General features: G+C 58.8%; 51 protein-coding genes, 1 other RNA gene, 1 pseudogene and 1 riboswitch (1 of these 54 running past the window's edge). Of the genes and pseudogenes, 35 read left to right on the top strand and 18 right to left on the bottom strand.

The window, feature by feature from the left end; translation table 11 throughout:
* Positions 1-117, bottom strand: the 5' end (the start) of a protein-coding gene (locus GOV80_RS04595) for a DUF1013 domain-containing protein (RefSeq protein WP_170774713.1). It extends 645 nt beyond the left edge of the window; the window shows 117 of its 762 coding nt (coding positions 1-117); the start codon lies at positions 115-117; the stop codon falls past the left edge of the window.
* A gap of 131 nt (positions 118-248) precedes the next feature.
* Between GOV80_RS04595 and GOV80_RS04590 the strand changes: the two genes are divergently transcribed.
* Positions 249-890, top strand: a complete 642-nt coding sequence (locus tag GOV80_RS04590) for a ribonuclease T2 family protein (protein ID WP_170783038.1) — start codon at positions 249-251, stop codon at positions 888-890.
* Here GOV80_RS04590 and GOV80_RS04585 read toward each other — a convergent pair.
* Complete coding sequence (locus tag GOV80_RS04585; RefSeq protein ID WP_170783037.1) at positions 887-1,375, bottom strand: hypothetical protein; 489 nt, start codon at positions 1,373-1,375, stop codon at positions 887-889. The two genes, GOV80_RS04590 and GOV80_RS04585, sit on opposite strands and share 4 nt — an antisense overlap.
* A gap of 197 nt (positions 1,376-1,572) precedes the next feature.
* On the opposite strand from GOV80_RS04585, the gene GOV80_RS04580 reads away from it, so the two are divergent.
* Positions 1,573-2,070, top strand: a complete 498-nt coding sequence (locus GOV80_RS04580; RefSeq protein WP_170783036.1) for a lactoylglutathione lyase family protein — start codon at positions 1,573-1,575, stop codon at positions 2,068-2,070.
* 70 nt (positions 2,071-2,140) lie between these two features.
* Here the strand turns inward: GOV80_RS04580 and recR are convergent, their stop codons facing one another.
* From recR to GOV80_RS04565, 3 genes are all read right to left on the bottom strand, one after another.
* On the bottom strand, positions 2,141-2,734 hold the full coding sequence (recR, locus tag GOV80_RS04575) for a recombination mediator RecR (protein ID WP_170783035.1): 594 nt from the start codon (positions 2,732-2,734) through the stop codon (positions 2,141-2,143).
* Between the two features lie 63 nt (positions 2,735-2,797).
* Complete coding sequence (locus tag GOV80_RS04570; protein ID WP_170355334.1) at positions 2,798-3,142, bottom strand: YbaB/EbfC family nucleoid-associated protein; 345 nt, start codon at positions 3,140-3,142, stop codon at positions 2,798-2,800.
* A 215-nt stretch (positions 3,143-3,357) separates the two neighbouring features.
* Entirely contained in the window at positions 3,358-5,109 is a 1,752-nt protein-coding gene (locus GOV80_RS04565) for a DNA polymerase III subunit gamma/tau (protein ID WP_170783034.1), read from the bottom strand.
* A gap of 138 nt (positions 5,110-5,247) precedes the next feature.
* Here GOV80_RS04565 and GOV80_RS04560 point away from each other — a divergent pair, with 138 nt between their 5' ends.
* Positions 5,248-5,745, top strand: coding sequence for a protein-tyrosine phosphatase family protein (locus GOV80_RS04560; RefSeq protein WP_170783033.1), 498 nt, complete (start codon positions 5,248-5,250; stop codon positions 5,743-5,745).
* Positions 5,746-5,747: 2 nt separating this feature from the next.
* Here GOV80_RS04560 and GOV80_RS04555 read toward each other — a convergent pair whose 3' ends face one another.
* The gene (locus tag GOV80_RS04555) at positions 5,748-6,155 is read right to left on the bottom strand and encodes a hypothetical protein (RefSeq protein WP_170783032.1); all 408 of its coding nucleotides are present in this window, start codon (positions 6,153-6,155) and stop codon (positions 5,748-5,750) included.
* Between the two features lie 84 nt (positions 6,156-6,239).
* A riboswitch (cobalamin riboswitch) is annotated at positions 6,240-6,460 on the bottom strand.
* A 136-nt stretch (positions 6,461-6,596) separates the two neighbouring features.
* Between GOV80_RS04555 and GOV80_RS04550 the strand changes: the two genes are divergently transcribed.
* Entirely contained in the window at positions 6,597-7,475 is an 879-nt protein-coding gene (locus tag GOV80_RS04550) for an alpha/beta hydrolase family protein (RefSeq protein ID WP_170783031.1), read from the top strand.
* Here GOV80_RS04550 and ffs read toward each other — a convergent pair.
* Positions 7,470-7,568, bottom strand: an RNA gene (ffs, locus tag GOV80_RS04545) — signal recognition particle sRNA small type. The genes GOV80_RS04550 and ffs overlap by 6 nt on opposite strands.
* Positions 7,569-7,607: 39 nt before the next feature.
* The gene (locus GOV80_RS04540) at positions 7,608-9,449 is read right to left on the bottom strand and encodes a bifunctional 2',3'-cyclic-nucleotide 2'-phosphodiesterase/3'-nucleotidase (protein ID WP_336510120.1); all 1,842 of its coding nucleotides are present in this window, start codon (positions 9,447-9,449) and stop codon (positions 7,608-7,610) included.
* A gap of 180 nt (positions 9,450-9,629) precedes the next feature.
* Between GOV80_RS04540 and nudC the strand changes: the two genes are divergently transcribed.
* The 3 genes from nudC to GOV80_RS04525 are packed head-to-tail and all read left to right on the top strand — an operon-like array spanning position 9,630 to position 11,590.
* Positions 9,630-10,610, top strand: a complete 981-nt coding sequence (gene nudC / locus GOV80_RS04535; protein ID WP_170783029.1) for an NAD(+) diphosphatase — start codon at positions 9,630-9,632, stop codon at positions 10,608-10,610.
* A gap of 40 nt (positions 10,611-10,650) precedes the next feature.
* Positions 10,651-11,118 carry an SRPBCC family protein gene (locus tag GOV80_RS04530; RefSeq protein WP_170783028.1) on the top strand — a complete coding sequence of 156 codons (468 nt, stop codon included), beginning with the start codon at positions 10,651-10,653 and terminating at the stop codon, positions 11,116-11,118.
* Positions 11,119-11,125: 7 nt separating this feature from the next.
* Entirely contained in the window at positions 11,126-11,590 is a 465-nt protein-coding gene (locus GOV80_RS04525) for a GNAT family N-acetyltransferase (protein ID WP_170783027.1), read from the top strand.
* Here GOV80_RS04525 and GOV80_RS04520 read toward each other — a convergent pair.
* A complete protein-coding gene (locus GOV80_RS04520) occupies positions 11,580-12,410 on the bottom strand; it encodes a prephenate dehydratase (protein WP_170774687.1) in 831 nt (276 codons plus the stop codon). The genes GOV80_RS04525 and GOV80_RS04520 overlap by 11 nt on opposite strands.
* A gap of 119 nt (positions 12,411-12,529) precedes the next feature.
* On the opposite strand from GOV80_RS04520, the gene GOV80_RS04515 reads away from it, so the two are divergent.
* The 5 genes from GOV80_RS04515 (at position 12,530) to GOV80_RS04495 (ending at position 18,890) form a co-directional block, all read left to right on the top strand.
* Positions 12,530-13,039, top strand: coding sequence for a c-type cytochrome (locus GOV80_RS04515; protein ID WP_170775003.1), 510 nt, complete (start codon positions 12,530-12,532; stop codon positions 13,037-13,039).
* Positions 13,040-13,209: 170 nt separating this feature from the next.
* Positions 13,210-15,114 carry an extracellular solute-binding protein gene (locus GOV80_RS04510; RefSeq protein ID WP_237215651.1) on the top strand — a complete coding sequence of 635 codons (1,905 nt, stop codon included), beginning with the start codon at positions 13,210-13,212 and terminating at the stop codon, positions 15,112-15,114.
* Positions 15,115-15,123: 9 nt separating this feature from the next.
* A complete protein-coding gene (locus GOV80_RS04505) occupies positions 15,124-16,209 on the top strand; it encodes a microcin C ABC transporter permease YejB (protein ID WP_170774684.1) in 1,086 nt (361 codons plus the stop codon).
* Entirely contained in the window at positions 16,210-17,316 is a 1,107-nt protein-coding gene (locus GOV80_RS04500) for an ABC transporter permease (RefSeq protein WP_170783025.1), read from the top strand.
* Complete coding sequence (locus GOV80_RS04495; protein ID WP_170783024.1) at positions 17,313-18,890, top strand: ABC transporter ATP-binding protein; 1,578 nt, start codon at positions 17,313-17,315, stop codon at positions 18,888-18,890. The genes GOV80_RS04500 and GOV80_RS04495 overlap by 4 nt, the downstream gene beginning before the upstream one ends.
* A 19-nt stretch (positions 18,891-18,909) precedes the next feature.
* Here the strand turns inward: GOV80_RS04495 and GOV80_RS04490 are convergent, their stop codons facing one another.
* Positions 18,910-20,838 (bottom strand): elongation factor G, encoded by a 1,929-nt coding sequence (locus GOV80_RS04490; protein WP_170783023.1) that lies wholly within the window; start codon positions 20,836-20,838, stop codon positions 18,910-18,912.
* A gap of 205 nt (positions 20,839-21,043) precedes the next feature.
* A complete protein-coding gene (gene hemN, locus GOV80_RS04485; RefSeq protein WP_170783022.1) occupies positions 21,044-22,399 on the bottom strand; it encodes an oxygen-independent coproporphyrinogen III oxidase in 1,356 nt (451 codons plus the stop codon).
* A 61-nt stretch (positions 22,400-22,460) separates the two neighbouring features.
* Here hemN and fnrL point away from each other — a divergent pair, with 61 nt between their 5' ends.
* Positions 22,461-23,204 (top strand): transcriptional regulator FnrL, encoded by a 744-nt coding sequence (gene fnrL, locus GOV80_RS04480; protein ID WP_170774674.1) that lies wholly within the window; start codon positions 22,461-22,463, stop codon positions 23,202-23,204.
* Between the two features lie 6 nt (positions 23,205-23,210).
* Here the strand turns inward: fnrL and GOV80_RS04475 are convergent, their stop codons facing one another.
* Positions 23,211-24,050, bottom strand: coding sequence for a universal stress protein (locus GOV80_RS04475; RefSeq protein WP_170783021.1), 840 nt, complete (start codon positions 24,048-24,050; stop codon positions 23,211-23,213).
* A gap of 195 nt (positions 24,051-24,245) precedes the next feature.
* Between GOV80_RS04475 and ccoN the strand changes: the two genes are divergently transcribed.
* The 11 genes from ccoN (at position 24,246) to nusG (ending at position 34,255) form a co-directional block, all read left to right on the top strand.
* Positions 24,246-25,853, top strand: coding sequence for a cytochrome-c oxidase, cbb3-type subunit I (gene ccoN / locus GOV80_RS04470; protein ID WP_170774670.1), 1,608 nt, complete (start codon positions 24,246-24,248; stop codon positions 25,851-25,853).
* 14 nt (positions 25,854-25,867) lie between these two features.
* Positions 25,868-26,596, top strand: a complete 729-nt coding sequence (gene ccoO, locus GOV80_RS04465; protein WP_170774668.1) for a cytochrome-c oxidase, cbb3-type subunit II — start codon at positions 25,868-25,870, stop codon at positions 26,594-26,596.
* Positions 26,597-26,606: 10 nt separating this feature from the next.
* Positions 26,607-26,792: a cbb3-type cytochrome c oxidase subunit 3 gene (locus GOV80_RS04460; protein WP_170774667.1), complete on the top strand. Its 186-nt coding sequence runs from the start codon at positions 26,607-26,609 to the stop codon at positions 26,790-26,792.
* Positions 26,789-27,652 carry a cytochrome-c oxidase, cbb3-type subunit III gene (gene ccoP, locus GOV80_RS04455; RefSeq protein WP_170774665.1) on the top strand — a complete coding sequence of 288 codons (864 nt, stop codon included), beginning with the start codon at positions 26,789-26,791 and terminating at the stop codon, positions 27,650-27,652. Before GOV80_RS04460 ends, ccoP begins: the two co-directional genes overlap by 4 nt.
* A 403-nt stretch (positions 27,653-28,055) precedes the next feature.
* Positions 28,056-28,931, top strand: coding sequence for a LysR family transcriptional regulator (locus tag GOV80_RS04450; RefSeq protein WP_170783020.1), 876 nt, complete (start codon positions 28,056-28,058; stop codon positions 28,929-28,931).
* Positions 28,932-29,030: 99 nt separating this feature from the next.
* The gene (gene ccoG / locus GOV80_RS04445; protein WP_170774660.1) at positions 29,031-30,458 is read left to right on the top strand and encodes a cytochrome c oxidase accessory protein CcoG; all 1,428 of its coding nucleotides are present in this window, start codon (positions 29,031-29,033) and stop codon (positions 30,456-30,458) included.
* A gap of 2 nt (positions 30,459-30,460) precedes the next feature.
* Complete coding sequence (locus GOV80_RS04440; protein ID WP_170774659.1) at positions 30,461-30,919, top strand: FixH family protein; 459 nt, start codon at positions 30,461-30,463, stop codon at positions 30,917-30,919.
* Between the two features lie 3 nt (positions 30,920-30,922).
* On the top strand, positions 30,923-33,100 hold the full coding sequence (locus GOV80_RS04435) for a heavy metal translocating P-type ATPase (RefSeq protein WP_170783657.1): 2,178 nt from the start codon (positions 30,923-30,925) through the stop codon (positions 33,098-33,100).
* A 4-nt stretch (positions 33,101-33,104) separates the two neighbouring features.
* Positions 33,105-33,263, top strand: coding sequence for a cbb3-type cytochrome oxidase assembly protein CcoS (gene ccoS / locus GOV80_RS04430; RefSeq protein ID WP_170355309.1), 159 nt, complete (start codon positions 33,105-33,107; stop codon positions 33,261-33,263).
* A 68-nt stretch (positions 33,264-33,331) separates the two neighbouring features.
* Positions 33,332-33,529: a preprotein translocase subunit SecE gene (secE, locus tag GOV80_RS04425; RefSeq protein ID WP_058272489.1), complete on the top strand. Its 198-nt coding sequence runs from the start codon at positions 33,332-33,334 to the stop codon at positions 33,527-33,529.
* 192 nt (positions 33,530-33,721) lie between these two features.
* A complete protein-coding gene (gene nusG / locus GOV80_RS04420) occupies positions 33,722-34,255 on the top strand; it encodes a transcription termination/antitermination protein NusG (protein ID WP_170774657.1) in 534 nt (177 codons plus the stop codon).
* A gap of 96 nt (positions 34,256-34,351) precedes the next feature.
* On the opposite strand, the gene GOV80_RS04415 is transcribed toward nusG, so the two are convergent.
* Positions 34,352-35,587, bottom strand: coding sequence for a peptidoglycan-binding domain-containing protein (locus tag GOV80_RS04415; RefSeq protein ID WP_170783019.1), 1,236 nt, complete (start codon positions 35,585-35,587; stop codon positions 34,352-34,354).
* Positions 35,588-35,719: 132 nt separating this feature from the next.
* Between GOV80_RS04415 and GOV80_RS04410 the strand changes: the two are divergent.
* Positions 35,720-35,968, top strand: a pseudogene (locus GOV80_RS04410) (transcription termination/antitermination protein NusG); the annotation flags it as partial.
* 86 nt (positions 35,969-36,054) lie between these two features.
* Here the strand turns inward: GOV80_RS04410 and GOV80_RS04405 are convergent.
* On the bottom strand, positions 36,055-36,819 hold the full coding sequence (locus tag GOV80_RS04405; protein WP_170783018.1) for a hypothetical protein: 765 nt from the start codon (positions 36,817-36,819) through the stop codon (positions 36,055-36,057).
* Entirely contained in the window at positions 36,816-37,625 is an 810-nt protein-coding gene (locus GOV80_RS04400; protein WP_214647957.1) for a hypothetical protein, read from the bottom strand. Before GOV80_RS04400 ends, GOV80_RS04405 begins: the two co-directional genes overlap by 4 nt.
* A gap of 361 nt (positions 37,626-37,986) precedes the next feature.
* Here GOV80_RS04400 and rplK point away from each other — a divergent pair, with 361 nt between their 5' ends.
* Entirely contained in the window at positions 37,987-38,436 is a 450-nt protein-coding gene (gene rplK, locus GOV80_RS04395) for a 50S ribosomal protein L11 (protein ID WP_170774649.1), read from the top strand.
* 1 nt (position 38,437) lies between these two features.
* Positions 38,438-39,136 carry a 50S ribosomal protein L1 gene (gene rplA, locus GOV80_RS04390; protein WP_170774647.1) on the top strand — a complete coding sequence of 233 codons (699 nt, stop codon included), beginning with the start codon at positions 38,438-38,440 and terminating at the stop codon, positions 39,134-39,136.
* A gap of 61 nt (positions 39,137-39,197) precedes the next feature.
* Here rplA and GOV80_RS04385 read toward each other — a convergent pair whose 3' ends face one another.
* Entirely contained in the window at positions 39,198-40,223 is a 1,026-nt protein-coding gene (locus GOV80_RS04385) for a Hint domain-containing protein (protein WP_170783016.1), read from the bottom strand.
* Positions 40,224-40,362: 139 nt separating this feature from the next.
* Positions 40,363-41,328 (bottom strand): phosphotransferase family protein, encoded by a 966-nt coding sequence (locus GOV80_RS04380; RefSeq protein ID WP_170783015.1) that lies wholly within the window; start codon positions 41,326-41,328, stop codon positions 40,363-40,365.
* A 376-nt stretch (positions 41,329-41,704) separates the two neighbouring features.
* Between GOV80_RS04380 and rplJ the strand changes: the two genes are divergently transcribed.
* The 5 genes from rplJ to GOV80_RS04355 all read left to right on the top strand — a co-directional run bounded on the left by rplJ (position 41,705) and on the right by GOV80_RS04355 (position 52,806).
* Positions 41,705-42,223 (top strand): 50S ribosomal protein L10, encoded by a 519-nt coding sequence (gene rplJ / locus GOV80_RS04375; protein WP_170774641.1) that lies wholly within the window; start codon positions 41,705-41,707, stop codon positions 42,221-42,223.
* Positions 42,224-42,302: 79 nt separating this feature from the next.
* Entirely contained in the window at positions 42,303-42,677 is a 375-nt protein-coding gene (rplL, locus tag GOV80_RS04370; protein ID WP_010441182.1) for a 50S ribosomal protein L7/L12, read from the top strand.
* A 250-nt stretch (positions 42,678-42,927) separates the two neighbouring features.
* Positions 42,928-47,064, top strand: coding sequence for a DNA-directed RNA polymerase subunit beta (rpoB, locus tag GOV80_RS04365; protein WP_170783014.1), 4,137 nt, complete (start codon positions 42,928-42,930; stop codon positions 47,062-47,064).
* A 50-nt stretch (positions 47,065-47,114) separates the two neighbouring features.
* On the top strand, positions 47,115-51,356 hold the full coding sequence (gene rpoC / locus GOV80_RS04360; protein ID WP_170783013.1) for a DNA-directed RNA polymerase subunit beta': 4,242 nt from the start codon (positions 47,115-47,117) through the stop codon (positions 51,354-51,356).
* 580 nt (positions 51,357-51,936) lie between these two features.
* Positions 51,937-52,806 (top strand): DMT family transporter, encoded by an 870-nt coding sequence (locus GOV80_RS04355; protein ID WP_170783012.1) that lies wholly within the window; start codon positions 51,937-51,939, stop codon positions 52,804-52,806.
* Here GOV80_RS04355 and GOV80_RS04350 read toward each other — a convergent pair.
* Positions 52,791-53,597: a putative rhamnosyl transferase gene (locus GOV80_RS04350; protein ID WP_170783011.1), complete on the bottom strand. Its 807-nt coding sequence runs from the start codon at positions 53,595-53,597 to the stop codon at positions 52,791-52,793. The genes GOV80_RS04355 and GOV80_RS04350 overlap by 16 nt on opposite strands.
* A gap of 398 nt (positions 53,598-53,995) precedes the next feature.
* Between GOV80_RS04350 and rpsL the strand changes: the two genes are divergently transcribed.
* The 3 genes from rpsL to fusA are packed head-to-tail and all read left to right on the top strand — an operon-like array spanning position 53,996 to position 56,989.
* Positions 53,996-54,367, top strand: coding sequence for a 30S ribosomal protein S12 (gene rpsL, locus GOV80_RS04345; protein WP_005621086.1), 372 nt, complete (start codon positions 53,996-53,998; stop codon positions 54,365-54,367).
* Positions 54,368-54,382: 15 nt separating this feature from the next.
* The gene (gene rpsG / locus GOV80_RS04340) at positions 54,383-54,853 is read left to right on the top strand and encodes a 30S ribosomal protein S7 (RefSeq protein ID WP_039529242.1); all 471 of its coding nucleotides are present in this window, start codon (positions 54,383-54,385) and stop codon (positions 54,851-54,853) included.
* An 18-nt stretch (positions 54,854-54,871) separates the two neighbouring features.
* Positions 54,872-56,989, top strand: coding sequence for an elongation factor G (gene fusA, locus GOV80_RS04335; protein ID WP_170774631.1), 2,118 nt, complete (start codon positions 54,872-54,874; stop codon positions 56,987-56,989).
* The last annotated feature ends 115 nt before the right edge of the window (positions 56,990-57,104 follow it).

The raw sequence follows: 57,104 nt of genomic DNA, 5'->3' as shown, positions 1-57,104 counted from the left end.
GATGCCCTGCACTTCAAGCTCGTGCATTCCTACGAAATCCGCGATCTGCTTGAAACTGATCGTGGTGTTGTCCACCAGCCAAACGGCGGTTGCTTTGGCCATAAGCGGTTTTGCCATCAGCCTGCCTCCTAATGCATACATCTGTCCCGTCGCCGGAATTCGGCGGCCCCGTGGTCTTGGGGCAGGTTTCCGTTGTCGGGGAACTTCGGGCCTATATAGTCGCGCAAAGGCAAGAAGGGAAGAGGCGAATGCGCCACGGGATTTTAGCGCTGGCATTGTGGGCGTTCAGCGGGCTGGCCGCACAGGCCGACGGCGAGAAGGCGGGTGTGTTCGACTACTACGTTCTGTCGCTCAGTTGGTCGCCCAACTGGTGCGCCCGCGTCGGCGATGCGCGCGGGTCCGACCAATGCGATGCGCGGCATGATCATGGCTGGATCCTACACGGGCTTTGGCCGCAATACCACAATGGCTGGCCGTCTTATTGCCCGACGGCCAAGGCGCCACCGTCGCGTGCGATGACGCGAGAGATGGCGGATATTCAAGGCACCTCTGGGCTGGCGTGGCACCAGTGGAAAAAGCACGGAACCTGTTCGGGCCTGTCTGCATTGGACTACTACGCCTTGTCGCGGCGGGCTTATGAGGGCGTCGCCCGTCCACAGGTGTTCCGTCAATTGGACGCTTCGGTCAAGCTGCCCGCCTCGGTGGTGGAAGAGGCGTTTCTCAAGGCCAACCCCGCGCTAGAGCGCGACATGATCACCGTCACCTGCAAACAGGGCTATATCGAAGAGGTCCGCCTGTGCCTGTCCCGCGATCTGTCGCCTGTGCCCTGTGGCCTGGACGTGATCCGCGACTGCGCGGCCAAGGATGCGTTGTTCGACCCGATTCGCTAGAGCTTGCGGTTCTGGCAATCGCGCGCATAGTCCAGCGCTTTGGCCGTGCCTTTAAGGTCAATCGCCATCACAACTTCGCCTGCTGGGTTGTAGACGGTCATCGTCTTGTTTCTGGCGATAGCGTCCACAAAGCTGCGGTCGGTGAAAAAGACGGTGGCGCCGGGCACATCGCGCTGGTTGAACCCGATGGCAGTGGCATCAAAGCTTTGGCCGTCGAGTTCAAAACGGATGGGATAGCTTTCGCCCTGTTTGATATCGCCCCAGGCTTTGTTGAAGACGGCAAAATACCCGCGATTGTCCAACGCATCATAGCCGATACGCACGACCGAGAGGTCTTGATAGATCGTCTGTATCAAGCACCCATTGCCAAGCGCTGGATCCATCATGATGTTCCAGCCGTCGACAAAGCCTTTGTCGACTAGCTGCTGCGAAAATGCAGTAGTGGCTGTAAAGGCGGCAAGTGCGACAGCAAAAAGGCGTTTCATTACAGTTCCCAAAATCAAATGGACAAGGTCAAAGCCATAGTACACGCCGCGTGCGGCAGGCAAAGGCCATTCTTGACTGATGTCGCCGCGAAGGAACACCTATGTGCATGGCGGAACCCGGCTTTGCCTTGCCAAGGGAACGCTTGAAACTTGGCTGTCGCACAATAGTTTTCGTCTCATAAAACAAGGAGCGAGCTATGCCGCAACATCCAAGAACATTCTCTCACATCGGATTGTCTGTCCCAAACGTTGACGAGGCTGTACAGTTCTACTCCGAAGTCCTTGGTTTCTACGTGATCATGCCGCCGACCGATGTAGTAGAGGACGATACGGATATCGGTGTCATGTGTACCGATGTGTTTGGCCCGGAATGGAAAAAACTACGTATTGCACATCTCGCGACTGCTGATCGCATTGGGTTCGAGCTTTTCGAGTTTGACGGGAATTATGTACCGGAAAACAATATCGACTTTCGCCAGAATGGTACGTTCCATTTTTGCGTCCAAGACCCGGATGTCGAAGGCTTGGTGGAAAAAATCGTTGCAGCGGGTGGCAAGCAGCGGATGCCAATTCGATACTATTATCCCGGTGAGAAGCCCTACCGTATGGTCTATGTCGAAGACCCCTTTGGCATTGTCTTCGAGATTTATAGCCATTCCTACGAATTGACCTACTCGTCGGGGGCTTACACCTGACATATGAGACCGAAGCTTGTGTGTGGCCGGAAGGGGCCATAGCGTTCCGGATGCTGCCGTTTTGCTTAGTTCAGAGCTCTTTTCGTGCCCTCAGTGCTGCCGTAATCGTCCCGTCATCCAAATAATCCAACTCGCCACCAATCGGCACACCCTGAGCGAGTGAGGTCAGGCGCACCTGACCCTCTAGCTGGTCGGCGATGTAATGGGCTGTGGTCTGGCCATCGACGGTGGCGTTCAGGGCGAGGATGACTTCGGTGATCCCTTCTGCAGTGACGCGATCTTTGAGGCGCGGGATGCGCAGTTCGTCCGGGCCGACGCCGTCCAGTGCCGAGAGTGTCCCGCCCAGCACGTGATACCGGCCTTTGAACACGCCTGCGCGTTCCATCGCCCAGAGGTCGGCGACGTCTTCGACTACGCACAGCTCTCCGGTGGCGCGGGCCTCGGCGTCGCAGATGTCACAGATGTCCGTGGTGCCCACGTTGCCGCAGTTCAGGCATTCGCGGGCGGTGATGGCGACCTGCTGCATGGCGTCCGACAGGGGTGTCAGCAGCAGCGCACGTTTGCGGATCAGGTGCAGCACCGCGCGACGGGCCGAGCGGGGGCCGAGCCCCGGCAGTTTGGCCATCAGGTCGATCAGATTGTCGATGTCGCTGTTCGAACTCAACGCGCGTACCCCTGCACAGGGGCCGGGCAGGGTGCCCGGCCTTTGGACCGTCAGGAGTGTCTATCAGAACGGCAGCTTGATGTCTGCGGGCAAACCCATGCTTTCGGTCAGCTTGGCCATCTCGGCCTGCGCGCGTTCGGCGGCTTTAGTCTGCGCGTCCTTGATAGCGGCAAGGATCAGGTCTTCGACGACCTCTTTGTCGTCGCCGTTGAAGATCGAGGGGTCGATGTCCAGACCTTTGAGTTCGCCCTTGGCGGTGGCAGTGGCTTTGACCAGACCAGCACCGGATTCGCCGACAACCATCAGATTGTTCAGTTCTTCCTGCATGTCGGTCATCTTGGTCTGCAGATCTTGCGCGGATTTCATCATCTTGGCCATATCGCCCAGACCGCCGAGTCCTTTAAGCATTACGTTTTCTCCTGCTAATCGGTTTGTCGCCTAGATACGGACAGCGCCCGTGCGGCACAAGGGGGCAGTGCCCTCCCGCCCGTCGTCGCGGTCTTTTGCAAGACCTCTCCTCCCGTTGGGTCCAGCAGAGCGCGGGCAACGCCCGCGCTCTGCTGGACCCAAGGTCGCTCAGGGGTATCGGCGTCAGCCGATGGCCCATGGCAGGCGTGGGAGGGTTAGTCCTCCTCGAACGGGTCCCATTCGTCTTCGACCTCGGGCAGGGCTTCGGTTTCGACCTTGGCGGCGCGTTCTTCGGGGGTTTCGATGCGTTTGATCTTGGCTTTGGGGAATTGAGCCAGCACCGCCCGCACCAGCGGGTGCTGTTCCGCCTCGGCTTTCAACGCCAGATCGGCGGCGTCGCGGATTTCGGCGATGGTTGCTGCCTTACCGTTGGCGACAATCGTCACCGCCCACCGATTGCCGGTCCAGCGTTGCAGTGCGGTACCCATGCGAGCGGCCAGGTCGGTTGGGGCCGAGTCCGTCGGTGTGAATTCGATCCGTCCGGGTTGGTACGAAACCAGCCGGACACCGTTTTCGACCTCGACCAGCAGTTTCACATCCCGGTTGGTGCGGATCAGTTCGACCACATGTTCGAAGGTCGGGTAGCGGGCCAGAGCCGTCTGCACATCCTGCGCCAGTGCCGCCGTCGGTGCACCTGCTCCGCCGCGGACGTGTGGCGCATAGGCAGAGGCCACGGGGGCCTGCACGGCGTGCGGTGGGGCGCTCATTCCGCCGCCGGGTCCGCCATTGGGTGACGGAGGCGGGGTGTCTTGCAAACGTTTGATCAACTCTTCCGGGCTGGGCAGGTCGGCAACATGGGTCAGGCGGATCACGGCCATCTCGGCGGCCATCATGGCGTTGGGGGCGGCTGAGACCTCTTCCAGAGCCTTCAATAACATCTGCCACATACGGGTCAGGACGCGCATCGGCAGGGCCTCTGCCATTTGCTGACCGCGCGCGCGTTCGTCGGGGGACACGGTCGGGTCTTCGGCGGCATCCGGCGTGATTTTCACGACCGAGACCCAATGGGTGATCTCGGCCAGATCGCGTAGCACGGCCAGCGGGTCGGCGCCTTCGGCATATTGCGCGCCAAGCTCAGTAAGCGCCCCGGCGGCGTCGCCGCGCAGGATCATGTCCATCAGGTCCAGCACTCGGCCACGGTCGGCTAGACCCAGCATCGCACGCACCTGATCGGCGCTGGTTTCCCCCGCACCGTGTGAAATCGCCTGATCCAGCAGAGAGGTCGCATCCCGCGCCGAGCCTTCGGCCGCGCGGGTGATCAACGCCATCGCGTCCTCGGCGATTTGCGCACCTTCGGCATCGGCAATGCGGCGCAGCAAGCCGATCATGTCTTCGGGTTCGATCCGGCGCAGGTCGAACCGCTGGCAACGCGACAGAACCGTCACGGGTACTTTACGAATTTCGGTGGTGGCAAAGATGAATTTCACATGCTCGGGTGGTTCCTCAAGCGTCTTGAGCAGCGCGTTGAAGGCGCTGGTCGACAGCATGTGGACCTCGTCGATGATGTAGATCTTGTAGCGGGCCGAGGCCGCGCGGTAGCGGACGCTGTCGATGATCTCGCGAATATCATTGACGCCGGTGCGGCTGGCGGCGTCCATCTCCATCACGTCCACATGGCGGCCCTCCATAATGGCCACACAATGTTCGCACTGGCCGCAGGGTTCGGTGGTCGGCTTGCCCTCGCCATCGGGGCCGATGCAGTTCATACCCTTGGCGATGATACGGGCCGTGGTGGTTTTGCCGGTGCCGCGAATGCCGGTCATGATAAAGGCTTGCGCAATTCGATCCGCCTCGAACGCGTTTTTCAGCGTGCGTACCATGGCGTCCTGACCGACTAGATCGGCGAAGGTTTCCGGGCGGTATTTGCGGGCAAGAACCTGATAGGCGGGGCTGGGCGTGTCGGTCATATCTGCTCTGTCGGATTCGGAGTCCGATGCAGCGTAGTGACCCCTGCCGCCCACGTCCACAGCAGCAGCGCAGGAAATTCGATTTGCAAGCAAGGACGCAGGCGATACATCATCGGTACAGATCGATCGGAACGTGCCATGGATAATTTCGCCATCTATTCCCTGCGACTGGGGCAGGGTCGTCTGGGGATATCTCCGCTGCCCGGCGCAGTCGGTGCCTATGCGACCGATCTGAAGGCGGTTCAGGACTGGCGACCGGATCTGGTGATTTCAATGACCACAAGCTCTGAGATGAAAAACCTGGGAGCGGCGGCGTTCGGTGGCGATCTGGAGCGGCGCGGGGTCGAATGGGCTCACCTGCCGGTCCAGGATTTTGGTGCGCCGGATGCGCGGATACAGGCCATTTGGTCCAATGTCAGCCAGCGGGCCCGTGCGCTGCTGTCCGGCGGCGGAGGCGTTTTGGTCCATTGTCGGGGCGGCTGCGGGCGATCGGGTATGGTTGCTTTGCGGTTGATGACAGATAGCGGACTGCCCGCAGATACCGCTTTGCAGATGCTACGGACAGTACGTCCCTGCGCCGTCGAGACCGAGGCACAGATGGTTTGGGCCACTTCGGCGGCCCGGACGGGCAGCTGAATTCAGGCTGAAAGCTGGTGTTCGGTCGGCGCGGCTGGCTGGGGCGCCGTGGTAACCACTTCCATCATCGCGCAGGGTGGTGTCGCCAAGAGGCTGGCTGCGTGGGCGGTGAAATCTGCTCCGAACAACATATCCGCATAGCGATCCAGCCGCTCGGCCGGAGTGTCGGCGGCCACACCGCAGAACACCCGGATCTGATCGGGTTGGGCGCGAAACCGGGCCGAGCACCCTTCGGCGCAATGGGTCAAGTCGCTGCTGCCTTCGATCTCGAACGCATCGGTTGTTGCCGGACGGGCCGTGGCCATTGCATCCGTCAGGGCACGTGCCATTCGGGCCAGTGCCGGGCAGGGGGCGCCTGTCTTTTGGCATACCGTCGCGGTGAATTCGTGGGTCTTGGTCTTCCAGATCATGATGCGCCCTCCGCGCGCTGGACGAGGGGCATGGATCAGGTGTGACAGCGTGCTGACGACCTGTCCCGGACACCCCGCCCGAGTTTCGGTTTTCGTTCGATGGCAGGTCTCCTGACTTGCGGGTCGTGGCTTTGCCGACCTTCCCAGCCTATCGGCCAGTGGTATCTCGGCATTGCTCACCGCTTACAGTTGCGGGGGCAGTCTCGGCCTTGATCCGTTCCGGCAATGCCGGGCAGGATCGCACCGTGTTCCCTTTTCATCCCGCCCCGTGACCGGGGACGAGAACCATCACGCCACCGCTAACGGTTGAGCGGGCTTCGAGTCAAGCGCCATTGAAACCCGGCGCGACGCGGGGTCAATCTCCCTACGGCTTGACTCTGATGCCGGAACAGGGCCGACTGCACAGGTGAACTAAACAGTTTAGAGTGTGAGGCGCGGGCGATGTTGGACAATACGCATCCTGTTTTGACCGAAGATGTCCAGTTTCCGTCTGGTTCAGCGATGCTGTCGGGGCGGCTCTATCTACCTGCCTTGCCTCCCAAAACAGTTGTGGTGATCCATGCAGCGACCGGCGTGCCCCGCGACTATTATCAGCATTTTGCCCATTGGCTGGCGGCCGAGCAGGGCATGGCTTGTCTGACCTATGATTATCGGGATTTCGGCCATTCCCTGACCGGCCGATTGCAGGACTCGCAGGTAACTATGGCGGACTGGGCGCTGATCGACATGCCCGCTGCCCGCGCAGAAATGCGCAAACGTTTCCCGGACGCGGAACAATGGAGCATCGGCCATTCCGTTGGCGGAATGTTGGGCCCGGTTCAACCGGATATCGCGCAGATTGACCGCATGATCTGTGTTTGCTCTGGGCTGGTCACTCTGTCTGATCACCCGTGGCCGTACAAGGCGCTGGCGGGGTTGTTCTGGTACGGCCATGCGCCGTTGGTTGTCAAAGCGGCGGGGTATTTGCCGGGCAGGGCTTTGGGCTTTGGGGCTGACCTGCCCGCGCGGGTCTACTGGCAGTGGCGTAAATGGTGCACGGCACCGACGAACTACCTGCCCGATTTGGGCAAGACCCTGCCCGAGGCGCACTGGGCCGGGCAGGATGTGCCGGTCGATCTGATCGCATTCGACGACGATCAGGTGGTGCCGCCCAAAGCGGTGTGGCGTCTGGCCGAGCTTTATGGCCCGAATGCGCGGCGTCGGCTGTTGTCACCGTCCGATTTCGGGGTGAAAGAGATCGGGCATATCGGCGTGTTCGCGCGCCGCAACGCAGCGGTCTGGCCGCAGCTTATTGCCCAGGATCATGTGGCAGATAAGTGAGAGGTTGGACATCGACCCAAGCGGGGCTCGTTGTGGCTGCTTCCTTCCGGACCTGACCAGGTTGGCGAGGCGCTCGCCCGCGCCAACCTCTCAGCACGCGATATAGGCAAGTGCGGGACAAATGACAACCCGTCAGAGCGTCAAATGGATCAGCAGAAAACCGGCCTCGTCCTCTCCAGCGATGTTGGGTGCAAATTCGGTGATGTCGTCCAGATGCTGCCAGGCCTTGTGGCCTGTACGCAGAACCGCCAACGCCCCGGCCACGGGGGACAGACGGAACGGACGCTCGAACACAGTGCCGGAATGAGGCCCGGCAGCCACGTAGTTTTTGACCAGATCTTGTATGGGCAGAATCGGTAGTGGAATGCGCGTGGCCTGCCCGACAAAGGGGAAGTGCCCACCGCCATTAGCGCGGTAATTATTCAACGCCACCACAAAGGTCTGCTCTGGATCCAAGGGTTGGCCTTCAAAACGAATCTCGCGGACGCGGCGGGCCGATGGGTGCAAAAGTGCCCCATCTGCACCAAAACGGGCGGGCTGGCTAAGGTCGATCCGGTATGTCAGCCCATGCAGGACGTCAAAATTGTGCCCCGCGCGGTCCGAGGCCAGCAGATCGCATCGTTGGCCGGGAATCATCCTTTCAAAGACGCCTGCGGACATTTCCAGCCAGTCTTCGATTTGCGAACCGGTGACGGCGACGGCCATCATCTCATCGGGAAAGACGTTCAAGTCCGTCACATGGCGCAGGCAGATTTCCCCGGCCGGGACGTCGGTAAAGAACCGAGGCCCGGCACGCCCGCCGAATTTCGACGGGGACACGGCAGACAGGATTGGGCAGTCCCGATAGTCCGTATCCTTCAAAAAAGGTCGCAACCCGGCGGTTTGAGCGGCGGCCACGAAAGCCAAGCCCCGGTCATAGCCGCAAAAGCTGAAATAGCTGTGCATGTGCTGCTGTACCTGTCCCACAGGTTCGGCCACCCGCCGCCGCGTCTCGGCGTGGCCGGTGGCAAGTAGCTGCGTCAGTGCGGCGTCTTCATCTGACGCCTCTGTCGAAACCGAACGCACCTGCGCGTGTCCATGAAGTACCTGCCATCGGTCGTCCAGTGATGTGCCGAGGGTCAGATCGATGACGCCCAGATATGACCCCGCCGCACCGGGCATCACGACGGGGGTGCTGTGCACCAGCCCGCGATCAACGTCGATATAGCCGCTGTATTCTTGTTCAGGGCTGGGAAAAACCATATGGGAATGCCCGCCCGCAATGGCGTCGATCCCGTCGATGGCGGCCAACGGTACCAACGCGTTTTCCATGCCGGGCGTGTCTTGCGCCGGACCGAACCCCGTATGCGCCAGCGCCACAACGATATCGCAGCCCAGTTCGTGCAGTTCAGCGACTTTGCGGCGCGCACAGTCAAGGATGTCGCCGATCTGAACTGCACCTGCCAGCTTGTGCGCCTCCCATTTTGCGGTCTGGGGTGGCAGGACCGAGAATATGCCGATTGCAAGCTCGTACGCGTGCCCTTGGATTTCGACCTGACGCCTGACAATCGTGTGCTCCTGCCAGACCTGCGGGCTGGAGGATTTGTGGGCATTGCTGCACAGAACAGGGCAGGGGGCCTGCCGCATGATCCGGTCCAGCACGTCCAGACCAAAGCCATAATCGTGATTGCCCAGCCCTATAGCATCGTAGCCCAGAAGGTCGAAGGCCTGCATCAGAACATGGCGCTCGGGGTGTTGAGCCACGGCCCAGTCGCCCAGCGGCGTGCCCTGGACCGAGTCGCCATTGTCTACCAGCAGAACCAACCCGTCCTGTACCTCGCTTCGGGCCTTGCGGATCAGGTCTGCGGTCCGGGTCAGGCCAATCGTCGGTTCGTGCCTGTCAGTGTAATAGTCATATGCCGTCAGATTCATATGCAGATCGGAGGTGGCCAGAATCCGCAGTTGGACGGTTTGAGAGGAAGGAAAAGTTGGCACTACTCTACTTTAGGCAGTTTTATATTAATCATTTTCAACAAAAAGAGTGTTGCGTGCAATTTTCAAGGCGGACCTGCGGTCTTTCAGCGGCAGCGGGTGTTTTTTCGGAGTTCCATGAATACCCATTGCAACCCCAGAACCATCGTGGCAGCCCTATGCGCACAATCTGGGGGGCATGCAATGAAGAATGCAGAGTTTGTGACGTTCGGCGGATCAGGGCTGGACCGTGCGGCGCATATTCGGGGCGATGATGACGCGCTGGCTGGCCTGGTGGCGGACCCGAATGCCAAATGCCTGCTGATATGGCGCGGCAAACCCCTTGTAGAGGGTGAGGCTTCGGATCGGTTGGGTCTGATCCCGGTGACTCATGCGCTGGTCGAAAACGGACCGGGCGGAGTTGCGGATGGGCTGATTTTTCTGGGCCTGTCAGATGGTGTCCCGGTCTTTGCTGCCGATATCTCGAATTGGGAGCCTGACGGGCAGGATTTGTCTGAAGTAGGTGGTTTCGTGGATGGCTCGGAACAGCAGCATCCTGACCTGCCAGACAGGTTCGTATTTGCCGAGCTGCGCCGGATCATGACGTGGCTGTCCCCGCGTGATGCCGAGCTTGCGGCGACCGCCAAGGCGGTAATCGGCTGGCACGAAACCCATAAATTCTGCGCCCGCTGCGGCGCGGCCAGCGCGATGACGCAGGCCGGATGGCAACGAAGCTGTCCCACGTGCAGCGGCCAGCATTTTCCGCGCACGGACCCGGTGGTGATCATGCTGATCACCCATGGGGACTCGGTACTTATGGGGCGGTCTCCGGGTTGGCCCGAGGGGATGTATTCGCTGCTGGCGGGTTTTGTCGATCCCGGCGAAACGCTCGAAGCTGCTGTGCGCCGCGAAGTGTTCGAAGAGGCGGGCGTGCCCGTCGGCGCTGTCACCTATCTGTCCAGCCAGCCCTGGCCCTTCCCGGCCTCTTTGATGTTTGGTTGCGCGGGCCAGGCGCTGTCGCGTGACATCTCGATTGACCCCGTTGAAATTGAAGATGCTATGTGGGTCAGCAAATCTGAGATGATGCAGGCTTTTGCCGGTGAGCACCCGGTTCTGAAACCTGCCCGTAAAGGAGCCATTGCACATTTCCTGTTGCAGAACTGGCTTGCTGATACGCTGGACTGACGAAATAGAGACACAATAGATCAACGAACCAAAGGTCGGAATGCAGTTCGCAATACAGGAAGATATTCAGGCACCGATCAACGCCGTTTTCGAAATGGTCGCCGATTTCGAACGGTTCGAACGTATGGCCATGCGCCGCGGGATCGAGGTGCGGCGGCTGTCCGGCCACATGGGGGTGGTGCCGGGCACCAAATGGCAGGCCGATTTCACCCTGCGGGGCAAGCCACGCCATGTTGAGATAACAATGGCACACAGCGACCCGCCCGCGCGAATACGGTTCGAGGCAATCGGCAAAGGGGTCGGCGGTGTCACGGAGGTTGATCTTCTGGCTCTGTCCCAACGCCGTACCCGGTTAAGCGTGGATGTAACGCTGACGGCCAAATCCCTGCCCGCGCGGCTGTTTCTGCAATCGCTGCGGCTGGGCAAATCGCGGTTCCGGGCCCGGTTCCAATCCCGACTGACCGAATTCGCCCGCGAGATGGAGGAACGACACCTGCACGGGTCGTAAAACCGATATGAGCGATCTGATCCTGAGGCAGGCAACCTCATACGACGCGCCGGGTATTGCTGGAGTGTTGCAAGCCCTTGTTTTGGCAGACAAGCGCAGCAAACCGGCAGATGCCGGGTTCGCCGAAACGCACTATGTCTCTCATCCCGGTCAGATTCAGTGCCTTCTGGCGTTGGACGGGGACGAGGTGCTGGGGTTTCAATCGCTGAAGCAAGCGGTAGAGGGCAACCCCTATGGCGCGCCTGTCGGCTGGGGATTGATCGGCACGCATATTCGCCCTTCGACGGCTCGGCGCGGGGTCGGGCGGGCGTTGTTTCAGGAAACCCTGAAAGCTGCCCGTGCGGCAGGCCTTGTGGCGATCGACGCGACGATCGGCGTCAACAATGCGGAAGGGCTGGCCTATTATCAGGCAATGGGGTTCGTGGACTACCGCCGAATTGACGGCGCGCGCTGCAAATCCTTCACCTTGTGACCGCCGCCGGGTAAACGCCTAGCACTTCGACATTTGTGGTGAAATGCTCCAGCTCTTCCATCGCCAGCTGCACATTGCGGTCGTCGGGGTGCCCCACGATATCGGCATAGAACTGCGTGGCGGTGAATGAGCCGTCGACCATATAGCTTTCCAGCTTGGTCATGTTGATCCCATTCGTGGCAAACCCGCCCATCGCTTTGTAAAGCGCGGCAGGGATGTTGCGGACCTGAAAGACGAAGCTGGTGATCATTCCGTGTTCACCGCGTCGCGTGCGGTCTTCCTCGCGTGACATTACAAGGAAGCGGGTGGTGTTGTCGTCATTGTCCTCGATATGTCGGGCCAGAACGTTGAGGCCATAAATCTCTCCGGCCAGTTCGCTGGCCAGCGCGGCCGAGTGAAGTTCGCCCTGTTCGGACACTTCGCGCGCGGCGCGGGCATTATCGGGGCTGACGCGCCCGTGGATGTTGTGCTGTTTCAAAAAGCCCGCGCATTGGGGCAGCAGAACCAGATGGGAATGGGCCTCGGTAATGTCGTCCAGCGTGGCACCCGGAACGGCCAGCAGGTTGATATGGACGCGGACAAAGGCCTCATCAATGATGTGCAGCCCGCTATGAGGCAGCAGGCGGTGGATATCGGCCACGCGCCCATAGGTCGTGTTCTCAACCGGCAGCATCGCCAGATCCGCCGCGCCCGAGCGCACCGATTCGATCACATCCTCGAAAGTGCGGCAGGGCAGGGCCTCCATATCGGGGCGTGCGTTACGGCAGGCCTCGTGACTATAGGCGCCGGGCTCCCCCTGAAATGCGATACGTTTGGTCATTTGGTCGATTCCGTGCAACAAGTTCCAGAATTGGGCGTTTAGTCGCGGTGTCTATACCTTGCCTCTTGTCAGGGGAAGCCTTAGACACCCCGCAGACAGCTGAAATGGACTCGCGATCAATGTTCGACACGATGACAGTTACCAAGGCCGCCGCAGGCCTGTTTGGCACCTTCCTGGTGCTGCTTCTGGCCAAATGGGCCGCCGAAGGCCTGTACCATGCCGATGGTCATGGCGAGACGGCCTCGTACATCATTGAAACCGAAAGCGCAGGCGAAAGCGCCGACGGTGAGGAAGTGGTGTTCGAAGACCTGCTGGCCGCAGCCGACCCGGAAAAAGGCGCACGCGTTTTCCGTAAATGCACCGCTTGCCACAAGCTGGAAGACGGCGCGAACGGCACAGGCCCTTATCTGTATGGCATCGTTGACCGTCCGGTCGCGTCGGCCAATGGCTTCACCGGCTACTCGGCCTCGATGCAGGCCCATGGCGGCAACTGGACACCCGAAGCGCTGGACGCCTTCCTTGAGCGCCCGAGCGCCTATATTTCCGGCACATCCATGAGCTTCGCGGGCCTGAAAAAGCCGCAAGAGCGTGCCGACCTGATTGCCTATTTGCAGACCATCGGCAACTGATCCTGCGAATAACCCGAAAAAACAAAGGCCGCTGCCCCGTGCAGCGGCTTTTTTTGTCTAAACAGAACTTCACAAAGCGCTCACGCATTCTAAACTTGAATTTGTAAGTGCTGGTATTTTAGCTGGCGAACGCAAGATTAAAACACGTGATGCAACAGGGGATGAGCAACATGAGGTCCAACCGGGAAATCGTTCAGGCGCGTGTATTGGATTTCAGAGGCGGGCTTTGGGCTCTGATGGCCGGTATGGTCATGGTGATGTTGATGGCACTGCCGGGGCGGGCCGAGGAAACGATCATCAAAAGTCACGGTTTCTCGGAATTTGGTGATCTAAAATATCCCGAAGGCTTTGCGCATTTCGCCTACGTCAACCCGAACGCCCCGCGCGGAGGAGAGCTTTCCTATGCCGCGCAGGGCACGTTTGACAGTTTCAATCCCTTCACCCGGCAGGGGCGAGCGGGCGCACGATCCGCAGACCAATACGAATCCCTGTTGATCGAATCTTATGACGAGCCTGCCTCGTATTACGGCTTGCTGGCGGAGAGTCTCGAATACCCGGAAAGTCAGGAATGGGTCATTTTCAATATGCGGCCCGAGGCACGGTTTTCTGATGGAACGCCAGTCACGGCAGAGGACGTCGTGTTTTCTCACAATCTGCTTTTAGATCAGGGTTTGAAATCTTACGCCGAGGCCGTTCGCAAGCGTATCCCCCGCGCCGAGGCATTGGATGAACATCGCGTAAAATTCTACTTTGCCCCTGATATCCCGCGCCGGGCGCTGATCTCTCAGGTTGGTGGCACGCCGGTGTTTTCCAAGGCGTGGTTCGAGGCAGACCCGGAAAACCGCCGTCTGGACAAATCTCGCCTTGAACCAGGCATCGGGTCGGCCCCCTATCTTCTGGACAGCTACGACATCAACCGACGCATCGTTTACAAGCGCAATCCCGACTATTGGGGCGATGAGATCAATGTGAATGTGGGTCGGAACAACTATGACACCATCCGCATCGAGTATTTCAGCGACTCGATTGCCGCGATGGAGGGGTTCAAGGCCGGAACATTCACTCTTCGGCAGGAAAACAACTCGAAAAGCTGGGCGACGGCTTATGACTTCCCGGCGATTGCAAATGGCAGTGTCCTGCGGGTCGAGCTTGAGGACGGCAACGTCCCGTCGGCCTCTGGTTTTATCATGAACCTTGACCGACCTCAGTTTCAGGACCCCCGCGTGCGCGAGGCGGTTCAACTGGGCTATAACTTCGAATGGACCAATGAAAGCCTGCAATATGGCCTGTTCCAGCAGCGCGATTCGTTCTGGCAAGGCACGCATCTTGAGGCAACCGGCCTGCCCGAAGGGCGTGAGCTTGAGGTGCTGCAAAGTCTAGGCGATGCGGTGGACCCTGCTGTGCTGACCGAAGAACCGGTCTCGGCCCATGACTCGCGCCCGGCCCGTCAGAATGACCGCCGCAACCTGCGTGCTGCGATGCAACTGTTGGATGAGGCGGGCTGGAAAGTCGGAGACAACGGCATCCGCAGCAATGACAATGGCGAAGTTCTGAAGATCGAGTTTCTGTCGGACCAGCCCACTTTGGATCGGATTATCCAACCATTTGTCGACAACCTGCGCGCCATGGGGATTGATGCGACCTATAACCGGGTCGACAACGCTCAGTTCACACTGCGCCGTCGGGATCGGGATTTCGACATGATCTTTGGCGGCTATCCGACCTCGTTGCAGCCATCCACAGGGCTCTATCAGCAGTTCGGGACTGAGGCAGCCGCGTATTCGGTGTTTAACCCGTCGGGCGCGCATGGCCCCGATATCGAACCGCTGATCGACAATATCGTCGCCGCGACTGACAGCGAAGAACTGCACGCCAATGTGCGGGCGCTGGATCGTGTGCTGCGGGCCAAGCGGATCATGGTTCCCACCTGGTATCTGGGTAAATACTGGGTCGCCTACTGGGACATGTACGAGCACCCTGCGAATCTGCCGCCCTATGCGCTGGGCGTCGAGGACCTGTGGTGGATCAACGCCGAGAAAGAAGCCGAGTTGAAATCCTCGGGCGCCTTGAGGTAATCCGCCCTCATGGGAGCATATATTCTAAGACGTCTGTTGCTGGTCATCCCTACTTTGCTTGGGATTATGATCGTCAACTTTACGCTGGTTCAGTTCGTTCCGGGCGGCCCGATTGAACAGATTATCGCCCAGATGGAAGGTGGGGGTGATGTGTTCGAAGGCATTGCCGGCGGCGGCAGCGATATCGAGCAGCAAACCGGCGGCGCGAATGACCGCTATATCGGTGCGCGTGGGCTGCCGCCCGAGTTCATCGAAGAGTTGGAAAAAGAATTCGGATTCGACAAACCTCCGGTCGAGCGGTTTCTGGACATGATGGGCAACTATCTGACGCTGGATTTCGGCGAGAGCTATTTCCGGTCGATCAGCGTGATTGATCTGGTGCTGGAGAAAATGCCAGTGTCGATCTCGTTGGGGCTGTGGTCAACGTTGATTGCTTATCTGGTGTCGATCCCGTTGGGAATTCGCAAGGCGATGAAGGATGGTTCGACCTTTGATACCTGGACCAGCGGGGCAATCATCGTGGCCTATGCCATCCCCGGTTTCCTGTTTGCGATCTTGTTGCTGGTGCTGTTCGCCGGCGGCTCCTACTGGCAGATTTTCCCGCTGCGGGGGCTGACCTCGGACAATTGGGATGACCTCAGCGCTGTGGGCAAGGTATTGGACTATTTCTGGCATATTGCTTTGCCGATCATTGCGCTGACAATCTCGGCCTTTGCGACGCTGACCTTGCTGACCAAGAACTCGTTTCTAGATGAGATCAAAAAACAATATGTGATGACCGCCCGCGCCAAGGGCCTGAACGAGCGCAGGGTGCTCTATGGTCACGTGTTCCGTAACGCGATGCTGATCGTGATCGCGGGTTTCCCGGCAGTGTTCATTGGCGTGTTCTTTGGTGGGTCAATCATTATCGAGACGATCTTCTCGCTGGACGGTCTGGGCCGTCTGGGATTCGAGGCCGCAGTGGCGCGCGACTATCCGGTGATCTTTGGGACACTGTTCATCTTTGGTCTGATGGGGCTGGTTGTCGGCATCATCAGCGACCTGATGTATGTGCTGGTCGACCCGCGCATCGATTTCGAAAAGCGGGAGGGGTAAATGGCACTGTCCCCACTCAACCAGCGCCGCTGGCGCAATTTCCGCCGAAACGGACGGGCCTTCTGGTCGCTGATCATCTTCTCGGTGCTGTTCGGCCTGTCGTTGTTTGCCGAATTCATTGCCAATGACAAACCCATTCTGGTGAACTACCGGGGTGAGTATTTCACGCCGATCTTCAACTTCTATCCCGAAACGGCCTTTGGCGGCGACTTCCAGACCGAGGCGATCTATCGCGACCCCGAGGTTCAGTGTCTGATCGACAGCGGCGGGATCGAAGATTGCTTTGACGATCCCGAAGGCATCATTGAACAAATTCAGGCCGGAACATACGAGGCCGAAGGGTTCGAGCGTGGCTGGGCTATCTGGCCGCTGATCCCCTATTCCTTCAACACCAGCGTGGATCGCCCCGGCGCGGCTCCGCTGCCGCCCAACGGGCAGAACCTGCTGGGCACGGATGACACCAAGCGCGATGTGCTGGCACGGGTGATTTACGGGTTCCGCCTGTCGATCCTGTTCACACTGATGGTCACCGGCGCGGCCAGCATCATAGGCATTTTTGCAGGGGCCATTCAGGGCTTCTTTGGTGGCTGGCTCGACCTGATTTTCCAACGCGTGATCGAGATCTGGTCGGCCACGCCCTCACTTTACGTGATCATCATCATGTTCGCCATTCTGGGCCGAAGTTTCTGGCTACTGGTGGCGCTGATGATTCTGTTTAGTTGGACCGGCCTTGTCGGCGTGGTCCGGGCCGAATTCCTGCGGGCGCGCAACCTTGAATATGTGCGGGCGGCGCGGGCGCTGGGTGTGGGCAACATGACCATCATGTTCCGCCATATGCTGCCCAACGCGATGGTAGCCACGCTGACCTTCATGCCCTTCATTGTCACAGGTACGATTGCCGGGTTGGCCTCGCTGGACTTTCTAGGGTTTGGCCTGCCGTCCTCGGCTCCGTCGCTGGGTGAGCTGACTTTGCAAGCGAAACAGAACCTGCAAGCGCCGTGGCTGGCTTTCACCGCGTTTTTCACCTTTGCCATCATGCTGTCGCTGCTGGTCTTCATCTTTGAAGGCGTGCGGGATGCGTTTGATCCCAGAAAGACCTTCTCATGAGCCTTTTGGATGTGAAAAACCTCAAGGTCTCGTTCAAGCAGGACGGGCAGGTCTCTGATGCGGTCAAAGGCGTGTCGTTCACCGTGGATCGCGGGGAAACGGTTGCACTGGTGGGCGAATCCGGCTCGGGGAAGTCGGTGACCGCGCTCAGCACCGTGTCGCTGTTGGGCGACAGCGCGATTGTCGAAGGCTCGGTCACCTATGACGGGGATGAGATGATCGGCGCCGCGCCAGCCAAGCTGATGGATGTGCGCGGCAACGATATCAGCTTTATCTTCCAAGAGCCGATGACCTCGCTGAACCCGTTGCACACGATCCAGAAACAGATGGCGGAATCGCTTGCGCTGCATCAGGGCGTCACAGGGGACGCCGCGCGCGAACGGATTGTCGAGCTGCTGACCAAGGTTGGCATCCGCGACCCGCGCGAGCGTTTGGACAGCTACCCGCACCAACTGTCCGGCGGACAACGTCAGCGGGTCATGATCGCCATGGCGCTGGCCAACAAACCCGACATCCTGATCGCGGATGAGCCCACAACAGCGCTAGATGTGACCATTCAGGCGCAAATCCTGGAACTGCTGGCCGAATTGCAGAAATCCGAGAATATGGGGATGCTGTTCATCACCCATGACCTTGGCATCGTGCGCCGGATCGCTGACCGGGTTTGCGTGATGAAGGATGGCGAGATCGTGGAATCCGGCGTGACATCCGAGATCTTCGATAACCCGCAGCATCCCTATACGCGCAAATTGCTGGCCGCCGAACCTTCGGGTCATCCCGATCCTGTGGCGACTGACGCCGAAGAGGTCGCGCGCACTGATCACCTGAAGGTTTGGTTCCCGATTCAGCGCGGCTTGCTGAAACGAACCGTGGGTCACGTGAAGGCTGTGAACGACGCCACGCTCAGCGTGCGGGCGGGTGAGACGCTGGGCATCGTGGGCGAAAGCGGCTCGGGCAAGACGACATTGGCACTGGCGATCATGCGACTGATCGCGTCCGAGGGTGGGATCACCTTCCGCGATCAGGATGTGCGCCGCTGGTCCACGCGCGAGCTGCGACGGCTGCGCAAGGATATGCAGATCGTGTTTCAGGACCCGTTCGGCAGCCTCAGCCCGCGTATGACCTGCATGCAGATCATTGCCGAGGGGTTGGCGATCCACAACGTCGACCCGCACCGCGCGCCCCGTGATCTGGTGGCCGAAGTGATGACCGAGGTGGGTCTCGACCCTGCCGCGATGGACCGTTACCCGCATGAGTTTTCGGGCGGGCAACGTCAGCGCATTGCCATTGCCCGCGCGATGATCCTGCGGCCCAAGCTGCTGGTTCTGGATGAACCGACAAGCGCGCTGGACATGACAGTGCAGGTGCAGATCGTCGATCTGCTACGCGATCTACAGCGCAAATACGGGCTGGCCTATCTGTTCATCAGCCACGACCTAAAGGTTGTGCGCGCCATGTCGCACAACGTGATCGTCATGCGCAACGGTGACGTGGTCGAGATGGGTGCGGCTGAAGACCTATTTGAGAATGCCCAGACAGAATATACCCGCGAACTGATTGCGGCAGCGGGCTGAAAACAGCCCGCGCCATGTGTCAGGCGTTGGCTGTCTCCCGGACCGCTGCTTTGGGAACCGGGCCGCGTAACTCTTCATAGTGATCAAAGCTAAGCTTGACCCATCCTGTGCCACGCGTGGCGCTGGCCAGGCTGCGGTGCAACTCGTCCTGCGCCACGGCGGGAAGCTGAGCGTTGAAGATTTCCCAGCCCGAGGCGTTGGGATTGCCCTCGAACCCAAGAACTTGCCCCTGTAGTGAACTGATTGTGGGCACCAGATCGCCCACGAAATCCGAGGGCAGGTGGATCTCCGCATTCAGGATCGGTTGCAGCACCACGGGCTTGGCCTGTGGCAAGGCCTCGCGCACCGCGTTCTTGCCTGCTGTGCGGAAGGCATAGTCGGAACTGTCCACGTTGTGATGTTTACCGTCGCTCAACGTGACTTTGACATCGACAACAGGGAAGCCCTCGGGCCCCTGCACCAGCGCGTCTTTCGCACCATGCTCGACCGAAGGGATGTAGTTGCGCGGAACCGCGCCGCCTTTGACTACCTCTTCAAACTGGAACCCCGCGCCACGCGGCATCGGCGCGATTGAGATCACTACATCGGCAAACTGCCCCGCCCCGCCGGATTGCTTACGGTGGCGGTGGCGATGTTCGACGGGCGCACGGATAGTCTCGCGATAGGCGGTCTCGACCGGGTCGGCCTCGATCTCGATACCGAAATCCTCGGCCAGCTTCGCCGTCACGCGGCGCATGTGCTGCGGACCTTGCGAGCCCAGTACCGAATGACCACTCAGCTCGTCCTGATCCAGATGCAGGCCGGGGTCGATCTCGACCAGCCGTGCCAATGCGTTGGACAGACGTACATCGTCCCGCTCATGCGATGGTGAGACGACCTGACGATGCGCGGCCGGATGGGACCAGGCCCATTCCGGCAGGGCGGTTGCGCCCTTGCTGTCATAGATATTACCGGGATTCAGATGGTCGGATTTCACCGCCAATCCGATTTGTCCAGCCTCCAGCGTGGCGATCTGGGTTTTGGCATCCAGCGTCGTCAGGTTGCCGACGGTTTCGCCGCCCAACGCTTCGTGGGCCTTGACGCCGTCACCAAGCCCGCGCAGCACGATGATCTTGCCGATATGCTTTTTCACATCGGCAAAGCCTGCAATGGCGCGGGCATTCTCGGCGGCCTCGTCGCGGTCGGCGGCGATGTTGAACTCGGGCGCTTCGTGCCGCAGGGCCTTCATCAGCCGGGTCAGGCCGTTGCCGTGGCTGGCGGCCCCCAAACAGGCGGGGATCAGTTGGTGGTTTTGCAAAACCTGTGCCGCCAGATCGTAAATCTCGCCACTGGGGGGCTGTTTGTCTTCGATCAGTTGCTCCAGCAGGTGATCGTCGAAGTCCGACAGCGTTTCCAGCAGTTCGGTCCGCGCCTCTTGTTCGCGATCTTCAACGGATTGCGGCAGCTCGATCAGGGCCGAGGGTTGGCCTTCCTGATACTTCCACGCCCGCTCCGAGATCAGATCGACCGCACCGACAATCGTGTCACCTTCGCGGATGGGCACCTGTCGCAAGGCGATGTGGTGCGTGCAATAGGTCTGCAGTGCCGAGATGATATCGCGGATGCGGCCATTGGGGCTGTCCATGCGGTTGATGAACAGAAAACAAGGAATGCCTGCCTCTTCCACAAGGCGCAGATAGGGCGCACACAGGACCGCTGCATCCGGGTCGGGTGGGACGACCACCACTGCTGCGTCCGAAATGGCCATGGCGGGGCCGACATAGCCCAGGTTGTCGCCGCCTCCGTCGACGTCGATGGCACACCATGGCTCGTCCAAGTAAGAAAAACCGTGCACATGCACGGTTCCGGATACGTCGAATGTGGTGGGCCGCCCGTCGAGGCGGCTGATGGCCTCGACCAGAGTGGTTTTGCCCGATTGGCTGGGGCCGAGGACGGTGAAAACGCGCATGAGTGCTGTCCCTCTTTCAGGTTGCAGAAATACCTGCACGAAAAGGGCTGTCCGGCGCGGATGCGTCGGCAAGAACTGTCTGCGAATTCACCTGCCTCAGGGTGCGATACGCACAGCCCAAGTGTGGAGAAAACCAGAGGCCTGCGTCAAGCCCCTGTGCGGGTATGCATGGGCAGGCCCGCGTAGGGACCCACCGGGAAAGGGGTCAGATCGCCGAACTGTGCCCGGCCTTGCTGAGGTCATAGGCATCAAAGCTGCGGGCAATCATTCGGGTCAGAGGGCGCGCTTCGGGCGGGATGAATAGCCCTTCTTCGGTAATGCTGAGCAAATTGCCGAAGGCAGCATTGGCCGACTGATACATCTGGTTCAACTCACTGGCCGAGATGTCATGGTCGCGCAAAATCTCGGCCGAATTGATCTGGAAATCGCACATCAACGCTTCGATCAGGCGTGATCTCAGCACGTCCTGCCCCTTGAACAGATGCCCGCGCGAGGTCGAGAACCGCCCTTCGCGGATCGCCTTGGTATGCGCCGATGTGGCCGGAGCGTTCTGGGCATAGCCCTGCGGGAAGCGCGAGATCGAGCTGGCGCCGACACCGATCAGAACCTCTGCCTGATCATCGGTATAGCCCTGGAAGTTCCGCTTCAGCTTCCCGGTCTTCAGGGCACGGGTCAGGCCGTCTTCCTGCGTGGCAAAGTGATCGATGCCGATTTCGGCGTAATTGTCCCACATGAACAGGCGGCGGGCGGTGTCGAACAGGTCCAGACGCTGTTCAGGTGTAGGCAGCGCGTCGGACGGGATCATCTGCTGCCGCTTTGCCATCCACGGCACATGGGCGTAGCCATACAGCGCAACCCGGTCGGGGTTGAGCGACAGCAGCTTCTGTACGCTTTCCGTCATCCGCGTTTTGGTCTGATGCGGCAGACCATAGAGGATATCGGCGTTCAGACTATGGATGCCCCGTTCGCGGATCATTTCGGCCGCTTTGCGTGTTGTGTCATAGCTTTGGATGCGACCGATGGTCTTTTGGATTTCATCATCGAAGTCCTGAACCCCAATCGACGCACGGTTCAAGCCCGCCTCTGCCAGGGCATCCAGTCGGGCCTCGTCAATCTCGTTCGGGTCGATCTCGACCGAGAACTCGGCATCAGGGCCAAGTGGGACCACGTCGAGAATGTGGGCGGCCAGATCGCGCATCAGGTCGGGGTTCAGCAAGGTGGGCGTGCCGCCACCCCAATGCAGCCGCGACAGGGTCACGCCCTCGGGCAGGCGCGCGGCCAGCAGGTCCAGCTCGGCCTTGAGGACATCCACGTAGGCGATGACCGGATTGTCGGTTTGGGTGCCTTGCGTCCGGCAGGCGCAGAACCAGCACAGTCTGCGGCAGAATGGAACATGGATATACAACGAGATCGAACTTCCGGGTTTGATGCCGGAAATCCAGTCGCCATAAAGGCTTGACCCTACGTCGTTGCTGAAGTGCGGGGCAGTGGGATAGCTTGTATAACGCGGGACTTTCGCGTCAAATAGTCCAAGCTGTGCCAGTTGTGGTTTAACTATCATGACGGTACCGTTAGAGGACGCCACGAACAGATGCTTTGATAGAGATCAAGTGGAAGCGCGCATGACACCCACATTCAAGATCGACCATACGAACTGTGCAGACTGCCCGATCCGCCACCGGGCCGTGTGTGCGCATTGTGACGCGGATGAGCTGGAAGAGCTTGAAGGCATTAAATATTATCGCAGTTTCGAAGCCGGGCAGACGATCATATGGTCGGGTGATCAGATGAACTTTGTAGGCTCGGTCGTGTCTGGAATTGCGTCTCTGACGCAAACAATGGAAGACGGTCGTACCCAGATGGTCGGTCTTTTGTTGCCTAGCGACTTCGTCGGCCGTCCGGGGCGCGATTCGGCCCCGTATGACGTTCAGGCGACCACAGATCTGGTCATGTGCTGCTTTCGAAAGAAGCCCTTCGAAGAGTTGATGAACACGACTCCGCATATCGCGCACAGGTTGTTGCAGATGACTCTGGACGAGTTGGACGCCGCCCGTGAATGGATGCTGGTTCTCGGTCGTAAGACCGCCCGCGAAAAGATTGCGAGCCTGTTGTCCATCATCGCCCGCAGGGATGCCTCGGTCGGTCAAAGAGGTAGCGATGGCCCCATCGTATTCGATCTGCCCCTCACGCGTGAGGCGATGTCGGACTATCTCGGCCTGACTCTGGAAACGGTCAGCCGCCAGATTTCGGCGCTTAAGAAGGATGAGGTTATCCTGCTGGAAGGCAAGCGCCACGTGACGATTCCCGATATGGGACGCCTGATGGAAGAGGCCGGGGACGATTCGGATGGCGGCTTCCTAGTGTAACCGGCGCTAATGCGCCAGAAACACCGGTACTGAAGATTGTTCCAACATGTTCCGCGTCGCACCGCCCAGAATGGCTTCGCGGAACCGCGAATGGCCATAGGCGCCCATTACGATCATGTTGGCTTCGGTGTCCGAAGCGTGACGGTTCAGGATATCCGAAACCCGCGTCATGGTTTTGCTAAGAACGTCAATCTCGCATCGCACCCCGTGACGGGCCAGCATCTGTGATAGCATCCCGCCGGGGTCAGAACGATCCGGCCCATGGCGGGGCGGGTCGATCACCACGATCCTCACCAGATCGGCCTGCTTCAGAAATGGCAGGGCTCGACGGATAGCGCGCATGGCCTCGACGCTTTCGTTCCAGCCGATCAGAATCGTTCCAGGGCGGCTGAAAGGCTGCACTTTGTCGGGGACGATCAGAACCGGGGCGTGTCCTTCGAACATCGCAGCCTCGACAATTGGTTCCACTTCGGCGCCGCGGTCCTCGCCATAGGGCTGTGGCAGAATCACCAGATCAGAGAACCGGGCGCGGTGCGCCACGTGGCGCCCAAGATCGGCGATCTGGGCTACACCGTTTTCGGCAGACCAGCGCGTGCCGGATTTGGATAGGAAGGCCTTTGCATAGTCCAGCACTTCCTCGGCCTCGGCATTGGCCCGGCTCAGCGTTTCTTGCAGGATCAGCGCATTGGCCCCTGCATAGTAGTAACCCGTCTGGCTGCGATCCACACCAAGGCATAATGCCTCGACATGTGCGTCCTGCGCTTCGGCCAGCGCTACCATCTGCGCCAGTGCCGCATCTGAGGGTTTGGTTTCTGTCATCACGGTGAGAAGTGATTTGTAAGCCATCTTGACCTCTTGCCTACGGGGCGGGGCAAACTGCGACGTTCCAGCCCATTCGTTTCTGAAGCATAGTCACAATATCTGCCGACTCGTCTTGACACAGATCAAAGCAGTTAGAACCGCTGTGGTAGAAAACAGCAGCCAGTCAAAAGGGTCTCGCGACACAAAAGAATCGCGCGGGGCATGGCAAAGGGACGCAATATGTCAAATTATATCAAGCTGATCGTGCTTGGTGTGATTGCGGTATTCGCCGCGATCGCAACCAATTACGCACGCGATTTGGCGTATCAGGTGCACGCAATTCTGGTGATGTTGATCGCCGGTGGTTTGTTCATCTGGACGCTTAGAAACACGGATGAGCCAGAAACGTTCGTTGATCGCTCGGGTGAATACATGGATGGCGTGATCCGCTATGGCGTGATCGCAACCGCCTTTTGGGGGGTAATCGGGTTCCTGGCGGGGACCTTTATTGCGTTCCAGCTAGCCTTTCCTGCGCTCAACTTCGAATGGGCACAGGGCTATCTGAACTTTGGCCGTTTGCGTCCGCTGCACACCTCGGCGGTGATTTTTGCTTTTGGCGGCAACGCGCTGCTGGCGACCTCGTTCTATGTGGTGCAGCGTACCAGCGCCGCGCGCTTGTGGGGCGGAAACCTGGCGTGGTTCGTGTTCTGGGGCTATCAGCTGTTCATCGTTCTGGCCGCGACCGGCTATGTTCTGGGTGGCACACAGTCCAAGGAATACGCCGAGCCCGAATGGTATGTTGACCTGTGGCTGACCATCGTTTGGGTCGCCTATCTGGCCGTTTACCTGGGCACGATCATCAAGCGGAAAGAGCCTCATATCTACGTCGCCAACTGGTTCTACCTGGCCTTCATCGTCACCGTTGCGATGCTGCATGTGGTCAATAACCTGACCATCCCTGTCAGCATCTGGGGCTCGAAATCGGTCATCGTCTGGTCGGGCGTACAAGATGCCATGATCCAGTGGTGGTACGGCCACAACGCTGTGGGCTTTTTCCTGACTGCAGGTTTCCTGGGCATGATGTATTACTTCATCCCGAAACAGGCCGAGCGTCCGGTCTTTTCATACAAGCTGTCGATCATCCACTTCTGGGCGCTGATCTTCCTGTATATCTGGGCTGGTCCGCACCACTTGCACTATACCGCGCTGCCTGACTGGGCCTCGACGCTGGGCATGGTGTTCTCGGTCGTGCTGTGGATGCCTTCGTGGGGTGGTATGATCAACGGTCTGATGACCCTTTCGGGCGCATGGGACAAGCTGCGTACGGACCCTGTGATCCGCATGATGGTCATCTCGGTCGGTTTCTACGGCATGTCCACCTTTGAAGGCCCGATGATGTCGATCCGTGCCGTGAATTCGCTGTCTCACTACACCGACTGGACCATCGGCCACGTGCACTCTGGCGCGTTGGGCTGGAACGGTATGATCACCTTTGGTGCGCTCTACTATCTGGTGCCTGTCCTGTGGAAGCGTGAGCGTCTGTATTCGCTGCAGATGGTCAGCTGGCACTTCTGGCTCGCCACGATCGGCATCGTTCTCTATGCCGCGTCGATGTGGGTCACCGGTATTATGGAAGGCCTGATGTGGCGCGAAGTGGATGCCAACGGCTTCCTGGTGAACTCGTTCGCTGACACCGTGGCAGCCAAGTTCCCGATGTATGTGGTGCGTGCGCTGGGTGGCGTGATGTTCGTCGCCGGTGCCGTAATCATGTGCTACAACCTGTGGATGACTGTGCGGAAGGCACCGGCCAAAGAGGCCAGTCTGACCGTCGCGGTCCCGGCTGAATAAGGAGGGCCGGAGCAATGGCAATTCTCGACAAACATAAGATCCTCGAGACCAACGCGACCCTCCTGCTGGTGTTCAGCTTTCTGGTCGTGACCATTGGTGGCATCGTTCAAATCGCCCCGCTGTTCTACCTTGAGAACACCATCGAAAAGGTGGAGGGCATGCGCCCTTACACCCCTCTCGAGATGGCGGGCCGTGAGGTTTATCTGCGCGAAGGCTGCTATGTCTGCCACAGCCAGATGATCCGCCCCATGCGAGATGAGGTCGAACGGTACGGTCACTACTCGCTGGCGGCTGAGTCGATGTATGACCACCCGTTCCAGTGGGGCTCCAAGCGGACCGGTCCTGATCTGGCCCGCGTGGGCGGTCGCTATTCGGACCAGTGGCATGTGGACCACCTGCGTGATCCGCAGTCGGTTGTGCCGGAATCGGTTATGCCGAAATACGGCTTCCTCGAGCATCGCAAGCTGGACGGCAAGTATATCGGTGACATCATGAAGGCGAACGCCGTTGTCGGCACGCCTTACACCGAAGAGATGCTGGCCAATGCCGAGGCCGACTTCCGTGCGCAGGCCGATCCGGACAGCGACTATGATGGGCTGCTGGAACGCTATGGCGACAAGGTCAGCGTGCGCAACTTCGACGGTCAACCGGAACTGACCGAAGCGGACGCGCTGGTGGCCTATCTTCAGATGCTGGGCACGCTGGTTGATTTCTCGACCTTCACCCCGGACGCAAGTCGTTAAGGAGGGCGTTATGGAAGAATACACACTCCTCAGACAGTTCGCGGATAGCTGGATGCTTTTGCTGCTGTTCTCGGTCTTTGTCGGCATCATCATCTGGGTTTTCCGCCCCGGTGCCAGCAAGGAATACAAGGACACCGCCAACATCCCCTTCCGGCATCAAGATAAACCCGCCGAATCCAAGGAGGCGCGGCCATGAGCAAGACACCTGATAAACAGCCAGGCGATCCGAATACCACGGGTCACAGCTGGGACGGTATCGAAGAATTCGACAATCCGATGCCCCGCTGGTGGCTGTGGACCTTCTACGCCTGTATCTTCTGGGGCGTGATCTACACGATCATGTATCCAGCATGGCCGCTGGTTCAGTCGGCAACCGCAGGCGTCACTGGCTGGTCCTCGCGCGGGGAAGTGCAGCAGGATATTGTATCCTTCGAAGAAGCCAACGCGCCCTGGAACGCACGTCTGGTGGAAACCCCGCTGGAAGAGATTTCGGCCGATGCCGAGTTGCAGCAATACGCTGTGAACTCAGGCGGTGCCGTGTTCCGCACCTGGTGTGCGCAATGCCACGGCTCGGGAGCGCAGGGTGCTCCGGGGTTCCCGAACCTGCTGGATGACGCATGGCTGTGGGGCGGTTCACTTGAGGATATCGAGTTCACAATCGCCCATGGCATCCGGAACGAAGAAAGCGACGATGCGCGCTATTCCGAGATGCCGGCCTTTGGTGAGCTGCTTGAGAAAGAAGAGATTGCTCAGGTGGTTCAATACGTGATGTCGCTGACGAATGCCCAAAGCGATGATGCGGCGGCGCAGGCTGGCAAGGTTGTGTTCGAAGACAATTGCGCGGCTTGCCATGGCGAAGACGGCACTGGCGATGTCTTTCAAGGTGCGCCGAACCTGACCGACGCGATCTGGCTCTATGGCGGCAGCCAAGAGGCGCTGACCGAGACGGTGACTTACAGCCGGTTTGGCGTGATGCCCGCTTGGGAAAACCGCCTGACCGATGCGCAGATCCGCGCTGTCACGGCTTACGTCCACCAGTTGGGCGGCGGCCAGTAAGGCCAAAAGAATACCTTCGGACGGTTCGCCGCCCGAAGGTTGCAGCACCGGCTGTTCCATCTGTTCGCGCGTTTCCAGAACAGCCGGTGCTATTTCCCTACCGTAGAGTTCCGCCCATGACGGGTCCAGAACTTGGGTAAAGCGATCACAGATCGTTCAGATCGACGTCGCGGAGCGGTTCTTTCCACCAATGACTGTCCGGCAACTACTCCTTCCTGGACTGGTTTGGCTTGGGCGCATCCCGGATGACCGGGGCATCGACGCGGGTTGCGGTCAGAAAAGTTCGTGCAAAAACGGTGAACATTGTCAGCCTCCTATACGCTGCGATCATGGGTTAAAGATTGACCTTTGGGCTTTGAAATGCGACTCAAATGAAACTCTAACGTGTAAGTTTGAATTACATATGGATTGGCTATCTCTGCCCCCTTTGGCGGCCCTAAGGGCCTTTTCTGCCTTCGCCGAGCGGCGCAATGTGGTTGCAGCTGGTGCGGCGCTTAATGTCAGTCACGCTGCCATCAGTCAGCAATTACGCGCGCTTGAGAAACATCTGGGCGTGGCCCTGCTGGACCGGACCGGTAAATCCATGACCCTGACACCGGAAGGCGAGGAGCTGGCCCGCGCCCTGCATCTGGGCTTTGGCGCGATTGGCACGGCCATCGCTGATCTGACCAAGGCCCGGCAGGGGCGGCCCGTGCATGTGTCTTTGACCTCATCCTTCGCGGCATCCTGGCTAATGCCGCGCCTGCCTACGTTTCAGGCCAAATACCCGGATATCCATCTTGCGCTAGACCCTTCGCCCAAGCTGGTCAGCCTTACACCCGGTGGGGTGGATGTGGCCATACGCTATGGCGCGGGCGACTGGCCGGGTGTCAGCGCCGAGATGCTGCAACCCAGCCCCATGGTCATCGTCGCCGCACCTTCCCTGCTGGATGGCAAGACCGACTGGACCGCGAAGGAGCTGAGCCATTTACCTTGGCTTGAGGAATTCGGAACGACCGAGGCAACCACATGGCTGGCCCGGCAAGGTGTTGATCACGGACCGGGCGCCGGGCGCATCGCGCTGCCGGGCAACCTGCTGCTGGATGGGGTGCGCGCGGGGCAGGGCGTGACCGTGACCGCGCGGCATTTTGTCGAAGGCGACATATCATCCGGTCGTATCGTCGAACTGTTTCAGGAACCCGGCGACTTTGGTTATCATATCGTTCTGGGCGATGCGCCCCTGCGTCCTGCCGTAAAGACCTTTGTCGCGTGGCTTAGGCGTCAGGCGCGCGACCTGTGACAAAAGGTGTCTGTACGATGCGCTTTTGACCCATGTCAAAGTGCCGGGTGGTGTGATCTGGGACAAGGCGCAGAATAGAAGTGAGTCTGGAGCCAGCCCGTGAGCGATTCCGATCCCGCCCCTAGCCTTTACGCCGCACGAGAGCCGATTTTCCCCCGGCGCGTGTCCGGTCCGTTTCGCAATCTGAAATGGATCATCATGGCAGTGACGCTGGGTATTTACTACATCACTCCGTGGATCAGATGGGACCGTGGCCCCAGCCTGCCGGATCAGGCGGTGTTGCTGGATCTGGCCAACCGTCGCTTTTACTTCTTCTGGATCGAGATCTGGCCGCACGAGTTTTATTTCGTTGCCGGCCTGTTGATCATGGCTGGGCTGGGCCTGTTCCTGTTCACCTCGGCCTTGGGGCGTGTGTGGTGTGGCTATGCCTGTCCGCAGACAGTGTGGACTGATCTCTATATTCTCGTCGAACGCTGGATCGAAGGCGACCGCAACGCCCGCCTACGTCTGCACCGACAAGAAAAGCTGGATATGCGAAAGGCACGGTTGCGCCTGACGAAATGGACCGCCTGGTTCCTGATCGGTTTGGCAACCGGCGGTGCCTGGGTGTTCTATTTCGCCGACGCGCCCACATTGCTGCGTGATCTGGTGACGGGCAATGCGCATCCTGTGGCCTACACAACCATGCTGATCCTGACCGGCACCACCTTCCTGTTTGGTGGTTTCGCGCGGGAACAGATTTGCATCTATGCTTGCCCGTGGCCCCGCATTCAGGCGGCGATGATGGACGAGGATACTCTGGTCGTCGGCTACCGCGAATGGCGGGGCGAGCCGCGCGGCAAGGGCAAACGCACGGCGGATTCTGAGTTGGGCGATTGCATCGATTGCATGGCCTGCGTGAACGTCTGCCCCGTGGGCATCGACATCCGCGACGGGCAGCAGTTGGAGTGCATTACCTGTGCGCTCTGTATCGACGCTTGTGACGACATGATGGCCAAGATCGGCAAGCCTCGTGGTCTGATCGACTACATGGCGCTGAGTGACGAGACCCGCGAACGGGCGGGTGAGACCCCCAAGAATGTCTGGAAACACATTCTGCGGCCCCGCACGATCATGTATACGGCCATGTGGGCGGCGGTTGGTTTTGCGCTGCTTTTTGCGCTGTTCATCCGCTCGGATATCGACCTGACCGTCGCACCTGTGCGCAACCCGACCTTCGTGACCCTCTCAGATGGCACAATCCGCAACACCTATGACGTGCGTCTGCGCAACAAACATGGTGAGGAACGCCCGTTCAAGCTGACCCTGGCAGGCGACCCGGCCTTGCAAATCCAGATCGAGGGCATCGACGGAGACACTGTCAATGTCACCGCAGATACGGCACAATTGACCCGTGTCTACGTGGTGACCGCAGGTGATACCGGCCCTGCTGCTGCGGATGTGACGCCTGTGCGCATCTGGGTCGAGGATCTGGAAAGCGGCGAACGTGCCTATAAGGACACCACGTTTAACGGACGGGGGAACTGAGCATGGCTGAACGTCAATTCACCGGAAAACACGCGCTGGCCGTGTTTGTCGCGGCCTTTGGTGTGATCATCGCCGTCAATCTGGTGCTGGCATACAGCGCGGTGAAAACCTTTCCGGGGCTAGAGGTCAAAAACTCTTACGTCGCGAGCCAAGAGTTCAACGAGCGTTTGCAGGAACAACAAGCCCTTGGATGGTTCATCCGGGCCGAGGTTTCGGGCGGATTGCTGGTTCTGCACATCACCGATCAAACCGGCGCTCCGGTCGAAGTGGCCGAGTTGCAGGCCGTGGTTGGCCGCGCCACCCATGTTAAAGAAGATTTCGCCCCTGATTTCACCTTTGACGGTACTGCCTATGCAACGCCTGCGGCGCTGGGCAAGGGCAACTGGAACATCCGTCTGGTCGCCAAGGACCACAGCGGAGCGGAATTCGCGCAGCGCGTGCCGCTTTATGTGAAAGGGTAGGGGATCGTGGCGCAGCTCAGTTCCGGCACAGCGGCCTGTCCGGGCTGTATCGCGGCCCCGGCAGTACCGGCACGGCCCATTCCGCAGGACACACAGATCGCTCTGTCGTTGCCGGGCATCCATTGCTCGGCCTGTATCGCAACGGTGGAACGCGCGCTGAACGCCACTCCCGGCGTCGAGGATGCGCGCGTCAACCTGACCCTGAAACGCGCCATGATCAAAGCCGCGCCCGATCTGCGTGCTACCGATCTGATCCCAGTGCTAGAAAACGCGGGTTTTGAGGCACATGAGCTGGACCCCGGTGCCCTGTCCGCCACACAGGCTGACAAGGCGGGGCGCGACCTGCTGATGCGGCTGGCTGTGGCCGGGTTTGCCTCGATGAACGTGATGCTGCTGTCGGTCTCGGTCTGGTCCGGGGCGTCCGACGCCACACGGGACATGTTCCACTGGATATCGGCGGCGATTACGCTGCCCGCGATTGCGTTCTCCGCGCAGCCCTTCTTTGCGAATGCGTGGTCAGCCTTGCGCGTGCGGCGTCTGAACATGGACGTGCCGATCGTGCTGGCGATCCTGTTGGCGCTGGTCACATCGCTTTGGGAAACCACGCTCAGCGGCGAACATGCCTATTTCGACGCCGCCCTAACGCTGACCTTCTTCCTGCTGGCAGGGCGCTATCTGGACTATCGCACCCGTGCTGCCGCCCGATCCGCGGCCGAGGAACTGACCGCGCTGGAAGTCCCCCGCGCCATTCGGGTCGCGGTTGGCGTCGAGGAAGAAGTCGCCGTTGCCACGCTGAACGTAGGCGACCTGATCCTTGTGCGCCCCGGTGGTCGGATGCCTGTGGATGGCGAGATTGTCTCGGGTCAGTCGGAACTCGACCGGTCGCTGCTGACTGGGGAAACCCTGCCGGTCTTCGCTGAGCAAGGCGCGACTGTCAGCGCCGGTGAGGTCAACCTGACCGGCCCTCTGACCATCCGCGCGACGGCGGTAGGTGAGGACACCTCGCTGCACCGTATGGCCGATCTGGTGGCCATCGCGGAATCGGGGCGCTCGCGCTACACGTCGCTGGCCGACAAGGCCGCCAAGCTTTACGCGCCGGGGGTCCATATCCTGTCGGCGCTCAGCTTTGTGGGCTGGTATATCTATTCCGGTGATATCCGAACTGCGCTGAACATCGCCGCCGCCGTTCTGATCATTACCTGCCCCTGCGCGCTGGGCTTGGCTGTGCCAGCGGTGACCACGGCGGCCTCGGGGCGGTTGTTCCGTAAGGGGATGCTGATCAAGCACTCTACCGCGCTGGAACGTCTGGCCGAGGTTGATACGGTTGTTTTCGACAAAACAGGCACGCTGACCTCTGGTATCCCTGAACTGACCAGTCTGGGCGACCATTCCCGCGCGGATCTTGAGGTCGCGCTGGCCCTGGCCGAGGCGTCCTCGCACCCGCTGTCGGTCGCTCTGACCAAGGCGGCGCGCGAGGCAGGGATCAAACCCGCTACGCTGAAAGATGTCACCGAGGTTCCGGGTTACGGCACTGAGGGCACCTATCGCGGTCAGCGCGTCCGTCTGGGCCGCGCGGCATGGACCGGTGCGGAAGAGGGCGATCAGACCACCGCATGGCTGGCAATCGCCGGGCAAGCGCCGTCGGCATTCCTGTTCTCGGACACTCTGCGCCCCGGAGCGGCGGATGCGGTGCAGGCACTGCGCGAAGCGGGTAAAGAGGTCATCCTGATCTCGGGCGATACGCAGGGTGCGGTTCAGGCGCTGGCGGGCAAGCTGGGGATTCAGAACTGGATTGCGCAGGCCCTGCCGCAGGACAAGGCCCAGCATGTCGAAGCTTTGCGCGATCAGGGCCATCATGTGCTTATGGTCGGTGACGGGCTGAACGACACGGAGGCGCTGGCGGCGGCGCATGTGTCGATCTCACCGGCCTCGGCACTGGATGCGGCGCGGGTGGCGTCAGATATCGTGCTGCTGGGCAATGACCTGTCACCTATCGCCGATGCCTGCGATACCGCTGCCAAAGCCACAAAACGGATTCGCGAGAACTTCCGCATCGCCACCGTCTATAATATCATCGCGGTGCCGTTGGCGGTGGTGGGCCTGGCGACGCCGCTGATCGCGGCGCTGGCGATGTCGACCTCGTCAATCACCGTGTCTTTGAACGCGTTGCGGGTAAGGTAAAACGATGGAAGTTCTGGCCTATCTGATACCGATTTCCCTTTTTCTGGGCGGGGTTGGGCTGGTGGCGTTTGTCTATACTGTCCGCTCGAATCAGTATGACGATCCCGAGGGGGACGCCCGTCGTATCCTCAGCGATGAATGGGACGACAAGCCCAAGCCCTGACAGCCCTTGAAATTGCCGCAATGCCCGGTTATGTCCGGCCCATCCGCTAGCAGAGAGAACACCGCCAAATGGCTACCATGAATCCGATCCAGTTCATTCAGCAAGTCCGCGCCGAAGTTGCAAAGGTCGTGTGGCCCACGCGCCGCGAGGTTCTGCTGACCACGGTCATGGTGTTCATCATGGCGGCTCTTACCGCTGTGTTTTTTGCATTGGTCGATCTGGGCATTCGCGGGGGTCTGCAACTGATCCTTGGTGCGTTCGGCTAAACCCGTTTGGGGTTGGGTGGAAACGTAGCTTCCCCCTTGCACAGCACGCGATGTCCTTGTAGGTCACGCGGGACTCTTCGGAATGGGCGTGCGGCGATTCGGACCGCGCGCCGCTTTTTATTCCGGATGACGTAACTGAATTCAAACGACGGGCGCAGTCGCGGCCCAAAGGCAAACAAGGACGACAGGTTCATGGCGAAACGGTGGTACTCGGTCAGCGTTCTTTCGAATTTCGAAAAGAAGATCGCAGAACAGATCCGCACGTCGGTGGCCGAACACGGCCTTGAGGACGATATCGACGAAGTTCTGGTGCCCACCGAAGAGGTGATCGAAGTGCGCCGGGGCAAGAAGGTCACGACCGAACGCCGTTTCATGCCTGGTTATGTACTGGTGCACATGGAAATGTCGGATCAGGGCTATCACCTTGTGAACTCGATCAACCGCGTCACCGGTTTCCTGGGCCCGCAAGGCCGCCCGATGCCGATGCGAGATGCTGAGGTGAACCAGATCCTCAACCGCGTTCAGGAAGGCGAAGAAGCGCCCAAGCTGATGATCTCCTTCGAGGTCGGCGAGAAGGTCAAGGTCAACGACGGCCCGTTCGAGGATTTCGACGGCATGGTCGAAGGCGTGGACGACGAGAACCAGAAGCTGAAGGTTTCGGTCTCGATCTTTGGCCGCGAAACACCGGTCGAGCTGGACTTTACACAGGTGACCAAGCAGGGCTGATTTAAGCCTTCACAGCAATTTCTAACGCCGCGCTGCCATGAGCAACGCGGCGTTTTTCTTTTCAGTGCCACAAAAGTTGGTTTTTTAACGCTCCGCTTATTGCGCCTGCACCATGGCCGCACGCAAAAGCTGCGGGCGGTCGGTTTGCGACGGCAGGAACACCGCTTGCGATCCGGCGTCAAGCGCCGACAGGCTTGCGTCATACCATTGCATTGCAAGGTCCTGACGTTCCTGCACCCCAAAGCCTTCGCGCAGGTGGTGGCCGACCAGTTCTCCGTAGGCAGGCTCACCCAAGGCGACCAGCATCAGTGCCGAGCCAACTGCGGTATCCATGTTGTCCTGACGGTAGCCGAGCGACAGACAGACCTTGCTTGTGGCGGACAGATCGGCTGGGCTCAGCCCGGTATCCAGAGCGAATTTGCGCATCTGGCTTTCCGCATCGGCTTTCGAGCTGAGCGAAAGCGCAACCACCTGCGGCGACAGGGTGTCACCAAAGGCGGCACATTGCGTGCTGATCTGATCGGGGGTCAGGCCCTGAATGTCCTGGATCAGTTCTTCACCACGCGCCATGGCATAGCTACGGGCCAGGCAGAACTGCTCGCTCAGGGCGAAATCTGGGTCCGACATATTGGCCAGTGTGGTGTATCCGCCATTGGTCGAGGTTTGCAGCATCACCGCACTGCACCGGTTGGCAAGTGAGGGCCGTGCTGTGCCACCGGCAAAGAGGCTGGGCAAGCTGCCCGTCGATGCGGTTTCGGTTGGGGCTTCTGCGGGTGTGGTCTCGGGCTGGGCAGTCACAACCGGAGTGATAGGGGCCGGAGCCTGAGCCTGGGGCTGCGGGGCAGCCGCCAGCGCTGCACCGCTGTGAACCTGCTGACGATAGGCAAACAAAAGTGGCTGACCCGACAGTTGCGTCGCGGCCTGCCCGCCGCTGGTCGCCCAGTAGTAGGCCTGGTTCAGAAAGTCGCTTTGATAGGGGGGGAAGTCATAGCCATTGACCGGATAGCCCATCGATGCCTGATACCGCTCGATCGCGGCGCGGGTACCGCCCCCGACTTGGCCATCGACTCGTCCGGCATTGTAGCCGAAATAGTTCAGGGCAGTCTGTGTTTGAGCGCCCTGTGAGGTGGACGGAATACCCGATCTGTAAGTCCGCGTTGTTGTTGATCGGCTGGATTGCTTCTTTCCTTGCTCTTTACCGATTGCGTAGCCAATGACGCCACCCACGACGGCACCGCCAAGAATTTCGCCCGCATCCGCTCGGGCCACCTGTGGAGCTGTAATGGCAAGCGAGAGCGCGATGCCCAGTGTTGTGATGAATCGAATAATCATAATAAACCTCCGCCAAATACGTATAGTTGCAGTCACTATAGCACAACTGCCCCTCGTGCAGTGTCACAATAGCCAAGACGTGATCGGTGCGCGGGGATTTGCTTTGCTGGCGGAGGTTTTTCCCGAGGCGCGATGCAGAAACAGGGTTATAACCTAGTGAACTCTATCAACCGCGTTCAGGAAGGCGAAGAAGCGCCGAAACTGATGATCAGCTGTGAAGTTGGCGAGAAGGCCAAGGTCAACGACGGCCCATTCGAGGATTTTGATGGCATGGTCGAAGGCGTGGATGACCAGATCCAGAAGCTGAAAGTTTCGGTCTCGATCTTTGGTCGGGAAACACCGGTGGAGCTGGACTTTACGCAGGTTACGAAGCAGGGCTAAACGCTCTGTGCCTGGAAATGGAACGCCCGTGCTGCCCAAAACACTGCGGCGCTTTTTTGGCAAGAAACGGTTGCAACACTCCGAGGTTAGGGCCGACCGGGAATGAGTTCCTGTTGCTGAAGCACTGTCAATACATCCAGAATTGTTGACGGGCTGACATCAACAGATCCGTCAAGCAATATACCAAGTCCACCGTCTCCGATCTCGCGCGGGCCACCGCTTTCGTAGACCGGGTCAAGTGAAGCGAGTTCCGCCGGCAATTCCGGGCACAATGGGGTTTCGTTGAGCACAAGATCTACAGCTGCCAGCATCAATTCTTTTACGGACTCGAGGGTGTCGTCTTCCAAGATTTGTTCGCGCTGCGCTTTAGGCGCCGTGAGCGTGAGATCGATTAGTTTGATGTAGGCGCAATTGTCGCGCAGTTCGACAGTCGCTTCGGTGGACATGTTCGCCAGAATGGAATTCTTTTCTTGGCCGCGTTGAAAATCGCGCTCACTGGTGCGGCTGCACTCAAAGAGTGTAACAGTAACCTCGCCGTCTAAATCAATTGCATCGTCCTTGGCCCCAAAGCTTATGTCATCCAGCCTGACTTGCAGACCGCAATTGTCGACTATCGCGTTGTCAGCCAGTCTTTCGGGCACAATTTTCTGTGCGCCCCGTAAGTCGAGTAATGCTCCGACGCCTATCCGTGTAGTGTCAACGGCAGTTAGGGTCAGATTTAGCTTGTAGGGCAAATCCGTATCGCGAACTGGCAACGTCGCGTCGATGATAAAATCCACCTGTTGGGCGTATGGGGCTCGGGCACCCACTACGGCTGCCATCAAGACTGGGATAATTAACCAAAGCCTCATTCAGCAAACTCCAAAACACCAAGGTTCTTTAGACCCGCAAGAACTTTGACTATTGTCTCGGCGCTTACGTCGGCTGATCCAACAACAGCAGCGCCCATTCCCCCGGGTGCAACTTCACGTGTTCCACCAGACTCGTAAATTGGATCAAGAACTGTGAATTCTTCCGGCAGTGGTGGGCAAACCGGGTTGGCTGCCAGAAACTCTCCACCCTTTTCAAGGATCGCTTCGTTGATGCGGTCGGTCAGCCCGAAAAGATTGGTAACAGTTCCGATGAACCCACGCGGGCTGAGGTCCGCGCTTTCGATACTGAATGTAAGGCATTGGCCCTTAACTTCCGCCTTGGCGACAGCAATTGCATCTACCGTGGCCCCAAAATATTGAAAGCCCGGTTCTTCATTCCGTTTGCACCGCGTGAATTGAGCACGAGCCGAACCCTTAACCTTTACGGTTTCACCTATGGCGGTGACGTCTTGGATGTCGAGATAGATCTGACGCTTGCAGGTTTCTTCCAACGGACCGGTCAGTATTTGCGGTGCCTTTTCCTGCAATCCGCGCAAATCCATGAACGCCCGCAATCGCAGCCGAGTTGGGCTGGATTCCTCCAGGCCGGCGTAGACTGTGAAGGGGACTGGAATATCGCGCAGCGGAACTTCTTTGGTCAGCTTGACCTGAAACTGACCCGAATAGGTGCTGGGATCAATTCCTGTCGCATCGAAAGCAGCATCGGTGTTGGACACGCTGGTTTGGGAAGTTGCGTCGGACGCACCACCCTGATCCTGAGCTTTGCTGCCGCATCCGGGCAACATAGCTAAGAGCACGCATATCAGTAGCCCCTTGTTTAGCCGAGATGACGCCATCCCTGATCACTTCTTTTGTAGCCAATTTGCTCCAAGATACCCGCCTTGTTCTCTGACGCAACTTATGTATTCAGATGAATTATTCTGTTTGATTGTTCCCAAAAGCCACTGAGGTCCGGACAATACAAAAAGTCAAACTGGCAATAGCGCGACATCCACTTGCCAACCCCACCATTCCACTATAAATGCCGCCTCTATCGTCTTCGGGCGAGATTCTCTCGTGGGAGGTTGCTGGGATCGCGATCCCGGATCGGACCACGCAACATAGTCTGGGTGAAACGCGTTTCACCCGAGTTGAAAGGAAAACCAAATGGCCAAGAAGCTTGCTGGTACAATGAAGCTGCAGGTTCCTGCAGGTCAGGCGAACCCTTCGCCGCCAGTTGGTCCGGCGCTGGGTCAGCGCGGCATCAACATCATGGAATTCTGCAAGGCGTTCAACGCCAAGACCGCAGACATGGAGCAAGGCGCCCCTTGCCCGACTGTGATCACCTATTATCAGGACAAGTCCTTCACCATGGACATCAAGACGCCGCCCGCGTCTTATTACCTGAAAAAAGCCGCTGGCCTGAAGCCGGTTGGCAAGCGTAACCGCCCCCGTGGCGCGGAAAACCCCGGTCGCGAGACCGTGGCAACCGTGACCTCGAAGCAGGTTCGCGAAATCGCCGAAGCCAAAATGAAAGATCTGAATGCCAACGATATCGAAGGCGCAATGCAGATCATCCTGGGCTCGGCCCGCTCCATGGGCATCGAGGTGAAGTAAGATGGCAAAACTTGGTAAACGCACCCGCGCTGCGCGCGAAGCTGTCGCCGGCAAAGAAAACCTGTCGGTTGAAGATGCAGTTGCCCTGGTCAAAGCCAATGCAACCTCGAAATTCGACGAGACCATCGAAATCGCGATGAACCTGGGCGTTGACACTCGTCACGCAGACCAGATGGTTCGTGGCGTTGTTGGTCTGCCCAACGGCACCGGTAAAGCGATGCGCGTTGCTGTGTTCGCGCGTGGTCCCAAGGCGGACGAAGCGAAAGAAGCAGGTGCGGATATCGTTGGAGCAGAAGACCTGATGGAAACCATTCAGGGCGGCACCATCGAATTCGATCGCTGCATTGCGACCCCGGACATGATGCCCATCGTTGGCCGTCTGGGTAAGGTTCTGGGCCCCCGCAACTTGATGCCGAACCCCAAGGTTGGCACCGTGACCATGGACGTGAAAGCGGCCGTGGAAGCAGCCAAAGGCGGTGAAGTTCAGTTCAAGGCGGAAAAAGGCGGCGTTGTGCACGCAGGCGTTGGCAAAGCGTCGTTTGACGAAGCTAAGCTGGCCGAAAACGTCCGTGCTTTCGTCTCGGCTGTGGCCAAGGCCAAGCCGTCGGGTGCAAAAGGCACCTACATGAAAAAGATCGCACTGAGCTCGACCATGGGCCCCGGTGTGACCCTGGATGTGGCGGCTGCGTCGGGCGAATAAGCCCTTCCGTCAATGCAGATTTGAAACCGGGTTGCCGAAATGCAGCCCGGTTTTTTTGCGTTTACAGGTAAGCGCGCAGAACCTCTGCCTCGCGGGCGCTGATGGTCGAGGCCGCGGTTTCGCCGAAAGCAGAGACTCCGAATTTCAACATGGGGAATAGGGTTAGAATCTCGGACCGTTGGGCCTCTGACAGGGCGTGTTTGGCGGTGTCGCCAAAGAAATAGCTTTCAGTCAGTGCCCCGTTCGAGCGGACGATATGATGCCGGTCGAACATGAAATGCGTGTAGGTGATACTGTCCATTTCGCAGATTTCAACGCCAGGCAGGCCACACAGGTGTTTGGCGGCAACGAAGACTTCGGATGAGCCGAACAGCATGTCGGTGACGGGGGCCGAGACCAGTACCCGGTGCTGTGGCGACAAGATAAGCTTGCGGCTGTTTCCAATCGCATCTTTTTCGATGACGACAGGGGCAAAGGCGCCGGTGCCTTGCACTTCGGTTGTGCCGATCCACAGAATGGGTTGGAACCCGGCGTCGCGGGTCCAGACCATTTGACCTTTTTTCAGCAGGGCTACTTCGACTTCGCCATCGACGGTTTCGATCAACGTGCCGGGGCCAAAGCAAGGGATATAGTCATCATAGGAAGACGACCCAGCGTTGGAACCGGAAATCTTGATGTAGGACGTGCCGGGTGTCAGCGGTTCGGATGTTGCAAAACCCCAAACGTCCGAGGTGATGCCATTTTGCGAAAAGACATAAATCTCGATCTCGGGGCCGGTAGGTACTCCGTTTTCGTCGAGGGCGCGGACAACGATGATGGATTCGGATTCGACCTGGGTACCGTCGGCGACGATACCGCCACCATCCGTGATGACGTGCCCGGCTTCTTGGTCATCGTTGAAGACGTTAGGGCTGCCGCTGGTGTCATCCAGCGTGACAGTGGTGCCAAAGCCTCCGGAGTATTCAAAAATCGTTCCGTCGGGGGTGTCCGAGTTGTTGATGATCGGATCGCCTTCAATCGAGCTGTCGGGGCTGGACGTGACGATCAGAGCTTCACTGTCCTGGGCAAAAAAGCTGCGAAGTACCATTGAATACGAACACCTGTAGCTGATGAAGATCCGGATCACGGATCATTTTTTCGAGGCAATCTGGACCAAAATATTGGTGCAGGTCGAGAGGGTAAATATCAAAACCTTTCCATGTCGTTACAAAAAAGCGTCAGTGTAGTCAGGGCTTTTGGAACGCAAGACGCAACCGGTCGCCGAGCCTTTGCCGCCTGTCCTCATCATAGGCGCTATATGGGTGATCAGCTTGCCAAAGGGACAGCCAGTCAATCAATAGTCGGGCACGCAGACAGAAATCGAGGACGTCCATACGGAACGGGTGGCGATATCGACGTAGGAACATCTGTTTGTTGGCTTGCACGGTTCCACTGCGGTCAATGGCGTCGGTCGGCGCGTTGCGGAAAACATCTGACTTCAGGAAGTCTACAATATCATAAACCGCCAGTTTTTCGCGGGTTTCAGTAAAATCCAGCCCGACCATCTGCCCTTGCCCGACAATCAGGTTCTGGCTGTGGAAATCACCATGGGCCAGGACCTGGGTCTCCGGCGCGCCCCTCAGGCCAGCCATCTCGGCCAACAGCACCCTGAGCATGACGTCACTGTCGGCCCGAACCGAAGGTGGAACCTGTGCGTTCAACTCTGCGATCAGGTCAGTCATCCATTTGGGGCGAAATCCGTACTCCTTGGACGGACGGAAAGAATGTAGATCGTTCAGCCACGCGCCGGCGCGGCGATAGATCTGGGCGACTTGGGCGTCATCTATGCTGTTGTGGATCAGGTCTGCGGCGGTTGGTCGGTCGATGAAGGGGGTGACAAAGAACACCTGAGACGGCGAAAGATAGACCGGGTGCACGACGTCGGACTCTTTCTTAGGCGAAAAGTACTCCGACAAGGTGTTAAGGTGGCCGAATTCTTGTTTCAGCCGTCCAGTGTCAGGGGAGTCGATGTCGATCTTGAGGGCGTACACCTCATGTGCAGCACACAGTTTAATCACCATACGCGTGTCAGGAAAGTCATGAGATCGGTAGATGCAATCGAACGCACCAACCGGATTGGCCCCGATTTGCCGGGCGAACTCGTCCACATAGCGGGAGGCGCGGTGAAATTCTTCGTCCGAAAGGGGGTGCATTCTTGGAGGGAACCGTGTCCAGGCGTGTCTGATAATCTGCCCAATGGACGGGCAGTTGCAGCCCTTGTCAATGCCATGGCAAAACCGCGCCTAATCCGCAATTTACCTCTTGGAAACCCACGCCATCTGCCCTAAAGAGACTTGCGGAGTAAAGCGTGCGATTCGTCGTGCGCTTTATTTCGTTTCGTCCAAGACGGTGGGCGGTGCCATATGGCCCCTTAATCTCCTGCCTGAGACGGGTAAGACCAAAGAATTCTGAGGGTCGCGATCCTCGGGCGCATTTTGGCCAATCCCGTAACAACGGACCTGAACGCTGTGGTTTCGGCCGCAGCAAATATGAGCCGGGATGTCCAACATCCCAAACTTGGAGAGAACTGTGGATAGAGCCCAGAAAGAGAAAGTGGTCGAGGAACTCGGCCAAATCTTCGAAAGCTCTGGCGTCGTAGTGGTAGCTCACTACGCCGGTCTGACAGTTGCCGAGATGCAGGACCTTCGCGCACGTGCTCGTGACGCGGGTGGTGCCGTGCGTGTTGCCAAGAACAGGCTCGCCAAAATCGCCCTCGACGGAAAGCCATGTGAGAGCATCGCTGACCTGCTGACGGGTATGACCGTTCTGACCTATTCCGAGGACCCCGTGGCAGCAGCCAAGGTGGCCGAGGACTTCGCCAAGGAGAACAAGAAGTTCGAAATCCTTGGCGGTGCAATGGGCGAGAACGCTCTGGACCGCAAAGGCGTCGAAACAGTTTCGAAAATGCCGTCTCGCGAGGAGCTTATTGCTTCGATCGTGGGCTGCATTGGCGCACCTGCTTCGAACATCGCCGGCGCGATTGGCGCACCTGCAAGCAACATCGCAAGCATCCTTTCCACCATCGAAGAGAAGGCGGAAGCTGCGTAAGCGGTTGGCACTGAATGATCTGCGTAGGGAACACTCCCTGACGTTGGAACACACACTGTAAACGGAAAGAGCTGATAAAATGGCTGATCTGAAAGCACTCGCAGAAAGCATCGTGGGTCTGACCCTGCTGGAAGCACAAGAACTGAAAACCATCCTCAAAGACGAATACGGCATCGAGCCCGCAGCTGGCGGCGCCGTAATGGTTGCAGCTGGTGGCGACGCCGGTGGCGCAGCTGAGGAAGAAAAAACCGAATTCGACGTCGTTCTGAAGAACGCCGGCGCTTCGAAAATCAACGTGATCAAAGAAGTTCGCGGCATCACCGGTCTGGGCCTGAAAGAAGCCAAGGAACTGGTCGAAGCTGGCGGCAAGATCAAAGAAGGCGTGTCGAAAGACGAAGCCGAAGAAGTCAAAGGCAAGCTGGAAGCAGCTGGCGCCGAAGTCGAGCTGGCCTAAGCCAACCGACAGGTGCATCGCTGATGCGCCGAAAATTCAGGCTGGGCCCAGAGAAATCCGGGTCCAGCCGAACCTGTCTTAGAAAGGGCCTCATGTCTTGGGGCGTTTTCTAAGACACGGTTTTCGGATCGGGAGGCCACCTTCGGGACGGTGGCCACGAATTGATCCGGACGTGTCGTCTCGATTGTGCAAGATGCCGGGGCCCGACGGTGTCTTTGCCCGCTGAGAACATCGAAAGGTGACATCTGACATGGCTCAAACGTTCCTTGGCCAGAAACGTCTTCGTAAATATTACGGCAAAATCCGCGAAGTTTTGGAAATGCCGAACCTCATTGAGGTCCAGAAATCTTCATATGATCTTTTCCTGCGCTCCGGCGATGCAGAACAGCCCACAGACGGCGAAGGCATCAAAGGCGTGTTCCAGTCGGTTTTCCCGATCAAGGATTTCAACGAAACCTCCGTGCTGGAGTTCGTGAAATACGATCTGGAAAAACCCAAATATGACGTCGAAGAGTGCATGCAGCGCGACATGACCTACAGCGCGCCGCTGAAGGTTACTCTGCGTCTGATCGTGTTTGATGTCGATGAGGACACCGGCGCGAAATCGGTCAAAGACATCAAGGAACAGGACGTGTTCATGGGCGACATGCCCCTGATGACACCGAACGGAACGTTCATCGTGAACGGCACCGAGCGTGTAATTGTCAGCCAGATGCACCGCTCGCCCGGTGTGTTCTTTGACCACGACAAGGGCAAGACCCACTCGTCCGGTAAACTGCTGTTTGCCTGCCGCATCATCCCGTATCGCGGCAGCTGGCTGGACTTTGAGTTCGACGCCAAGGACATCGTGTTCGCCCGTATCGACCGTCGCCGCAAGCTGCCTGTGACCACCCTGCTGTACGCACTGGGTCTGGATCAGGAAGCGATCATGGACGCGTATTACAACACCGTGTCCTACAAGCTGGACAAGAAGAAAGGCTGGGTCACGCCGTTCTTCCCCGAGCGTGTGCGCGGGACCCGTCCGACATACGATCTGATCGACGCGAAATCAGGTGAAGTGATTGCCGAAGCGGGCAAGAAAGTCACGCCGCGCGCCGTGAAGAAGCTGATAGACGAAGGCAACGTCACCGACCTGCTAGTTCCCTTCGACAACATCGTCGGCAAGTATGTCGCAAAGGACATCATCAACGAAGAAAACGGCGCGATCTATGTCGAAGCCGGTGATGAGCTGACCCTGGAATACGACAAGGACGGCGACCTTATCGGTGGCACCGTCAAGGACCTGATGGATGCGGGCATCACCGACATCCCGGTTCTGGACATCGACAACGTTAATGTCGGCCCCTACATGCGCAACACCATGGCTCAGGACAAGAACATGAGCCGCGAAACCGCGCTGATGGACATCTACCGCGTCATGCGCCCGGGCGAACCGCCCACCGTCGAGGCTGCGTCGGCTCTGTTCGACACGCTGTTCTTCGACAGCGAGCGCTATGACCTGTCCGCTGTTGGTCGCGTGAAGATGAACATGCGTCTGGCTCTGGACGCGCCTGACACTCTGCGTACCCTGCGCCGCGAAGACATCGTGGCCTGCATCAAGGCGCTGGTGGAACTGCGTGACGGCAAAGGCGACGTGGACGATATCGACCACCTCGGCAACCGACGTGTGCGCTCGGTCGGCGAACTGATGGAGAACCAGTACCGCGTTGGCCTGCTGCGTATGGAACGCGCGATCAAAGAGCGTATGTCGTCAGTCGAGATCGACACCGTCATGCCTCAGGACCTGATCAACGCGAAACCGGCTGCGGCTGCTGTCCGCGAATTCTTCGGCTCGTCGCAGCTGTCGCAGTTCATGGACCAGACCAACCCGCTGTCGGAAGTCACCCACAAACGCCGCCTCTCGGCGCTTGGCCCCGGTGGTCTGACGCGTGAGCGTGCGGGCTTTGAGGTACGCGACGTACACCCGACCCACTATGGCCGGATGTGCCCGATTGAAACGCCCGAAGGTCCGAACATCGGTCTGATCAACTCGCTGGCCACCTTTGCCCGCGTGAACAAGTATGGCTTCATCGAAACACCCTATCGTGTCGTCAAAGACGCCGAGGTGACCGATGAGGTTCACTACATGTCCGCGACCGAAGAAATGCGTCACACCGTGGCGCAGGCGAACGCGACCTTGGATGCGGATGGCAAGTTCATCAATGATCTGGTGTCGACCCGTCAGGCCGGTGACTACACCCTCGCTCCGCGCGAGAATGTTGACCTGATCGACGTGTCGCCGAAACAGCTGGTATCGGTCGCTGCATCGCTGATCCCGTTCCTTGAAAATGACGACGCCAACCGCGCTCTGATGGGCTCGAACATGCAACGTCAGGCGGTTCCGCTGCTGCGGGCCGAGGCACCGCTGGTCGGTACCGGCATTGAGGAAAAGGTTGCGATTGACTCGGGCGCTGCGATTCAGGCGAAACGCGCCGGTATCATCGACCAGGTCGATGCCCAGCGTATCGTTATCCGCGCGACTGAGGATCTGGAACTGGGCGACGCTGGCGTTGACATCTATCGTCTGCGCAAATTCCAGCGTTCGAACCAGAACACCTGCATCAACCAGCGTCCGCTGATCAAGGTGGGTGACACCGTCCAGAAGGGCGAGGTCATTGCCGACGGTCCGTCGACCGATATGGGTGAACTGGCACTTGGTAAAAACGTGGTCGTCGCGTTCATGCCGTGGAACGGTTACAACTACGAAGACTCGATCCTGATCTCGGAACGTATCGCGCGTGACGACGTCTTTACCTCGGTCCATATCGAGGAATTTGAAGTCGCCGCCCGTGACACCAAGCTGGGCCCGGAAGAGATCACCCGTGACATCCCGAATGTGGGTGAAGAAGCGCTGCGCAACCTCGACGAGGCGGGCATCGTTTACATCGGCGCGGATGTTGAGCCGGGCGATATTCTGGTCGGCAAGATCACTCCGAAGGGCGAAAGCCCGATGACCCCGGAAGAAAAGCTGCTGCGCGCCATCTTTGGTGAAAAAGCATCTGACGTGCGCGACACCTCGCTGCGCGTGAAGCCGGGCGATTACGGTACGGTCGTTGAGGTCCGCGTTTTCAACCGTCACGGCGTCGAAAAAGACGAGCGTGCGCTGCAGATCGAGCGTGAGGAAGTCGAACGTCTGGCCCGTGACCGGGACGACGAGCTGGCGATCCTTGACCGCAACATCTATGCGCGTCTGCGAGGCCTGATCCTGGGCAAAACCGCTGTCAAAGGCCCGAAAGGCGTCAAGGCAGGGTCGGTGATCACCGAGGAACTGCTGGAAACCCTGACCCGTGGTCAGTGGTGGCAGCTGGCGCTGGAAGGCGAGCAGGACGCACAGATCGTTGAGGCTCTGAACGAGCAGTACGAAGTGCAGAAACGCGCTCTGGACGCTCGTTTCGAAGACAAGGTCGAAAAAGTCCGCCGTGGCGACGACCTGCCGCCGGGTGTGATGAAGATGGTTAAAGTCTTCATCGCCGTGAAGCGCAAGCTGCAGCCGGGCGACAAGATGGCCGGTCGTCACGGGAACAAAGGTGTGATCTCCAAGGTTGTTCCGATGGAAGACATGCCGTTCCTGGCCGATGGTACTCCGGTTGACTTCTGTCTGAACCCGCTGGGTGTGCCTTCGCGTATGAACGTCGGTCAGATCCTTGAAACCCACATGGGTTGGGCCGCGCGCGGTCTGGGTCTGAACATTGACGACGCTCTGGGTGAATACCGCCGGTCCGGCGACCTGACCCCGGTGCGCGAAGCGATGAAGCTGGCCTATGGCGAAGATGTCTACGAAGAAGGCATCACCGGTCTGGACGAGGATGGCCTGATCGAGGCTGCGGGCAATGTGACCCGCGGTGTTCCGATCGCAACCCCGGTCTTTGACGGTGCCAAAGAGGCTGACGTCAACGACGCGCTGGTGCGTGCCGGCTTCTCGGAAAGCGGTCAGTCGGTTCTGTTCGACGGTCGTACCGGTGAGCAGTTTGCACGTCCCGTGACCGTGGGCATCAAGTACCTGCTGAAACTGCACCACCTTGTGGACGACAAAATCCACGCGCGTTCGACCGGGCCGTACAGCCTGGTGACCCAGCAGCCGCTGGGCGGTAAGGCGCAGTTCGGTGGTCAGCGCTTTGGTGAGATGGAAGTCTGGGCCTTGGAAGCTTACGGCGCCGCCTACACCCTGCAAGAGATGCTGACGGTGAAATCGGATGACGTAGCTGGCCGGACGAAGGTCTATGAGTCGATCGTCAAGGGCGAGGATAACTTTGAAGCGGGCGTACCGGAATCGTTCAACGTTCTGGTTAAAGAAGTCCGTGGCCTCGGCCTGAATATGGAACTCCTGGATGCGGAGGTTGAGGAGTAAGGGCGCTGCCCTTTCTCCCGTCCCCCCTTCCGCAAGATTTGAGGTAACAAATGAACCAGGAAATCACCAACAACCCGTTCAACCCGCTGACGCCCCCGAAGGTCTTTGACGAGATCAAGGTCTCGTTGGCGTCGCCCGAGCGGATCCTGTCTTGGTCCTATGGCGAGATCAAGAAACCCGAAACCATCAACTACCGGACGTTCAAGCCCGAGCGTGACGGCCTGTTCTGCGCGCGTATCTTTGGCCCGATCAAAGACTACGAATGTCTGTGCGGCAAATATAAGCGGATGAAGTATCGCGGCGTTGTCTGCGAGAAATGCGGTGTGGAAGTCACCCTGCAGAAAGTCCGCCGCGAGCGTATGGGCCATATCGAACTGGCCGCGCCCGTTGCGCATATCTGGTTCCTGAAATCGCTGCCGTCCCGCATCGGTCTGATGCTGGACATGACGCTGCGCGATCTGGAACGCGTTCTTTACTTTGAAAACTATGTCGTTATCGAGCCCGGTCTGACCGACCTGACCTATGGCCAGATGCTGACCGAAGAAGAGTACATGGACGCGCAGGATGCTTACGGCATGGACGCGTTCACCGCGAATATCGGTGCCGAAGCCATCCGCGAGATGCTGGCCCAGATTGATCTGGAAGCCGAAGCTGAGCAGCTGCGCGCTGATCTGGCCGAAGCAACCGGTGAACTGAAGCCCAAGAAAATCATCAAGCGTTTGAAGGTTGTTGAATCCTTCCTCGAGTCGGGCAACCGGCCAGAGTGGATGGTGATGACCGTGATCCCGGTCATTCCGCCGGAACTGCGTCCGCTGGTTCCGCTGGATGGTGGCCGTTTCGCGACTTCGGATCTGAACGATCTGTACCGCCGCGTCATCAACCGGAACAACCGTCTCAAGCGTCTGATCGAACTGCGCGCGCCTGACATCATCGTGCGTAACGAAAAGAGGATGTTGCAGGAATCCGTGGATGCTCTGTTCGACAACGGCCGTCGTGGCCGCGTGATCACCGGTGCCAACAAGCGTCCGCTGAAATCGCTGTCGGACATGCTGAAGGGTAAGCAGGGTCGCTTCCGTCAGAACCTTTTGGGGAAACGCGTCGACTTCTCGGGCCGTTCGGTCATTGTGACCGGTCCGGAACTCAAGCTGCACCAGTGTGGTCTGCCCAAGAAGATGGCGCTGGAACTGTTCAAGCCGTTCATCTACTCGCGCCTTGAAGCCAAGGGTCTGTCTTCGACCGTGAAACAGGCGAAGAAACTGGTCGAGAAAGAGCGTCCCGAAGTGTGGGATATCCTCGATGAGGTGATCCGCGAACACCCTGTCATGCTGAACCGTGCGCCGACTCTGCACCGTCTGGGCATTCAGGCGTTCGAGCCGGTCCTGATCGAAGGTAAAGCCATCCAGCTGCACCCGCTGGTCTGTTCGGCTTTTAACGCCGACTTCGACGGTGACCAGATGGCTGTTCACGTCCCGCTGAGCCTTGAGGCGCAGCTGGAAGCCCGTGTTCTGATGATGTCGACGAACAACGTTCTGTCGCCTGCAAACGGCGCGCCGATCATCGTTCCGTCGCAGGATATGATCCTGGGTCTCTACTATGTGACCCTGGAGCGCGAAGGCATGCCGGGTGAAGGCAAGGTGTTCGGTTCGATCGACGAAGTTCAGCACGCGCTGGATTCCGGCGAAGTGCACCTGCACTCCAAGATCACCGCGCGGATCACGCAGATCGACGACGAAGGCAACGAAGTTCAGAAGCGCTATGACACCACTCCGGGCCGTCTGCGTCTGGGTGCTCTGTTGCCGATGAACAACAAGGCGCCTTTCGATCTGGTCAACCGCCTGCTGCGGAAGAAAGAAGTGCAGCAGGTGATCGACACCGTCTACCGGTATTGCGGTCAGAAAGAGTCGGTTATCTTCTGTGACCAGATCATGTCGATGGGCTTCAAAGAAGCGTTCAAGGCGGGCATCTCGTTCGGTAAGGACGACATGGTCATTCCCGATGACAAGTGGGGCATCGTTGATGACACCCGCGGTCAGGTGAAGGACTTTGAACAGCAGTACATGGACGGCCTGATCACTCAGGGTGAAAAGTACAACAAAGTTGTCGATGCCTGGTCGAAGTGTAACGACCGCGTCACCGAGGCGATGATGTCGACGATCTCGTCGTCGGATCGGGCTGAGGACGGCTCCGAGCAGGAACCGAACTCGGTCTACATGATGGCCCACTCGGGTGCGCGTGGCTCGGTCACTCAGATGAAACAGCTGGGCGGTATGCGCGGCCTGATGGCCAAGCCGAACGGTGACATCATCGAAACGCCGATCATCTCAAACTTTAAAGAAGGTCTGACCGTTCTCGAGTACTTCAACTCGACCCACGGTGCCCGTAAGGGTCTGTCGGATACCGCTCTGAAGACGGCGAACTCGGGGTACCTGACCCGTCGTCTGGTGGACGTGGCGCAGGACTGTATCGTGCGTGAGATCGACTGTGGCACAGAACGTGCAATCACAGCCGAAGCAGCCGTGAACGACGGTGAGGTTGTTGCCTCGCTGGCCGAACGTGTGCTGGGCCGTGTGGCGGCTGACGATGTTCTGCGTCCGGGCACCGATGAGGTGATCGTCGCAGCTGGTCAGCTGATCGACGAACGTATGGCCGACACCATCGACGAGGCCGGTGTTGCGTCGATGCGCATCCGTTCGCCTCTGACCTGTGAGTCCGAGGAAGGCGTCTGTGCAACCTGCTATGGTCGTGACCTTGCACGCGGCACCATGGTCAACACGGGTGAAGCTGTCGGCATCATCGCCGCGCAGTCGATCGGTGAACCCGGTACGCAGCTGACCATGCGGACCTTCCACATCGGTGGTGTTGCGCAAGGTGGTCAGCAGTCGTTCCAGGAAGCCAACCAGGAAGGCGTTGTCGCGTTCGAGAACCCGCAGATTCTGATCAATGCCGCAGGCGAAAGCCTGGTCATGGGCCGGAACATGAAGCTGGTTATCAACGACGAACACGGCGAAGAGCGTGCCAGCTTCAAGCTGGGCTATGGATCGAAGCTGTTCGTCAAGGACGGCGCAACGGTTGCCCGCGGCGACAAGCTGTTCGAATGGGATCCCTACACCCTGCCGATCATCGCCGAGAAAGCCGGTACTGCGAAATATGTCGACTTGGTTTCGGGCCTTGCTGTCCGCGACGAGACCGACGAAGCAACCGGTATGACCCAGAAGATCGTGATCGACTGGCGCGCGGCCCCCAAAGGCAGCGACCTCAAGCCCGAGATCATTCTGGTTGGTGAAGATGGCGAACCAGTCCGCAACGACGCGGGCAACCCGGTTCACTATCCGATGTCGGTGGATGCGATCCTTTCGGTCGAAGACGGTCAGACCGTCGAAGCCGGTGACGTTGTAGCGCGTATCCCGCGTGAAGGTGCCAAGACCAAGGACATCACCGGTGGTCTGCCGCGTGTGGCCGAACTGTTCGAAGCCCGCCGTCCAAAAGATCACGCGATCATCGCAGAAGCCGATGGTTACGTGCGCTTTGGCCGCGACTACAAGAACAAGCGCCGCATCAGCATCGAACCGGCGGACGAGTCCATGGAGACCATCGAGTACATGGTACCCAAGGGCAAGCACATCCCGGTCGCCGAAGGGGACTTCATCCAGAAGGGTGAATACCTGATGGACGGTAACCCGGCTCCGCACGACATCCTTTCCATCATGGGTGTCGAAGCGCTGGCGGATTACATGATCGACGAGGTGCAGGACGTCTATCGTCTGCAGGGCGTGAAGATCAATGACAAGCACATCGAGGTCATCGTGCGCCAGATGCTGCAGAAGTGGGAGATCCTGGATTCAGGCGACACCACCCTGCTGAAAGGCGAGCATGTCGACAAGCAAGAGTTCGACGCGGCCAACGAGAAGACCATCGCCCGCGGTGGTCGTCCGGCCCAAGGCGAGCCGATCCTTCTGGGGATCACCAAAGCCTCGCTGCAAACGCGTTCGTTCATCTCGGCGGCGTCGTTCCAGGAAACCACTCGTGTCCTGACCGAAGCTTCGGTTCAGGGCAAGAAAGACAAGCTGGTTGGCCTGAAGGAGAACGTCATCGTCGGTCGTCTGATTCCCGCCGGTACCGGTGGTGCCACTCAGGCCGTGCGTCAGGTCGCCCAGACCCGCGATAACGTCGTCATCGAAGCCCGCCGCGAAGAGGCCGAAGCGGCTGCTGCGCTGGCGGCGCCGGTCATCGACGACGACATGGTCGGGGATGAGCTGGACATCGTGGTCGACGCCCCCGAAAGCCGCGAATAAGCGCGGTTTCAGAACAAAGAACAGGCCCTGCGGAAACGCGGGGCCTTTTTTGTTGTTGTGGTCTTGCTGAACAGAGGGCCGATAGTATCAAAAAAACCGCGCAGTGGGCTCAGGCAATGCGACAGACATGCGCTCAAATGCTCAGATTCAGGAACAGAACGCCAAGCGCAACCCCCACAAACGCGCCTGGGGTGTTACCGTTTTTCACAGATTCCGGTGCCAGATCAGAAATTGCTTGAAGGTTTAAAAATAGAAAAAAACACAACAAACGAGCAGAGAGCGCCCCAAAACATTAGGTCAAATCTGATAGGGGTCGGGGCAGACTTAGGCTTGCGGGCGCGCGGCTGTGCCACACTTGCTTTTGGTTGCGGCTGAACACCACTGGTTTGGTAGCGACGTGGTTGCTGACCAAAACCTTGAGAATTCTTCGCAAACATAAACTCTCCAAAAAACTGACGTCAGAATGGTCAAATTTTTTAACACATTGATACGACTTGCAAATCACTTTTCCGGCCGCGTGTATTGACTTGCAGTTCGTCATCCCCGCGAATGAGTATGAAGATATCTGAGTTCTGTTTCCATGACCCCAAACATAAAAGGCGCCCTGCTGATGATGGGCAGTATGGCGGCGTTTACCATCAATGATACGCTGATCAAGCTGGCAGGGGCCGAGGTACCTCTGTTCCAGATGGTGGCCATGCGCGGGGTATTGGCGACGGTTCTTGTGTATCTTATGGCGCGCAACCTGGGGGCGCTGCATTTGCACTTCCCGCGACATGACAAGTGGCTGATCGGTGCGCGTAGCCTGGCCGAACTGTCGGCCACGTTCTTTTTCCTGACCGCACTGCTGCATATGCCGCTTGCCAATGTGACGGCGGTCTTGCAGGCACTGCCGCTGACCGTGACTTTGGGCGCGGTTCTGTTTTTTCGCGAACAGATCGGGTGGCGGCGCATTCTGGCTATCGGGATGGGGTTTGTGGGGATGCTGCTGATCGTCCGACCAGGTCCGGAGGGGTTTAGCATCTATGCGATTTACGCACTGATCGCCGTGATCTCGGTCACGGTGCGGGATCTAATCACGCGGCGCATGTCCAGTGAGGTGCCGTCGCTGGTTGTGACGCTGGCCACAAGCGTCACCATCACCGTTTCGGCCTCGATTGCGACCGTATCAACAGGTTGGGTGCCAGTTTCGCCCGGAGCGGGCGTGATGGTGGGGACGGCGGCGGTGTTTGTACTGATGGGCTATCTGTTCAGCGTCATGGTTATGCGCGAGGGCGATGTGGGGTTCATCGCGCCGTTTCGTTACTCCAGCTTGCTTTGGGCCCTGGGTTTGGGTTGGGTCGTGTTCGGAGACTGGCCAGACGCTGTAACCATGGCAGGTGCCGCGCTGGTCGTGGGTGCCGGGCTTTTCACCCTATTCCGTGAGCGGGCAGTTCACCCACCCGAGTGAACCCGACGCACGGCGTCCTGATCGATGGCAAAGCGGGCGATGAACTCGCCCTCTTGTTCGGGGGTCAGGGGTGCAAGCTGAGTGTTGCTTTTGCGGGCATGGGGTGAATCGTTGAACGAATTCAGCGTGCGCACCCACATCGGCGCGTCTGGATAGCTGATCACCGGCATGTAGTTACCGATCCGGTGATGCCCAAAATTCATGATTGTCAGATCACTTCCACCCCGCACGTACATGGCAAACCCGATCCCCAGCAGCGGTTGAAACACCTGCGCGGCGTGAATGCCCTCGGGCCCGAACCGTGCCAGAAACCCTTGGTTATAGTCGATGGCAACCGTTTTGTGGTTGCGCATCAGCGCGCCGCCTTCGTCAGCGGCGATACGTAGCCGTTCGACGAAATCCACCGACACGGCGTCGTCATCATCATGCCGGAATTGGATGCAGGGCATGTTGGGATCGTGACGTGCGGCGTTCAGGATCTCTTTCATCACCCGGCGGTGGCGCATGGGGCGACGGGCGATGATCTGCACCTGCTTCATGCCTGTGGTCAGGTCGTGCAGCCGATCAAAGGCGGGTTTCGGTAGGCAATCCCCGATCACGATGAGCAATTGGAAATCCTCATCCGTCTGTTCGCGCAGACAGGGCAGAGTGGTGGTTTCGAACAGGCGAAACCTCTCTTCCAGCCGGGTAGGGTGGTAGAGATAGGCGCGCCGTTCCTCGATCGTGTCATGTTCGACCTGAAAGCCGCCATGAGCGGGGTAGGAAAAGCGGCACAGGCCGATGATTTGCATGGGTCATCCGTAGTGCGTGGCGTTGTGGCTGACTATGCCCCTGCGGTCGCGAACTCGCAACGGTCAGCAGTACTGGCGGCCGACAATCGGACCGGATATATCAGCGCAAAGCGGCCTGTCGTGCGGTGGGTCCGGTGTACTGTTGACACTTGCGCCGACTCCCCCTATTACGCGCCCATCTCGGTACCGGGGGCCGCCCCAAAACCGATCTCAGTAATGGACTGGTCAAGACCCGGACAATTTTGCAGTTCGCGTCCTCTGATAACCAACCGCGACGTTCACCTCGGAATGGGAACGCTCGCGGGTTTTGCGCTTGTGGACGCATGAGTGCAGCAAAGTTTAACCGCACGCAACCCGCGTGCATGTCATGTGTGTTGCAAAACGGGGAAGAAACCGGAATGCCAACTATTCAACAGCTGATCCGCAAGCCGCGGCAGCCCAAAGTAAAACGCTCGAAGTCCATGCACCTGGAGCAGTGCCCGCAGAAACGCGGCGTCTGCACCCGTGTGTATACCACCACACCGAAAAAGCCGAACTCGGCTATGCGTAAGGTTGCCAAAGTGCGCCTGACCAACGGGTTCGAGGTCATCTCGTACATCCCCGGTGAAAGCCACAACCTGCAGGAACACTCGGTTGTTCTGATCCGTGGCGGCCGTGTAAAAGACCTTCCCGGTGTGCGTTACCACATCCTGCGCGGTGTTCTGGATACTCAGGGCGTCAAAGATCGTAAGCAACGTCGTTCGAAATACGGCGCGAAGCGTCCCAAGTAAGAAGGAGAGGCTGATATGTCACGTCGTCACGCCGCCGAAAAACGCGAAGTCCTGCCTGACGCCAAATTTGGCGACAAGGTTCTGACCAAGTTCATGAACAACCTGATGATCGACGGCAAGAAGTCGGTCGCAGAGCGCATCGTTTACAACGCCTTTGACCGTGTTGAGAACAAGATCAAGCGCGCACCTGTCGAAGTTTTCCACGAAGCGCTCGACAACATCAAACCGTCGGTCGAGGTTCGCTCGCGCCGGGTTGGTGGTGCAACCTATCAGGTTCCGGTCGAAGTACGCCCCGAGCGCCGCGAAGCACTGGCCATCCGCTGGCTGATCACCGCCGCGCGCGGTCGCAACGAAAACACCATGGAAGAACGCCTCGCCGGTGAGCTGCTGGACGCTGTACAGTCCCGCGGTACTGCCGTGAAGAAGCGCGAAGACACCCACAAGATGGCCGAGGCGAACAAAGCCTTCAGCCACTACCGTTGGTAATCCAGAGGCTTATCCAAAATGGCACGCGAATATCCGCTCGAACTATACCGTAACTTCGGTATCATGGCGCACATCGACGCAGGTAAGACCACCTGCTCGGAGCGTATCCTGTATTACACTGGTAAATCTCACAACATCGGTGAGGTGCACGATGGTGCAGCCACCATGGACTGGATGGAGCAGGAGCAGGAACGCGGCATCACCATCACTTCGGCTGCGACCACCACTTTCTGGGAGCGCACCGAAGACGGTAAAACCGCCGATACCCCCAAGCACCGCCTGAACATCATCGACACCCCCGGCCACGTTGACTTCACCATCGAAGTCGAACGCTCGCTGGCGGTTCTCGACGGTGCCGTCTGCGTTCTGGACGCAAACGCCGGTGTTGAGCCCCAGACCGAAACCGTGTGGCGTCAGGCTGACCGCTACAAGGTTCCGCGTATGGTTTTCGTCAACAAGATGGACAAGATCGGCGCAGACTTCTTCAACTGCGTTCGCATGATCGAAGACCGCACCGGCGCACGCGCCGTTCCGGTTGGCATTCCGATCGGCGCCGAGTCCGAGCTGGAAGGTCTGATTGACCTGGTTACCATGGAAGAGTGGCTGTGGCAGGGCGAAGATCTGGGCGCAAGCTGGATCAAAGCTCCGATCCGCGACAGCCTGAAAGACATGGCTGACGAATGGCGCGGCAAGATGATCGAAGCGGCCGTCGAAATGGACGACGACGCGATGATGGAATACCTGGAAGGCAATGAGCCCGACGTTCCGACCCTGCGCGCCCTGCTGCGCAAAGGGACCCTGGACATCGCGTTTGTTCCGGTTCTGGGTGGCTCGGCGTTCAAGAACAAAGGCGTTCAGCCTCTGCTTAACGCTGTGATCGACTATCTGCCCAGCCCGCTGGACGTTGTTGATTACATGGGCTTCAAACCCGGCGACGAGGAAGAAGTTCGTGACATCGCACGTCGTGCAGACGACGACATGGCCTTCTCGGGTCTGGCGTTCAAAATCATGAACGACCCCTTCGTTGGCTCGCTGACATTCACTCGGATCTACTCGGGCACCATGAACAAGGGTGACTCGATCCTGAACTCGACCAAAGGTAAGAAAGAGCGCATCGGTCGTATGATGATGATGCACTCGAACAACCGGGAAGAGATCGAAGAAGCGTTTGCAGGCGATATCATCGCGCTGGCAGGTCTGAAAGACACCACCACCGGTGACACCCTGTGTGACGCGAAGGATCCGGTGGTTCTGGAAACCATGACCTTCCCCGATCCGGTGATCGAGATCGCGGTTGAGCCCAAAACCAAGGGCGACCAAGAGAAGATGTCCCAGGGTCTGGCCCGTCTGGCCGCCGAAGACCCGTCCTTCCGCGTGGAAACCGACCTGGAATCGGGTCAGACCATCATGAAGGGCATGGGCGAACTTCACCTGGACATCCTGGTTGACCGTCTGAAGCGCGAGTTCAAGGTTGAAGCGAACATTGGTGCACCGCAGGTGGCCTATCGTGAAACCATCTCGATGCCGGTTGAACACACCTACACCCACAAGAAACAGTCGGGTGGTTCGGGTCAGTTTGGTGAAGTTAAGCTGGAAATCCAGCCGACCGAGCCAGGCGAAGGTTATTCGTTCGAAAGCCGCATCGTTGGTGGTGCCGTTCCGAAGGAATACATCCCGGGTGTTGAAAAAGGCATCAACTCGGTCATGGATAGCGGCCCGCTGGCTGGCTTCCCCGTGATCGACTTCAAGGTTGCCTTGCTGGACGGTAAGTTCCACGACGTTGACTCGAGCGTTCTGGCGTTCGAAATCGCGGCCCGTATGTGTATGCGTGAAGGCATGCGCAAAGCTGGCGCGAAGCTGTTGGAACCGATCATGAAGGTCGAGGTGATCACCCCGGAAGAATATACCGGCGGTATCATCGGCGACCTGACCTCGCGTCGTGGCCAGGTGTCTGGTCAGGAACCGCGCGGCAACGCGATCGCGATCGATGCGTTCGTTCCGCTGGCGAACATGTTCGGCTACATCAACACTCTGCGTTCGATGTCGTCGGGCCGTGCCCAGTTCACCATGCAGTTCGATCACTACGATCCGGTTCCGCAGAACATCTCGGACGAGATCCAGGCGAAATACGCATAACCAAAGATTTGAGGGAGTCCGGTTTACGGGCTCCCTTCATTACCGAAAAAGGAGGCCATCATGGCAAAGGAAAAGTTTGAGCGTACAAAACCGCACGTCAACATCGGCACGATTG

The sequence above is a fragment of the Ruegeria lacuscaerulensis genome, from assembly GCF_013034685.1.
GTDB lineage: Bacteria > Pseudomonadota > Alphaproteobacteria > Rhodobacterales > Rhodobacteraceae > Ruegeria > Ruegeria lacuscaerulensis_B.
This window is presented reverse-complemented; position numbering and strand designations above follow the sequence as displayed.

Coding starts and splice junctions, on each gene's coding strand:
- GOV80_RS04590 (WP_170783038.1), top strand. CDS start 249: ATGCGCCACGGGATTTTAGCGCTGGCATTGTGGGCGTTCAGCGGGCTG.
- GOV80_RS04585 (WP_170783037.1), bottom strand. CDS start 1,375: ATGAAACGCCTTTTTGCTGTCGCACTTGCCGCCTTTACAGCCACTACT.
- GOV80_RS04580 (WP_170783036.1), top strand. CDS start 1,573: ATGCCGCAACATCCAAGAACATTCTCTCACATCGGATTGTCTGTCCCA.
- GOV80_RS04570 (WP_170355334.1), bottom strand. CDS start 3,142: ATGCTTAAAGGACTCGGCGGTCTGGGCGATATGGCCAAGATGATGAAA.
- GOV80_RS04565 (WP_170783034.1), bottom strand. CDS start 5,109: ATGACCGACACGCCCAGCCCCGCCTATCAGGTTCTTGCCCGCAAATAC.
- GOV80_RS04560 (WP_170783033.1), top strand. CDS start 5,248: ATGGATAATTTCGCCATCTATTCCCTGCGACTGGGGCAGGGTCGTCTG.
- GOV80_RS04555 (WP_170783032.1), bottom strand. CDS start 6,155: ATGATCTGGAAGACCAAGACCCACGAATTCACCGCGACGGTATGCCAA.
- GOV80_RS04550 (WP_170783031.1), top strand. CDS start 6,597: ATGTTGGACAATACGCATCCTGTTTTGACCGAAGATGTCCAGTTTCCG.
- nudC (WP_170783029.1), top strand. CDS start 9,630: ATGAAGAATGCAGAGTTTGTGACGTTCGGCGGATCAGGGCTGGACCGT.
- GOV80_RS04530 (WP_170783028.1), top strand. CDS start 10,651: ATGCAGTTCGCAATACAGGAAGATATTCAGGCACCGATCAACGCCGTT.
- GOV80_RS04525 (WP_170783027.1), top strand. CDS start 11,126: ATGAGCGATCTGATCCTGAGGCAGGCAACCTCATACGACGCGCCGGGT.
- GOV80_RS04520 (WP_170774687.1), bottom strand. CDS start 12,410: ATGACCAAACGTATCGCATTTCAGGGGGAGCCCGGCGCCTATAGTCAC.
- GOV80_RS04515 (WP_170775003.1), top strand. CDS start 12,530: ATGTTCGACACGATGACAGTTACCAAGGCCGCCGCAGGCCTGTTTGGC.
- GOV80_RS04510 (WP_237215651.1), top strand. CDS start 13,210: ATGAGGTCCAACCGGGAAATCGTTCAGGCGCGTGTATTGGATTTCAGA.
- GOV80_RS04505 (WP_170774684.1), top strand. CDS start 15,124: ATGGGAGCATATATTCTAAGACGTCTGTTGCTGGTCATCCCTACTTTG.
- GOV80_RS04500 (WP_170783025.1), top strand. CDS start 16,210: ATGGCACTGTCCCCACTCAACCAGCGCCGCTGGCGCAATTTCCGCCGA.
- GOV80_RS04495 (WP_170783024.1), top strand. CDS start 17,313: ATGAGCCTTTTGGATGTGAAAAACCTCAAGGTCTCGTTCAAGCAGGAC.
- GOV80_RS04490 (WP_170783023.1), bottom strand. CDS start 20,838: ATGCGCGTTTTCACCGTCCTCGGCCCCAGCCAATCGGGCAAAACCACT.
- hemN (WP_170783022.1), bottom strand. CDS start 22,399: ATGATAGTTAAACCACAACTGGCACAGCTTGGACTATTTGACGCGAAA.
- fnrL (WP_170774674.1), top strand. CDS start 22,461: ATGACACCCACATTCAAGATCGACCATACGAACTGTGCAGACTGCCCG.
- GOV80_RS04475 (WP_170783021.1), bottom strand. CDS start 24,050: ATGGCTTACAAATCACTTCTCACCGTGATGACAGAAACCAAACCCTCA.
- ccoN (WP_170774670.1), top strand. CDS start 24,246: ATGTCAAATTATATCAAGCTGATCGTGCTTGGTGTGATTGCGGTATTC.
- ccoO (WP_170774668.1), top strand. CDS start 25,868: ATGGCAATTCTCGACAAACATAAGATCCTCGAGACCAACGCGACCCTC.
- GOV80_RS04460 (WP_170774667.1), top strand. CDS start 26,607: ATGGAAGAATACACACTCCTCAGACAGTTCGCGGATAGCTGGATGCTT.
- ccoP (WP_170774665.1), top strand. CDS start 26,789: ATGAGCAAGACACCTGATAAACAGCCAGGCGATCCGAATACCACGGGT.
- GOV80_RS04450 (WP_170783020.1), top strand. CDS start 28,056: ATGGATTGGCTATCTCTGCCCCCTTTGGCGGCCCTAAGGGCCTTTTCT.
- GOV80_RS04440 (WP_170774659.1), top strand. CDS start 30,461: ATGGCTGAACGTCAATTCACCGGAAAACACGCGCTGGCCGTGTTTGTC.
- ccoS (WP_170355309.1), top strand. CDS start 33,105: ATGGAAGTTCTGGCCTATCTGATACCGATTTCCCTTTTTCTGGGCGGG.
- secE (WP_058272489.1), top strand. CDS start 33,332: ATGGCTACCATGAATCCGATCCAGTTCATTCAGCAAGTCCGCGCCGAA.
- nusG (WP_170774657.1), top strand. CDS start 33,722: ATGGCGAAACGGTGGTACTCGGTCAGCGTTCTTTCGAATTTCGAAAAG.
- GOV80_RS04415 (WP_170783019.1), bottom strand. CDS start 35,587: ATGATTATTCGATTCATCACAACACTGGGCATCGCGCTCTCGCTTGCC.
- GOV80_RS04405 (WP_170783018.1), bottom strand. CDS start 36,819: ATGAGGCTTTGGTTAATTATCCCAGTCTTGATGGCAGCCGTAGTGGGT.
- GOV80_RS04400 (WP_214647957.1), bottom strand. CDS start 37,625: ATGTTGCCCGGATGCGGCAGCAAAGCTCAGGATCAGGGTGGTGCGTCC.
- rplK (WP_170774649.1), top strand. CDS start 37,987: ATGGCCAAGAAGCTTGCTGGTACAATGAAGCTGCAGGTTCCTGCAGGT.
- rplA (WP_170774647.1), top strand. CDS start 38,438: ATGGCAAAACTTGGTAAACGCACCCGCGCTGCGCGCGAAGCTGTCGCC.
- GOV80_RS04385 (WP_170783016.1), bottom strand. CDS start 40,223: ATGGTACTTCGCAGCTTTTTTGCCCAGGACAGTGAAGCTCTGATCGTC.
- GOV80_RS04380 (WP_170783015.1), bottom strand. CDS start 41,328: ATGCACCCCCTTTCGGACGAAGAATTTCACCGCGCCTCCCGCTATGTG.
- rplL (WP_010441182.1), top strand. CDS start 42,303: ATGGCTGATCTGAAAGCACTCGCAGAAAGCATCGTGGGTCTGACCCTG.
- rpoB (WP_170783014.1), top strand. CDS start 42,928: ATGGCTCAAACGTTCCTTGGCCAGAAACGTCTTCGTAAATATTACGGC.
- rpoC (WP_170783013.1), top strand. CDS start 47,115: ATGAACCAGGAAATCACCAACAACCCGTTCAACCCGCTGACGCCCCCG.
- GOV80_RS04355 (WP_170783012.1), top strand. CDS start 51,937: ATGACCCCAAACATAAAAGGCGCCCTGCTGATGATGGGCAGTATGGCG.
- GOV80_RS04350 (WP_170783011.1), bottom strand. CDS start 53,597: ATGCAAATCATCGGCCTGTGCCGCTTTTCCTACCCCGCTCATGGCGGC.
- rpsL (WP_005621086.1), top strand. CDS start 53,996: ATGCCAACTATTCAACAGCTGATCCGCAAGCCGCGGCAGCCCAAAGTA.
- rpsG (WP_039529242.1), top strand. CDS start 54,383: ATGTCACGTCGTCACGCCGCCGAAAAACGCGAAGTCCTGCCTGACGCC.
- fusA (WP_170774631.1), top strand. CDS start 54,872: ATGGCACGCGAATATCCGCTCGAACTATACCGTAACTTCGGTATCATG.